Raw genomic sequence first — 57,671 nt, 5'->3', positions numbered from 1 at the left:
AACTTGACAAGTATGTTTTTAATCTTTAAGGTATTTGAAATATAACGAGAAAAAAATAGGATGTCAAAATAGTTATGTTGCAAATTCATTTTGGTTATGCGGCAAATTTGCCGTATAACTGTAGTTAGACATCATGAGGGTAGCGGTGACCATCGAAATTTCGAACCAACTATCAGAGGTGCTAAGCGTCATTGAGCGCCATCTGGAATCAACGTTGCTGGCCGTGCATTTGTACGGCTCCGCAGTGGATGGCGGCCTGAAGCCATACAGCGATATTGATTTGTTGGTTACTGTGGCCGTAAAGCTTGATGAAACGACGCGGCGAGCATTGCTCAATGACCTTATGGAGGCTTCGGCTTTCCCTGGCGAGAGCGAGACGCTCCGCGCTATAGAAGTCACCCTTGTCGTGCATGACGACATCATCCCGTGGCGTTATCCGGCTAAGCGCGAGCTGCAATTTGGAGAATGGCAGCGCAATGACATTCTTGCGGGTATCTTCGAGCCAGCCATGATCGACATTGATCTAGCTATCCTGCTTACAAAAGCAAGAGAACATAGCGTTGCCTTGGTAGGTCCGGCAGCGGAGGAATTCTTTGACCCGGTTCCTGAACAGGATCTATTCGAGGCGCTGAGGGAAACCTTGAAGCTATGGAACTCGCAGCCCGACTGGGCCGGCGATGAGCGAAATGTAGTGCTTACGTTGTCCCGCATTTGGTACAGCGCAATAACCGGCAAAATCGCGCCGAAGGATGTCGCTGCCGACTGGGCAATAAAACGCCTACCTGCCCAGTATCAGCCCGTCTTACTTGAAGCTAAGCAAGCTTATCTGGGACAAAAAGAAGATCACTTGGCCTCACGCGCAGATCACTTGGAAGAATTTATTCGCTTTGTGAAAGGCGAGATCATCAAGTCAGTTGGTAAATGATGTCTAACAATTCGTTCAAGCCGACCGCGCTACGCGCGGCGGCTTAACTCCGGCGTTAGCTTTAAAAGCAACATTGGAGTATTAAATGAGAAAATTCATAATTCTGACCATTTTTGGTGCAGCTATCGCAGCAACCTCTGGTTGCGCATTACAAAAAGCCAAAGGTTGGGATCAGTATGGTAAATACATGGCTGCCTATGACGTCTTGAGTGCTGACTGTCTCGCAATAAACGAAAATGACAGGGATTACATTAATTATCGAATTGCTGCTTCAAAACTCTTAACTGTGATGGAGCTTGATTCTGATCTTTACAACAATACATACAAAACCATCTATACGAAATCACGCTCGAACACTCGCGAAGAGAACATGGAGTGGTGTGAAAAATTACGCCCGACCATAGTCATTGAGACTGAGGGTATGGAGGGCGACTACCAGCTTGGCTTGAAGGTGGTTGAAATTTCTAGAAGAGAAAGAGCTGAGACTTGGGCGAGAGCTTTAGAGGCAACCGCTGCAATAGCCACGGCAGTTGGTGAAGGAATGCAGGCGGCAAATCAACAAGCGGCGGCTCAGTACCGGTACATCCCTATGCCATTGAACCAGCCTTCTTTTAATAACAACCAAAAATCAGGAACTCCAATTTATAATTCTAGCGAATGCATAGGGGCGGTGGTTAGCGGTCGCTGTGCTGGCACTATTAACCCAAGCCCAAGTAATGTACTCCGAAAAAAGTGTTACGGGACAATGATAAATGGTGAGTGCAAGGGAGTTGTGGGTTATTAAGCTAACAAAGCCATCAAATTCGCTCCCTTCGGTCGCCACGCTCGCAAGCTCGCGCCGTTTATGGCGGCGTTAGTATGCAACATGAAAAGTTAGCTTTATTGATAGAGATTCGACACCTCTAATCAAAATCGGTAATTTCTTCTTTTTCAAGCTCTGTGCCAAATTAAGTCGGAACTAACATATTTGCCTCGTTTCACTGGTGCTGCATATGAAGAAGCATCACTCATGCGACCACGCATATAAGGATCGAGTGACAAGTAAATGGTTTTTAACAATATCTCGCCTTGTTTAAGTTCATTGAGCTCAACTTGCTCAATACGAAAATCGCTGTGTTTTGGCTCACCCACTGGCCGTTTAGCTAAAACGATGCGTTGATTAATAACTGTTTTCACACATATAACTCCATGTTTTATTTAGAAGTATTTCTCTTCACAATCAAAAATTAAGATTAAAATTTCTTTACATCCATTGTAGATGAGTTATAATAAAAAACAATACGACTGGTCTATTTTTACAATAGAGTAAATAATTAATATGAAGCCTACTCCTATTAAAAAGTCTGAAGCGAAGCGCTTACACATTCTTAACACCAGTTCAGACCTGATTTTGCATAAAGGTTTTACCGGTGTAGGATTACAGGAAATTTTACAGAGCTGTGAGATCCCTAAAGGCTCGTTTTATCATTATTTCCAATCTAAGGAAGCTTTCGGATGTGAATTGGTACAGCATTATGTAGATAATTACCAAGTCCGTTTAAATGATGTATGGCGTAGTGATAAATCGCCTTATCAAAAGCTGATTGAGTATTTTAATTTATGGATAGAAGATCCTGAAACACAGTGTGGTTGGGCGGATAGCTGTTTAATTGTGAAACTTGCCGCAGAAGTTGCCGATCTATCCGAAGATATGCGCTCTATTATGTCCGCTGGCGTCGATGATGTAATCCAACGTATTGCTGGTTTAATTGATTTGGGTAAACAGGATCAATCTATCCAAGCAGATACTGAGGCCTCGACGTTAGCACAAGTACTTTACCAAATGTGGTTAGGTGCAGCATTACTGAGTAAGTTGCAAAAAGATAAAACACCATTACATCAAGCTCTGAGAGCAACTAAATTTCTATTAAAAAGTGAAGATTCATAAAAATTAAAGGGGCTTAGGAAGTTAAACATATTACAAAGTATGGTAACTTCCTAAGCCCCTAAAAAAATAACCTTCCTTCCTGTATATAGAAAAATAAAGGAAGGAAAGCTATTCACTCAGGCCCCTCACCATTAAGTGAGGGTTATTTTGCTTATTGAGCCAGTTGCTCAGAGTTAGAAGTTTATTCACTACTAAGCACCACAACAGGCACTAGCTACTCTTTATTTCAACAATTGAAGTAATGCTGAGGCAGTTGCAGCAGAAGATGCTGGATTTTGTCCAGTAACCAGCAAGCCATCTGCTTGAACATGTACTTGCCAATCATCCATTTTAGAATAATGACCACCGTTTTCTTTAAGCATGTCTTCGACTAAAAATGGTACAATTTCAGTCAAACCTACAGCAGCCTCCTCAGTATTGGTGAAACCAGTCACTAATTTACCGCTAACTAAAGGCGCTCCATTACTCGCTTTCACATGACGAAGAACACCTGGGGCATGACACACTGCTGCAAAAGGTTTGCCAGACTGAATCGCCTGTTCAATCAGAGAAATTGAAATCGGATCTTCTGCTAAATCCCACAATGGGCCATGCCCGCCTGGATAAAACACTGCATCATAATCAGCTACAGAAATTTCGCTAAGTTTATGCGTCTGTGCCAATGCTTGCATTGCAGTTGGATCAGCTTCAAAACGATGAGTGGTTTCAGTTTGCGCATCGGCTAAATTACTTTTCGGATCTAGTGGTGGCTGCCCGCCTTGGGGCGACGCCAGCGTAACCTCAGCACCAGAGTCAATAAAGGCGTAATATGGTGCAGCAAGCTCTTCTAGCCAGAAACCTGTTTTCTTACCAGTATTGCCAAGTTGATCATGTGAGGTTAAAACGATTAAAATTTTCATGTTATTTCTCCGATATTTTTCAGGAATGAGGAGCACTGTTGCATGATCACTTGTCGTGTATCGTGACCATGACAGATACGCTTATTTAGATACTCGCCTCGAGAATTTGGCGACTGATCTCTAATGAAACAGTTTTATGTTCGCCTAGCTGTGTAAGATTGTGTGATTTAAGTTGCGTAATGATGATCTCAATATCTGTCTCCCCCAGTCCATAATCGCTAAGACGGGTCGGCAATCCAAGTTGCTCAAAGAAGGCCCGAGTACGAGCAATAGCAGCATCAATACGTTGTTCTTCATCACCTTCGACAATCTGCCAAACTCGAGCTGCATACTGTAGTAATTTTTCTCGCTTCTCTTGACGACGCACTTGTAGATTGGCCGGCAACACAATGGCCAAGGTACGAGCATGATCAATACCATGTAAAGCGGTGAGCTCATGTCCAATCAAATGGGTTGACCAATCTTGTGGTACACCAGCTCCAATTAGCCCATTCAGTGCCATGCTAGCAGCCCACATCAAATTCGCACGCGTGTCATAATCTGCTGAATCTTCCAAGATTTTCGGTCCAATCTCAATCAAAGTTTGCAATAGACCTTCGGCAAAACGATCTTGTACTTGTGCATTCACAGGGTAAGTTAAGTACTGTTCCATGACATGAACAAATGCATCGACCACGCCATTTGCTAACTGGCGCGTCGGCAAGCTAAAAGTTTTATTCGGATCCAGTACGGAAAATTGCGGAAAAACATAGGGGCTGCTAAATGACAATTTGGCTTGGGTCGATTTTCTGGTTACTACCCCACCGCTATTCATTTCTGAACCAGTTGCCGGAAGGGTGAGTACACTCGCAAAAGGCAAAGCTTGAGTAATTTTAGTACCATGGGTTTCTAAAATCTCCCATGTATCCCCTGTATAATTGACTGCTGCTGCAATAAATTTAGTACCATCAATTACCGATCCACCACCGACAGCCATCAAGAAATCAATCTTTTGTTCACGAATCAGCTCTACAGCTTTCATGAGGGTTTCATAACTCGGATTCGGCTCAATTCCGCCAAATTCATAAATTTCTCTTGCACCTAATGCTTCACGCACCTCAGCTAAAGTACCATTCTTACGTGCACTTTCACCGCCAAACAACATTAATACTTTTGCTTCTGTAGGCACATAGTCATTGATTTTAGCTATTGTATCGCCACCAAAAATAATGCGGGTCGGATTATAAAAGTTAAAATTCAGCATATTTTTATCCTAGGATGATCAGCTAATTGATTTGAAAAACCACCGTTATTCATCAAATAAACTTTAAAAAATTGGACAACACTGCGGCTTTTGACTGCACCATGTGCTAACTATACATAAAAATAGACCAGTCGTCTATTTTTATAAAAAAATTATTTCATCTTGCGACTTGAGTGATGGTTAAACACATTCGGGCTTGTTCTATACCACTTTTATTATTTATGTATTTTCACGAGCGATTGTTGGATGGAAAGTATAAACATGTATGACTATTGACATGGTCGTGAACGCATTGGCTAAAACAGTGAATGGCTCATACAAAATAGCAATGATTGAATATTTTAAAAGCAGATTGGCAGGGTTTAGCAGATGTACAAATGCGACAGTAAATTATATAGATTAGTTCAATATAAAGCATGTAAATAGTTGCATTCGTATATTTACCCTGCCCTGTTTTGGATATTGACCCATTTAAATGATGGGATTAAGCCAATAAATAAAGTAGCCCAACTTGAATAAAAAGCCTCTGACAAACCTCAAAGCGTTAAAGTGCTGCCTTTCATTCAAAATTTCAGGCAGCACTCTCATACATTTAAGCGTCGGTTTAAGCTGGTAGTTTACTCGCCAAAACATCTACTTGAACCGTACCGGGTTTGTCGGAGACCACTTTTCTTGAGAGAATGTCCCGATGAAAAAAGTAAAATACACCCCTGAAATCAGAGATAGAGCGGTTCAATTATTGATTGAATCCGAAAAAGATTATCCATCGAATTGGGCTGCGATCACAGCAATTGCGCCTAAGATTGGTTGTACTCCTGAAACACTTCGTGTTTGGTATCAAAAATATTTAGATAAACAAAATCCAGTTAAAGTACAGCAGCTTTCAGACCAAGAACGTATCAAACAACTCGAACGCGAAAATAAAGAACTGCAACGCGCCAATGAGATTCTACGTAAAGCAGCCGCTTTTTTCGCCCAGGCGGAGCTCGACCGCCCACACAAATAATGGTGGATTTTATCCATAACAATAAAGATCGATATGGTGTTGATGCGATTTGTAGGATTTTACCGATCGCAGCTTCAACCTATTACCGAACTTTAGATCTCGCTGACAATCCAGAACATCGAGCGAAACGAGATCTACATGATGAGCATCATGCTGAACAAATTCAACGAATTTGGAAAGAAAGTTCAGGTCGATATGGTGTGCGTAAGGTCTGGCAACAATTGAAACGTGAAGGTTATGTTATCGCACGTTGTACAGTTGCTCGATTGATGCAGAAGCTAGCTATACAAGGTGTTTGGCGTGGTAAGAATAAACAAACCACCCGTAGCCGAGATGATCAAAAAAGAGCAGATGATTTAGTGAAACGTAATTTTAATGCTGATCATCCTGACCAACTGTGGGTGAGTGACTTTACGTATATTCAAACTCATTCAGGCTGGGTCTATACCGCCTTTATTATTGATGTGTTCTCACGAGCAATTGTTGGATGGAAAGTATCTACACGGATGAATACAGATATGGTGCTCGATGCACTTGAGCAAGCATTGCACGATCGAGGCATGCCAAAGAATGTGATTCATCATTCCGATAGAGGTGTTCAATATCTTTCTATTCGCTATACCAATCGTTTAGAAGCTGCAAATTTACGAGCATCAGTCGGTACGACTGGTGATTCATACGATAATGCTTTGGCTGAAACGGTGAATGGCTTATACAAAACAGAGGTGATTGAATATTTAAAAGCAGATTGGCAAGGTTTAGCAGATGTACAACTTGCGACACTAAACTGGGTAGATTGGTTCAATAAAAAGCGTGTACACAGTGCACTGGGTTATGTATCGCCTTTTGAGTTTGAAGCAATGTACTATGATAAGATTAACCCGTTAGGTCAGGTGGCCTAACTTAAATAAAAAAGTCTCCGACAAACCCGGTACGGTTCAACTTTTTCAATAGACGGTGGCTCTGAAAATAGCTCTTCGGCCTGAGCCATCAACGCAGCTGCAACCTTGCCAGATAAATGCGCTTGGCGACCCGCCTCATCAGGAAATGCATCAAAAATACCAAATGTTGTAGGTCCAAGACGTAAGCCAAACCACGCAACTGTCGCAGGTTCTTCCATTACAATAGGTAAACCGCCTTTAAGGAAAGCTTCCACTTCGTCTTCTTTACCTGGTTTAGCTTCAAGACGGACATATAAAGCTGTTTTAAGCATGACTAAAACTCCACAATTGATTAAAATTCAAACTGATTCTGTCATTGCTAATGTATGCATGTCAGAAAGTTTTGTTGTATAAAAGTTAAAAAACATCCCATAGCAGAGCCAAAATTTAGATGTGCATTTCGACATAATGCTATGAATTTATTCAAGTTAATATCATTAACATTTGAATCAGTACAATTAAGATATGAGATGATTAAATTTAATCTTAGTTATATAAGGATCAATTGACTCTACCTTATATTTATAAGCTGACCTCTTCATTTGGAAGTTATATTGCTCAAGAAGCATTCAAGAACAATATTATCCATCTTCATATCTATGAAAGTTATTTAGCTAGGAATTTGCTGTGAAACTCTATATGTTTCTCTATAAAGCTCGCAATGAAGTAATAGCTATGGTCATAGCCTTCTCTTAGGTTAAGTGTAAGAGGATATTCTTGTTCCAAACAAATATCACTAAGAAGCTTAGGTCTTAACTGTTCTTCAAGAAAATCATCAGCTGTTCCCTGATCGACTAAAATAGGTAAATGCACTTCAGCGTTTTTGATTAATTCAATCGCATCATAGCTTTTCCATAAAGTTTCGGTTTCACCTAGGTAGTGTGTAAAAGCCTTTTTCCCCCAAGGTACTTGGCTAGGTGCAACAATTGGTGCAAAACCAGAAATACTTTTATACAGCTTAGGATTTTTTAACCCAATGACTAATGCACCATGACCACCCATGCTATGCCCCATAATGCTTTGGACTTGATTGGTCGGAAAATTTAGGTCAATCAGATTTCTGAGCTCTTCCACAATATAATCATACATCTTGAAATGCTGTGACCAGGGTGCTTGTGTTGCATTCACATAGAATCCTGCGCCTTGGCCTAAATCATAATCTGCATGATCTGGTACATCTTCTCCACGTGGGCTGGTATCTGGTGCAACAATAATGACTTTATGTTCAGCCGCATACTTTTGTGCTCCGGCTTTAGTAATAAAGTTCTGTTCGTTGCAAGTCAGTCCTGATAACCAATATAAAACTGGCAACCGCTCATCTTTGTCATGAGGTGGCAGATATATTGAGAATTTCATTGAACAGTTTAATGCTATTGACTGATGGCGATACACTTCTTGCGATCCGCCAAAAGAAGCATGTTTCTCAATTATTTCCATAATCAATTACCTATGTTGAGCAAGACTTCATGAGAAATCGAGTAAACAAAGAGTCTGACATTCTCCACAGAGAATACTCATAAAGATTTAAATTGTAGGCAGCTTTATTGCACCTATACACGATGCCTACACAGATAGATCTGTTTTACAGATAATGTGCCGTTTTAGAGGATTCCATGCATGTCAATCATGATGCACATGCATGGAAAACTATAAGGTCTGACGCAATTATTCGTAATGAATTACAGTACGAATTGACTTACCTTCATGCATGAGATCAAAGGCTTCATTGATCTGATCCAAGCCCATCGTATGTGTCACAAATGGTTCTAATTGAATTTTACCTTGCATGGCATCTTCAACCATTCCTGGAAGTTGCGTACGACCTTTTACGCCACCAAAGGCAGAACCTAGCCATTTACGACCAGTAACCAGTTGGAATGGACGGGTAGAGATTTCCTGACCTGCGCCAGCTACACCAATAATTACAGATTGTCCCCAGCCACGGTGTGCACTTTCAAGGGCTGCTCGCATCACATTCACGTTTCCAATACATTCAAATGAATGATCTACACCCCAGCCAGTCATTTCGACAATGACTTGCTGGATTGGTTTATCGTAGTCTTTAGGATTCAAGAAGTCCGTTGCACCAAACTCTTTTGCCAGCGCAAATTTATCTGGATTCATGTCAACCACAATGATACGCCCTGCTTTAGCTTGACGTGCGGCTTGTACGACTGCTAGACCAATACCACCTAAACCAAAGACCGCAACACTATCACCTTCTTGTACTTTAGCCGTGTTATGTACTGCACCGATACCCGTTGTGACACCACAACCCAGTAAGCAGACATGTTCGTGATTGGCTTCAGGATTGATTTTAGCCAATGATACTTCTGCCACTACAGTGTATTCACTGAACGTTGAGCAGCCCATATAGTGGTAAATCGGTTGACCATTGTAGGAAAAACGAGTGGTACCATCTGGCATTACGCCTCTACCTTGAGTTTCGCGAACAGAAATACACAAGTTCGATTTTCCAGATTTACAGAATACGCACTCGCCACATTCAGCAGTGTAAAGTGGAATAACATGATCACCTGGTTTGACGCTAGTCACGCCTTCACCAACCTCAACGACAACACCAGCACCTTCATGCCCGAGAATAGCCGGAAAAACACCTTCAGGATCATCGCCAGATAAAGTAAATGCGTCTGTATGACACACACCGGTATGGGAGATCTTAATTAATACTTCACCTTTCTTCGGTGGCGCAACATCTACTTCAACAATTTGAAGAGGTTGACCAGGACCAAACGCAACAGCTGCACGTGACTTCATGGAATAATTCCTCATACAGATCTATTTTAAATATGATTTTAGAATCTTGGCGATTTCAGCCAATTCTTCTTTTCGTTGTTGTTCTGTGGTTTCACCTGATACTAAAGTGTCTTTTAAATGAACCTCTAACATCTCATTCATTAAACCATTAATAGCACCACGCACAGAGCATATTTGTTGCAGAATTGCACCACATTCCACATTGTCTTCTAACGCTTTTTCAATCGCTTGCGTCTGACCTTTGATCTTTCTGACGCGTAGAAGAATCTTTTTTTTGTCTTCAACCTGATTAGGCATCAGACCTCCTTACTTGCTAGAATTAATACTATACTACCCCATAGTATAAAAAAAGCAATATTTTTTATAAATCGAAAATCAAAAAGATCTTTAGCGTAAATTTTCTTTCCCTGTTTTTAGTTTTTTTAAATTAACATCATAGAGCTTATGCGAAAGTCACAAAAAAAATGGGACTTTTATCTCCCATTTTTTATTTTGGCTCATGTTCTTTGTGATGCTGTGACCTTTTAGAATTATGTTTCAAATTTTAGCCACTTTGTAGATATTTTGAACGTTTCAAGCCTTGAAAATACTACCGACAGTTTAGATTAAACTGCCTTTACAGACTGTACTAGAATTTTTTTAGTGAGCGGATGATATTCATTATTCATTATTTAGGAATTATTAAATCCTATAAATATCATTTATTGAATTAATTTACTTTGGTACTGTGCACATCATCCCCCAGTTAAAAATAAGGAACAATTATGAATAAGATGATGAATGCTCTTATCTTAGAAAATTTTGGTGATCATGAATTTAAACGTGTAGAACTCCCCATACCTCAACCTGAGGCTGGGCAAGTTCTAGTCCGTATTCATGCCAGTGGTGTAAACCCTATTGATTATAAAATTCGTCTTGGTGAAGCACCATATGCTATGCCAGAGCTTCCTGCCGTGTTGGGAACAGATATGGCTGGGGTTGTCACTGCTGTTGGTGAAGGTGTCACCCACTTCAACGTCGGAGATGAAGTTTACGGTCTGATAGGTGGCGTTCGTGGTCTTCAAGGATCTTTAGCAGAATATGTTGTAGCAGATGCTGATCTGATCGCATTAAAGCCACGCAATATCTCTATGCGCGAGGCAGCTGTACTACCATTGACTTTCCTCACCGCTTGGGAAGGTTTAGTGGATAATGCGAAGGTCCAACCAGGGCAAACTGTACTGGTTCAGGGTGGTGCTGGTGGCGTTGGTTATATGGTTGTTCAGCTTGCAAAAGCACTTGATGCAAATGTTTGGGCGACTGGTCGTACAGCTGATCAATCACTGATTTCAGAACTCGGTGCAACACCTCTCGATTACACAACAGCATCTTCCGATGACATTATTGCTGCAAGCCCTGAGGGTCAAGGTTTTAACATTGTTTACGACACTGTGGGTGGTCCAGTACTCGAAGCTTCACTTTCCATGACAACTCACTATGGCCACATTACCAGCTGTGCTGCATTTGGTAATCATAATTTAGCGAGTTCATCTCTACGGTGTGCCACAGTGTCTGGGGTATTCGTCCTAATGCCGATGTTAACAGGCAATCACCGTGCTCATCATGGTGATATCCTTAAGATCGCGACTCGTCTCGTTGAGGAAGGTAAACTGCGTCCTATTGTTGATCCTCGTTATTTTACTCTAGACCAAGCGATTGAGGCTCATGATGCTGTTCAAGATCGCTCTGCCAATATTAAGGTCGTGATTGATGTCATTTAACGCACTTCAGGCCAAGACTTGGCGCTTCAATAGTATTGGAGATACAGATGTTCTGACATTAGAAACACTTCCTGTTGCTTTACCAGCAGCAGGAGAAGTTCTAATCCAGATGAAAACGATCGGACTCAACCGGGCTGATGTAATGTTTCGGCGTGGTACTTATATTCAAAAGGCAGAATTCCCTTCTCGTCTGGGATATGAGGGAGCAGGCATAGTTCTGGCGATAGGTGAAGGTGTACGCCAATTTTCTCCAGGAGATGCAGTATCGATTCTTCCGACTGACAATCTAGCCAAATATGGGACATATGCGGACAAGCTTCTGATTCCAGAAACTTTTTTAGTTCACAAACCCGATAGTTTAAGTTGGGAAGAAGCTTCTTCAATCTGGATGCAGTATTTGACGGCTTGGGGTGGTGTAATCCATGCTGGTGGAGTTTCGAAAGGAAAAACGATCTTGATCACAGCAGCTTCAAGTAGTGTAGGATTAGCTGCGATACAGATAGCTGAAGCAGCGGGTGCTAAGGTCATTGCAAGTACACAAACGATAGAGAAAAAGCAACGTTTACTGGATCTCGGTGTTAAAGATGTTATAGCCAGTGAAGATGAACCAGATTTGTATGAGGCGCTTGTTTCACGTTTGGGTGGAGAATATCTTGATGTCGCCTTCGATGCTGTAGGAGGGCCACATATTGAACAGATTGCAAAAGCGATGTCGGTAGGAGGAACGATGGTTATGCATGGTGCACTTAGCCCGGAGATCACACCATTTCCCCTTAAAGTTGCATTACGCAAGAGCTTAACCATGCGAGGTTTTTTGTTCCTTGAGGTTCTCCATGATCCTGTTCTAAGGGAGCAAGCCAGACGATTTATTCTTAGCAGTATAGGTGCAGGATATCTTCGTCCAGTGATCGACTGTTGCTTTGACTTTGAGGACATGCATGACGCTCAGCGCTATCTTGAATCAAATCAGCAAATAGGAAAAATTGTAGTTACTCTAAATACATGATGGTCTTATCTGATTTCTACTTTCTAGAAAAAAGCTTAGTTCCATCTGATTCAGGTTTCTATATGGCCCAACACTTCCGCTAAGTAATCAAACAATGCTCGGATTCGCAAAGGTGTCGGGCCCCGCTGTGGACGATATAAATACAGGCGCCAAACGGGAGAGGTTTCCTCATGAAGTATCTGAATGAGCTTACCACTCCTAAGCCACGGCAAAACTAGAAATCCAGGCATGTGTCCGAATCCAACTCCAGCGAGAATAGCTTGAAATTCAGCTTCTAGATCATCTGTAATAAAACGAGGCTTTGATGGCGTGAAGCTTCGACTTTCGGTGAATGTCCATGGCCAGTAACGCCCTGTTTTATGATCGAATAGTGCTGTTAGAGGGTATTTATCAAGGTCAATAATTTTTTTGGGCATTCCAACCTTATCAATTAACTCTGGCGTACCCACAGAATAAAAGTTCACTTTAGCCAATTCCCTTGCCACATATCGATTGTCCGGCAAAAATCCAAATCTGATCCCGATATCTATCCGCTCATCGATCACATCCGAGTGTGAATCTGTTAGCACACAATCCACGACAATATCTGGATAACGTGTGGCAAATTCTGCTAGTGCGGGTACTACCAATTTGCGCCCTAACACAGACGACACAGTAAGACGGACAGTCCCACGCATTTCATCTCGTTTTTCCTTGGTGTCTTTTACAAGCAGAGCATCAATCGATCCCACCGCAAAACGTGCTTGCTTTGCCAAACGCTCACCATCAGCAGTAATTTTAATTTGTCGAGTACTCCTGTAGAACAGAATTTCTCCGCGCTGCTCTTCTAGCTCCTTTATTGCCCGTGTCACTACCTGCGGGGAAATACCGAGCTGAGTTGCTGCCTCTTTAAAATTTCGACACTCTGCTGCGACACAAAAGATACGTATCATTTCCAATTTGTTCTGCATGTCCAATCCTGTGTTATGGTAATTATTCCGTAAATAAGAATTCTGAAAGATAATATTATTCATTTATTATACCTAACAAGGCTGTAATACTTAATCCATCAAATATGATTGACAGATAGGTTGAAGATTACTTGTATGAATAATATAGAAAATAAAGTTGTTGTTATCACTGGTGCAAGTAGTGGTTTAGGTGAAGCTACTGCTCGCTTACTTGCTAAAAAAGGTGCAAAAGTTGTACTTGGTGCTAGACGTACTGAAAAATTAGAGGCTATTGTTCACGACATCCGTGCTGAAGGTGGTCAAGCTGAATTTATTGGTATGGATATAACCAAACCACATGAAGTACAAGCACTTATTGAAAAGGCATTAAGCGCATTTGGTCAAATCGATGTATTGGTAAACAATGCTGGATTAATGTCTATTGCACCATTAAGTGAGCTAAAAGTTGATGAATGGGATCGTATGATCGACATTAATATTAAAGGTGTTCTTTATGGTATAGCAGCGACACTACCTGTTTTCCAAAAACAAAACTTTGGACACTTTATTAATCTCGCATCTGTTGCAGGGATAAAAGTATTTAGTCCAGGAGGTACTGTTTATAGCGGTACTAAGTTTGCTGTAAGAGCCATCTCTGAAGGACTTCGTCATGAAGTTGGGGGAACAATTAGAACGACTACTATTGAGCCTGGTGCAGTTGAGTCAGAACTAAAATTCGGTTCTTCTCATAAGGAAAGTTCAGAGTTTGTTACTGATTTCTACAAACAAGCTATACCAGCTGACTCAGTCGCTCGAGCAATTGCTTATGCAATTGAACAGCCTGAGGATGTAGATATTAATGAAATTGTTTTACGCCCAACGAGCCAAGCGTTTTAATAATTGAATAACAAAAAATGGGAGCACCTCGCTCCCATTTTTACTATATTTTTAAAGTTAAGGACAAATCTATGAAAGCCGTATCGTATGTTATCAATCACCATGATGATTTTAAAAATTCATTGGTAGATATTGAAAAAGCGAAGCCTACGCTTAAGGAGCGTGATGTACTGGTAAAAGTTCAGGCAATCTCTGTGAATCCAGTTGATACCAAAGTGAGAAAAAATTCGTCTGAAGCAAATAATCGTATTTTAGGTTGGGATGCCGTTGGGGAAATTATTGAAGTTGGCTCAAAAGTTACCGCGTTTAAAGTAGGAGATTCTGTTTGGTATGCTGGCGATTTAACCCGAGATGGTAGTAATGCTGAGTTTCAAGCAGTCGATGAACGAATTATCAGTCTTAAACCCATTACAGTATCTAATGCAGAAGCAGCAGCATTGCCATTAACTGCAATAACGGCATGGGAAATGCTGTTTGATCGGTTTCAAATTTCAGAAACAGAAGTTGGCAGTATTTTAATTATTGGTGGTGCAGGCGGTGTAGGATCAATTGCTATCCAACTCCTAAAAGCAAAAACAAATCTGACCGTTATAGCAACAGCTTCACGTGAAGAAACGAAATCTTGGGTGGAATCACTTGGTGCCGACCATGTCATTGATCATAGCAAAGATTTAAACGAACAAATCGAAGCACTAGGTATTGAAAAACCAAAATACGTATTCTCTACAAATCATACAGAAACATATACCAAGCAAATAGTTTCTCTGATTGCACCACAAGGCAAGCTTGGATTGATCGATGATCCACAAACATTTGATATTATGCCGTTTAAGACTAAATCTATTTCTATCCATTGGGAGTTGATGTTCACCCGTTCAATGTATGAAACTGATGATATTGAAAAACAAGGTGATCTATTGCAACAGGTTGCTCAATTAGTTGACCAGCAAAAAATTAGAAGTACCCTGAACCAAAATCTAGGCAAAATTAACGCTGCAAACTTGGAGAAGGCGCATAAGTTGCTTGAATCAGGTAAATCAAAAGGCAAAATTGTACTAGAAAACTTCTAAAACAAATTCAAGGTAAAATAATGACTATTTCAGTAATTGCGAACATTAAGGCAAAATCAGATCAAAAAGAGACGTTAGAAGCGCTTTTAAAAAGTGTAATAGAACCTACGCTTCAAGAAGAAGGATGCTTGAAATATGAGCTTTATATTAGCGAAAATGACTCGAGTAGATATTTCTTCTTAGAAGAATGGCGTAGCAGAGAGGATTTAGATATCCATCTAGCCTCTGATTATATTCAAAGTTTATTTGGTAATATCCAATCGCTCATTGAATCAAGTGATATTGTAGAAATCAAAAAAATATAGCTGTATTCGGACGTTATGATGAAGTACTCTTCAAATTAACATAGAGACTTAGAAAGCTAAAAAAAATGGGAGCTATAAGCTCACTGCTGTCCCACAATTTTTCACAAGAGGAAGCTTAAATAAGCTTCCTCTTGTTTAATGGGATTTTATCGGGTGAGAATAAAGCTTTTAACGTTTTTCTTTCAAACAAATTCACTTGAATGATTCTGAGTAAGCGCTGCACTGTCCAGCCTTCTTTCCCCAGATGTTGAGCGAAACTCACCAGCAAATAGGCGATTAACGCGATCCAAATTTGAGTTTGTATGGCATTACGGCTTCGACCTAGAAATGACTTTAATTTTAAATTCTGTTTAAGTGCTTTAAAGAACAGTTCCACTTTCCAACGGTCTTTATAAATTGCAGCAATCGTTGATGCTGCCAGATGAAAGTTATTACTCAGAAACTCAAACGTCCTGTTCTTATCGGCATCATAAAATTCTATACGTCTTAATAATTTGGGAGCACCTCTTTTCTTTGCATGAGCACTACTTAATTCAATCCACTCATCCGCAATAATACCTTTAGATGCTAATACGCTGCGGCTAGATTTCACTTGATAAACTGTCTTTGGGCGCAATCGGGTGACAAAGCTGACCTTTTGATGAGTCAATTGGGCAAACCATTGATAATCAATATATCCTTTGTCAAATACGACAATACTGCCAGCAGGAAATTTAAATGCTCTGCCTTGTACCATATCATTTTCAATGCCATCCCCAAGCGCCACAAATTCAGGAATGGTATTGCTGTGATTTAAGCCAACGCTAAGTTTCATGCTGGCTTTGGATTCATGCACTTTGGCCCATTCACATAAGGAAAGTGACAGATCAATATGGCTGGCATCCAGGGAATATAAGGGATTCTTAAAGCGGAATTTATGAGCTACTTTTGAGTGTTCATAAGATTTAAGCAAGGTGTAAAATAGCTGTTCATACAAGGCTGCAGGCTGTTCCTGATTGATTCGAGCCAGTGTACTGCGAGGGATAGACTTTGCTCCGAGAGCATTCAGCTTTTCTTGTTGACACTCTAGATTAGATTGAATATCCCGCAGACTTTGTCTGCAGGAAAGTTGAGACATCAGTATGGCAATGAACTGATCCCATCTTGAAGCAGCTCTAAATTTCTGACCGACATGATGTATTTGAACAAGACGTTCAAAATCTTGTCGGAGTATGGGTTTAATCAATTGATGAAATACGGTATTCTGATATGACAAAACCTGAGTCCTTGGTCGTTAAAGTGTTGGTTCGCACTTATATTTTAACGATTCAGACTCAGGTTTTTTTATTTAAATCAAACTATGGGACAGCAGTGGCTATAAGCTCCCTTTTTTTGAGACTGTAAATTAAGGCTTATGGTATGAATTCTTAAGCTGTGTTCAGCGACCGCTGATCAAATTCTTAAGAAATTTGCATCGTAATCAGAATCATATTTCTGACAATAAAAAAACTGAATGAATTACATTCGGTTTTTTACTGTGATGAACTTACATCTCTGCAATCACACCTAAAATCCCAGTAATAATCATTTCAATCGCAATAGTACCAATCAGTAACGCAGATAATCGACCTACAATATCCACATAACGGTCTATATATTTGGCATGCTTATACCTGAGATGATCATGCGCAAACTTCATCAAAATCATTAAACTACAGGTTAGCGCCAAGGTGAGGAAAATTACCAGTGCAGCGCCACTAATGGGCAAAGTCATGCCTGTCACCACGGCGGCACTAATCGTCCCCGGTCCAATCATAAAAGGCATAGCAATGGTACCTGCCAAATGTTCAGGTGCTCCCCGCATCTCACCGATGGTGTCTGCACCTTGAAACACATAGCGATAACCAATCACCAAGAAAATAAGCCCACCAAAGATTTGAAATGCCTCAAACCGCACATTCAAATATTTGCTGAAAATAGCTTCACCACCCCATGCAAATAGCATAAATACCGCATAAGCAATTAAACAGCCTTGAATCAGGGCTTTATTAAACACTTTTGCTTCTGAATTACGAATCATGCCAATCATGTAAATGCTCATCAGAAATGGATTAAGCAATGAAAAGAACAACGCAAAAGCATGTAAATATGAGATATACATGGTGTCCCCTGATTAGCTTTGTGGGTCTGGAAATAACGGACGATTTCCAGGACTGATTCGGTTTATATGTAAGAAGGTCATATGCCGTTCGTATCTGTCTAGAATGTCATTAATAACTTGCTCTTTGGTGTAACCAACCAAATCATTACCTTGTGAACCTTCATAAAGATAGGTTTCCAAACGAAAATAAAACCGTTTACCCAACTTACCACGTTCACTAAATGTGGGTGCGATATAACGTACTGGCCAGATTTGATAAACAAAGTTCTGTTCTTCTTCCAGATGAATAATCAAATCTAAATGATATAAAGTTGGATCTTGCTCTAATGCACTTTCCTGAACGTCAATATTCACGCCTCTTTTTTGCATTTCTTCCGCAACGGCTAGCACGGCGGGGCGGCATATTTCATCCAACATGCGTTTGGTATCGCTGGTTCCTGGATGATGCATAACCCGTGACAAGCGTTTTTTCCAGTTCAGAATATCTACATTACCCACCACAGGTGCTGCATTCAAACTGCTACTGGCTTGTCGATAATCTTCAAGTCTTAAAGATTTATATAAACCTGCCATCACCAAGAACATAACAAAACTAAAAGGCAACCCCATGATAATAGTTGCATTTTGCAAAGCAGTAATCCCATTAGTCATCAACATAGCCAAGGTCAGCAAGCCAATGGCAATAGCCCAAAATACACTGAGCCAGCGTGGTGCATCATGGTCGACATTGGTAAATTGTGTGGTGAAATTCCCTAAGACCAATGCACCTGAATCGGCTGAAGTCACATAAAACAACAACCCTGTAATGGTTGCGATGCCTGCAATAAAAGGAAAATACGGATATTGAGCCAACAAGTCGTAGAAACCGTGTGCTGGATTGGCAATGACGGTTTGAGCCAATGCCAGATTTCCATCAAAAATCACATTGTGTAATGCACTATTTCCGAAAATTGACAGCCACGTTAGGGTAAAAATTAACGGAATGATTAAGGTACCACTGACAAACTCACGAATGGTACGCCCACGAGAAATACGTGCAAGAAAGAGTCCCACAAAAGGCGACCAAGCTACCCACCAAGCCCAAAAGAATAGCGTCCAACTGTTCATCCATTCTTTAGGTTGCTGAAAGGCAAAACTTTCCAATGTCATACTTGGGAAACGGCTAATATAATCACCAATATTTTGTACAAAAGTATTCAGCAAAAATTCAGTATTGCCGAGGAATAAAATAAACAGCATCAAACCCACGGATACATAAATATTTACTTCTGAGAGTATGCGCAGACCTTTATTTACACCCGAAGTCACTGAAATAATGGTCATCACCACAGCAACACCAATTAGGGCTGCCTGCATCCACAGATTTTCAGGTAAATCGAACAGTACATGTAAACCGTAATTCAGTTGCACGACACCAATACCGCAGGTGGTCGCAATACCGAAAATCGTCCCAATCACCGCGGCAGTATCCACACTATGTCCAATCGGACCATGAATTTTTTGACCAAAAATCGGATAAAGCGCGGAACGGATGGTGAGTGGCAAATTGTAACGATAGCTGAAATATCCCAATGCCATGCCAATCAAGGCGTACATGCACCATCCTGTCAGGCCATAATGGAATAAAGTCCAGACCATACTCTGGCGTGCAGCTTCAAAGGTCTGCCCTTCACCTACTGGTGGATGCATATAATGGGATAAAGGTTCAGCGACTGAGAAGAACATCAAATCGATACCAATCCCTGCTGAAAACAGCATGGCAGACCAACTGAGTAAACTAAATTCGGGTTTAGAATGTTTGGGGCCAAGCTTAATATCACCATAGCGTGAACAGGCAATAAAAATCACAAACACCATATACAGTGTGGCAGCCAGTAAATAGTACCAACTGAAGGTGGAACTGACCCATGCCAAAACTGCATTCAGCGTTTGATTGGCGAAGTCATTGAACAAAATGGTGGTAATTGAAAAAATTAAAATAATGAGAGCTGAAATATAAAAGACCACACCATTTAAACGGTCTTTTGGTGCTAATGTTTGATCATCAACTGCTCTTGGATTATCTGTTGCCATACAATCCTCAAGGAAGTAAATATAAGTTGAAAATCAATTTTTAAACTTCTCGCTGTCGAGAGCTTAAAAATCGATAAGTGCTATACGACAGTACTTTTGTCTCCGACAAAAATGCTATCTTCGTGTAACCGAATGTTTAGCCAGAATATAAAGATATGTGGCAGTGTAACAAATTCCCTAAATTTGCCCTGCTTACACAACCAATTCCAACATGAGAACGACATAAATAAACTGTTCTTCTCCTTAAACTCAATTTTTGTAGAAGCTTTTAGGTGTTGTATCCGATGTTTCAAGCAAGAACATAAAAAAATGCGCGTACTCTGCCACAGGTTCACCAAAACCAACTACAAATCTATCCATATGATAAATAAGCATTAATACTTAAAAAATTGAGAACAAACTTTGCAAAGCTGCATTCAATTTAAACAACATGATACTTTTAATTGATTGAACGTTCAATCAATTAAAAGTATCATAAAAAAATGCTATGATGTTTTCCATGTCAATAATTGAATCTAACACCTTTAAATCTAAGGTAAATTTTCTGGATTATCATGAATAAACGTAGAGTTAAACCTGAGCATGAACGTCGTGAAGAAATCATTCGCGCAGCCTATGAGGTCATTTACGAGGTGGGTTTATCCAATACCACTATTGCTCAGATTGCAAAAAAAGCCCAACTTTCTACAGGCATTGTGAGTCATTATTTTGGTGATAAGCAGGGTTTGATTGAAAGCTGTATGCGACAAATGCTCTTTGTCTTACGTGAAACTGCGGCAACCTATAAAGCCAAAGTTAGTCAGCCCACACCAGAAAATTTACTTAAGGCAATTATTGATGCCAACTTTGACATCAGTCAGGTGAATCAAACAGCGATGCGTGTCTGGTTAGATTTTTGGTCCGCCAGCATGCACATGCCCGATTTAGGTCGCTTGCAGCGAATAAATGACCAACGGCTTTATTCAAATTTAAAATTTCATTTACTGCAGATGATGCCTAAAGACAAAGCCAGCCATATCGCCAAAGGGCTTGCTGCTTTGATTGATGGTCTTTGGTTACGCGGCAGTTTAAGTGGTCATCAAGCATTTGATCGTGACTTGGCACGTTCTATTGCATACGACTATGTCGATATGCAACTTCGCTTAATACAACAGATACGGCAGGAACAGCAAAATGAATGATGCACAATTACATCAATTGTATATCCATGGACAGTATGTCAATGCCACTAGTGGTAAAACCTTCGATACGATTAACCCTGCTACAGGTCAAATCCTTGCGAGCGTGCAGCAAGCAAGTCAAGCCGATGTAGATGCGGCGGTTAAAAGTGCCCAACAAGGGCAACAAGTTTGGGCCGCCATGACGGCTGTTGAACGGGCACGTATTCTGCTGCGTGCCGTGGATATTTTACGTAAACGTAATGATGAGCTTGCCCGTCTAGAAACGCTCGATACGGGTAAAGCATACAGCGAAACCTCTAGTGTCGATATTGTAACTGGCGCGGATGTTCTCGAATATTATGCAGGTCTTGCAACTGCGATTCAGGGCGAACAAGTACCCCTGCGTGAAAGTAGTTTTTTCTATACCCGTCGCGAACCCTTGGGCGTTGTCGCGGGTATAGGCGCATGGAACTACCCTATTCAAATTGCGCTGTGGAAATCTGCACCTGCCTTAGCTGCGGGGAATGCCATGATTTTCAAACCCAGTGAAATTACGCCACTGACGGCCTTTAAGTTGGCTGAAATTTATACCGAAGCGGGTTTGCCTGCTGGGGTCTTTAACGTGGTTCAAGGGCTTGGACAAGAAGTCGGTCAATGGCTGACTGAACATCCAGAAATTGCCAAAATTTCCTTTACAGGTGGGGTGGAAACAGGCAAAAAAGTCATGTCCAGTGCTGCTGCATCTAGTTTAAAAGAAATTACCATGGAACTCGGCGGCAAGTCTCCACTGATCATTTGCTCTGATGCTCCTCTTGACCGCGCTGCGGACATTGCAGTGATGGCAAATTTCTTTAGTTCGGGTCAGGTGTGCACTAACGGTACGCGTGTCTTTATACCGCGCCACCTAAAAGTCGAGTTTGAACAGGCTGTACTCGAACGTGTTAAACGTATTCGTGTAGGTGACCCAATGTTGGCAGAAACCAATTTTGGTCCGCTCACCAGTTTCCCGCATATGGAAAAAGTCTTGTCTTATATTGAATTGGGCAAACAGCAAGGTGCGACACTTTTAATTGGGGGTGAACGAGCGACCTCTGCGGAACTGGCTCAGGGCGCTTATGTCATGCCAACTGTTTTTACAGACTGTCATGACGACATGCGAATTGTACAAGATGAAATATTTGGACCTGTTATGAGTCTTTTGACTTATGACAGCATCGAAGAAGTCATTCAACGTGCTAACCAGACCCCTTATGGTCTAGCAGCAGGGGTTGTAACACAAGATATCTCGCAGGCACACCGCATTATTCACCAACTTGAAGCGGGCATTTGCTGGGTTAACACTTGGGGCGAATCCCCTGCTGAAATGCCTGTCGGGGGCTATAAGCAATCGGGTGTGGGACGTGAAAACGGTTTGTCTACTTTGCAACATTATACCCGCATTAAATCCATTCAAGTCGAATTGGGCGATTATCACAGTATTTTCTAAACGCTAAATACTGACCGTTATTCTTTGTTTTTCTGTTTTTACATCCTCAACTCAACATGTCGCCACGCTCTAATCGGGCGTGGTACTGCCATAGAAAAAGGATCATTATGCATTCTACTCACTACGATTATATTATTATTGGCGCAGGCTCTGCGGGCAATGTTCTTGCCGCTCGTTTAACCGAAGATGCCGATGTCTCTGTTTTATTACTAGAAGCAGGCGGACCTGACTACCGACTCGATTTTCGTACTCAAATGCCTGCTGCACTGGCTTATCCACTGCAAGGGCGACGTTATAACTGGGCTTATTTAACTGACCCCGAACCGCATATGAATAACCGTCGCATGGAATGTGGACGCGGCAAAGGTTTGGGTGGATCGTCACTCATTAATGGCATGTGCTATATCCGTGGCAATGCCATGGACTTAGAACAATGGTCGACTTTAAAAGGTTTGGAAAACTGGAGCTATGCCGATTGCCTGCCGTACTACCGCAAAGCAGAAAGTCGTGATATTGGCGCCAACGACTATCATGGTGATCATGGACCTGTAAGTGTTGCTACACCGAAAGCCAATAATAATAAGCTGTTTCATGCGATGGTAGAAGCTGGCGTACAAGCAGGTTATCCACGTACAGATGACTTAAACGGCTATCAACAAGAAGGTTTTGGTCCTATGGATCGAACCGTCACGCCCAAGGGTCGACGCGCCAGTACAGCCCGCGGATATCTGGATATGGCAAAGCAGCGCCCCAACTTGACCATCATGACGCATGCCACCACCCATAAAATTCTGTTTAGTGGCAAACAAGCAATTGGGGTGGAATACCTGCAAGGTGCAAATCGGCAACAGTTACATCAGGTCTATGCGAATAAAGAAGTTTTGCTCTGTGCAGGCGCAATTGCATCTCCACAAATTTTACAACGTTCAGGTGTAGGCTCTAGCGAGTTATTGCGTGATCTAGATATTGAACTTGTCCATGATTTACCTGGTGTCGGGGAAAATTTACAAGACCATCTGGAAATGTATCTGCAATATAAATGCATAAAACCTGTTTCGCTCTACCCCGCCTTGAAATGGTACAACCAGCCTGCCATTGGTGCCGAATGGTTATTCAATGGAACTGGGATTGGCGCCAGCAACCAATTTGAAGCAGGGGGGTTTATTCGCTCTTCCGATGAATTTTCTTGGCCCAATATTCAGTTTCATTTCCTACCTGTTGCGATTAACTACAATGGTAGCAACGCAGTCAAAGAACATGGCTTTCAAGCCCACGTCGGTTCTATGCGCTCACCCTCGCGTGGACGCATCAAACTAAAATCTAAAGATCCATTTGAACATCCAAGTATTCTGTTCAACTATATGTCTACAGAGCAAGATTGGCGCGAATTCCGCGATGCTATTCGGATTACACGTGAAATCATGCAACAACCTGCATTAGATCCTTATCGCGGTGAAGAAATTAGTCCGGGTAAACATTTAAGCAGTGATGCAGAATTGGATGACTTCGTACGCAATCATGCTGAAACGGCCTACCACCCTTCTTGTAGTTGCAAAATGGGCGAAGATGAAATGGCCGTGGTCGATGGTCAAGGGCGTGTGCATGGTCTGCACAATTTACGTGTGGTTGATGCCTCTATTATGCCGTTAATTATCACAGGGAATTTGAATGCTACAACGATTATGATGGCTGAGAAAATTGCCGATCAAATTCGTGGACTACCAGCACTAGCTCGTTCCGATGCAGGTTTTTATCAAGCCCGTTCATCTGCATAATTTTCTCACACTCAAGCATGAGGAGACTATTTTACCTCCTCATACTTCAACTGATTAAGGGATTAAACTTTCGTTTCTTTTTTTGCATTCATCCAACGATACAATACTGGTAATAGCACCAAGGTCAATAACGTCGAAGAAATAATTCCACCAATCACCACGGTCGCCAGTGGACGTTGGACCTCTGCCCCTGTGCCCGTAGCAAGCGCCATTGGGACAAAACCTAAGGACGCTACACAAGCGGTCATTAAAACAGGCCTTAATCGCAAAATCGCTCCCTGCCAAACGGCTTCATGTAAGCGGTATTGCCCTCTTAGCTCTTTAATGAAGGTCAGCATGACCAAACCATTTAAGACGGCAACCCCAGACAAGGCAATGAAACCAATACCCGCCGACATTGACAAAGGAATGTCTCTTAACCACAAGAAAAGCACACCACCAGTTAGGGCAAATGGAACGCCAGTGAAGACCAGCAAGCTTTCTTTGATGTTATGGAAAACGGCCATCAGCAAAATAAAGATCGTCAATAATGCCAGTGGAATCACAATCTGCATTCGAGCCTGCGCTGAGGCCAAGTTTTCAAATTGACCACCATACTCAATCCAGTATCCACTTGGTAACGGATATTGCTTAAGCTGATTTTGTAGCTCTGTGACAAAAGAGCCCAAATCACGCCCTTCCACATTCGCCGTGACAATCACACGACGTTTGCCATTTTCACGGCTGACTTGGTTAATGCCATCCATCATTTTTACAGTGGCAATATCGGTGAGCAGAATGCTGCCACCATTTGGAAGCTGTATTGGCAGTTGCGCAATCCCATTGACACTACGATCTTGCTCACTGAGTCGAATCACAAAGTCAAAACGGCGGTCGCCCTGTAAAATTTCACCGACATTTTGTCCGCCAATGCTTGCTGACACATAGTCTTGTATGGTTTTGACACTTAGGCCGTATTGAGCCGCCAAGCTTTTATCAATTTCCACATTGAGCAAAGGTAAACCCGACGTTTGTTCAACTTTAACGGCGGTACTGCCTGAAACCTGTTGAATCAATTTACTGATTTTTTCAGCTTCCGCATTTAACACTTGCATGTCATCGCCAAAGATTTTGACACCGACATCACTACGTACACCCGATATTAACTCATTGAAACGCAGTTCAATTGGCTGAGAAAACTCACTGTTGTTACCGGGCAATGTCGCTAAATACGCCTGCATACGGCTACGCAGTTCATCCAATGTTTCTTTCGGGTTTGGCCATGCATCACGGGGTTTCAACATGACATAACCATCTGAAATATTCGGAGGCATTACATCGGTCGCCACTTCAGCCGTGCCTGTTCGCGCAAAAATAGCGTGTATTTCAGGGAATTTTTTCAGAAGTAGCTTTTCCGTATTTTCCTGAATACGAAGTGATTCTTCTAGACCTGTGCTTGGAGAGCGTAGTTGCTGTACAGCAAAGTCACCTTCACTTAGTTGCGGTGCAAACTCACTGCCGATACGTGTTGCAAGTAATCCTGTCAACATCAACAAGCACAGTGCAAAGGTTAAAACAACTGCTTTATACTGATAGGCACAGTCCAATACCTGCTGATAACGATTTTTTAGCCACAGCATCCAACGGCTTTCAGTTTCTTGGATGTCACCTTTAACAAAGAGTGCAACAGCCGCAGGTACAAAGCTGATCGACAAAATAATGGCTGCAACGAGTGCAAGTACAACAGTCAAAGCCATTGGGTGGAACATTTTTGCTTCTACACCAGTCAGTGCAAAAATCGGTAAATACACCACTAAAATAATCAGCTGACCAAAAATGAGTGGACGGCGGGCTTGACGCGCTGCCAAAAACACTTCTTTAAAACGTTCCGACTGAGTCAACGGTCGTTTGAGTAACTGCTGGGCATGGGCTAAACGGCGAATACAGTTTTCAACAATTACCACTGCACCGTCGACAATAATCCCGAAATCCAATGCCCCTAAACTCATCAGGTTGGCACTGATGTTCTGCTGTGCCATACCTGTTAAAGTAAACAGCATAGACAGCGGAATTACGCAGGCCGTAATTAACGCCGCACGAATATTACCCAAGAATAAAAAGAGGATCACAATCACCAAGATTGCGCCTTCGACCAAGTTCTTTTGTACCGTTTTAATGGCTTTTTCCACCAAAGTGGTACGGTCATAAACCGTTTCTATTGTGACACCTTGCGGTAAACTGCTTTGCACCTCTTGAATTTTGGCATCTACAGCTTTAGACACCGTTCGGCTGTTTTCCCCCATCATCATCATAGCGATGCCGAGTACAGTTTCTTCGCCGTTATAGGTTGCGCCTCCTGTTCGGAGGTCATGATCAATTGAAACCTGCGCAATATCCGCGACACGAATGGGGTTCCCATTTGGGCTGGCAACCGTTGTATTTTCAATATCTGCAAGACTGTTGAGTGTCCCTGGAACACGCACTGTGAGCTGCTGACCATTTTCCTCAATATAGCCTGCGCCACGGTTTTCATTATTTTCCTGTAAAGCGGTTTGCAGTTGACTTAATGAAATATTTAACTGTTGCATACGGTTTAAGTCAGGAGCAACGACATAGGTTTTATTAAACCCGCCAATACTGTTGACCTCGGCAACCCCCGCAACACGTTGCAATTGTGGACGAACGATCCAATCTTGGATCTCCCGCAAGTCCATCGCGCTATAAGCCGTACCATCCGCTTTTTTGGCATTCGATTCGGCTTTAATGACCCATTGATAAATTTCACCTAAACCCGTCGAAACTGGCGACATGGTTGGAGAAACATCACTGGGTAAATCTGCTTTGACCTCTTGTACTCGTTGATTAATCTGCTGACGTGCCCAATAGATGTCTGTGCCATCCTCAAATACGATGGTGACTTGCGACAAACCATAACGTGAAATCGAACGAGTCAACTGTAAATCTGGAATACCCGCCATTGCAGTTTCAATTGGATAGGTAATCCGCTGCTCAACCTCCAGTGCGGTAAAACCATTGGCTTGGGTATTAATTTGTACTTGCGTATTGGTAATATCGGGCACTGCATCGATCGGCAGTTTTTGATAGCTATAAACCCCGACCGCGATCCACGTGCATACAAAGAGCATGACCCAAATTGCATTTTGAATAGAGAACTGAATAATTCGTTCAAACAAACCCTCAGGCTTGGGTAAATCATGATTAGTGTGCATGATCAGCCTCGCCTTTTTCTAGTTCAGACTTAAGGACAAAGCTGCCTTGACTGACATAGCGTTGTCCTGCTGTTAGGCCTGAAATCACTTCTACCCATTGAGCGTCATTTGAAGCTTGCCCAAGTTGAACGGGCTGCGCTTTCAAATGCACTTGTCCTTTTTGTTCAGCGTCGACCACAAATACCGAAGTTTGACCTTCTATGTTTTGAATAGCACTTTTATGGACGCGAAGTGCTGTTTTGGAACTGGTATTGTCTAAAAAGATATTCACCAAAACATTTGGACGTAGTTCAGCCGCTTGGCTTTTTAATTTAGCACGTACCACCAAACGTCCTGTTTGTGCATCGGCTTGAGAAGTTAAGCTTTGAATGACGGCTTCATATTTTTGCTCAGAAGCATTCGGCTTAAATGTCAGACTCTGATTGGCTTGTAACTGACCTGAGTACTGAGCAGGCAGATTAAACTCAAGCCATAACTCTTTAAATTGTTCAATCACAAAAAGCTGATCGGCCAATTGTACGTTTTCACCCACCACGATATCTTTTTGGCTAATCACACCTGAAATGGGGGCTTTGATGGCAAAACGACCATTTACTCCACCTGTTGCCCCTAGGGCGTTTAAACGGCTTTGCACCGATTGCACAGTAATCTGCGCTTGTCGGTAAGCATTTTCTGCCCGTTGGTAGTCTTGCTTGGCAGAAATGCCCTGTGACCATAACTGCTGTTCACGTTGATAATCTTGACGTGCCAAATCCAAACTGGCTTGAGCCATCCGCAAATTGGCTTGTTGATCAATCAGTTCAGGGACAGACAGTACAGCTAAGGTTTGTCCTTTTTGTACGTTTTGACCAAGTTCAACATTCACCTGTTCCACATGCCCACCAAAGTTTGGCGAAATGTGTGCTTGCTGATCGGTATTGACCACAAGCTTTCCGGGTAGAACGGTAACTTGAGACACCACACCTTGTTGAGCTGAAGCGATTTGAATGCCTTGCTCTGTCAGTTGCTGCGCTGTTAGTTGAATTTCGCCTTCTTCAGCATGTCCTTTTTCGGCCTCGGGCTCATCCGAATGTTCAGATTCTTCATGCGCATGTTCATCAGTGGTTGTATCTTTCGAGCTAAACCAAATTCCAACAGCGATGAGAAATGTAATGAGGAGCAAAAGCCCAATCATCAATGGCTGTGATATTTTTCCAAATTGGTTTTTTAGTTGCATATTATTGTGCTCCGCCAAGGATGAGGTCTTGTATTTGTGCGATTGAATTTTTATTGATTTGGCTATAAGCATCTGAACTACTGATCTGTTCATAGCTGGTACCGAGGCTGAGTGCTTCTGCGCTCAATGCAGTCTGCCAAGCTTGACGTAATAACTGCAACTGCCCAAGGCGTATGCTTTGCAGCTGTAAGTTGGCTTGTTGAATGTCGGTAATGGACAGCTTTCCCGCTTTAAAACCTTGCAGCGTGCGGACTTGCACTTGTTCTGCCAAAGACGTTTGTTGACTCATCGAACTAAACTGTTTATTTAGTCCTTTGAGTTCATGCATGGCATTGGCGATATCTAAAATCTGCTGTTTTAACTCACGCTGTTGCTGCTGATTCAACAGGCTTTGCTGACGCTGGGCCATCGGAATGCTGTATTGCTGACGGTTAAAAATATTCAGCGGAATATCCACGCCGACACCTAATGTGGTATCGCTACTTTCATTCGGTGCTTGGCTCCGTTTCATGCCGACATTTAAGGTCGGATTGGGACGTGCCTGCACTTTTAAACTTTCAATGTTTAAATTGGACTGTTGAATGTTCAGTGCATATAGCTTTTCCAACCAACCTTCAGCAATATAGCGCTGTACTGTGGCATCGCTTTGATCTGGCCATGGCATTGAGGTCGCATTGAGTTGAATATCGGCTTTGGTTTCGCCCCAAAGGTTTGAGAGTTGACGCTGTGCTACTTGTTCTGACAGTACCGCTTGTTGGTATAAGCGCTGCATATCCAAACTTTCGATTTGCGCACGTTCATAGTCAACCAAAGCAATACTGCCCGCCTGATAACGTTTTTTGGCACTGTCTAAATTGTTTTGACTCACTTTGAGTTGTGCTGCGTACAGCGATTTTTCAACTTGTGCCAAAGCCAACTGAGACCATGCAAATTTCACCACCAATTGGCTTTGTGCTGTCCACAGTTGTTGTTGTAACTGTCCTTGTTGGTGCGCTGTTTCTGCGAGTTTTTGATTAAGCTTACGCTGTCCAAAAACATCTAAGGGCTGACTGATGGCAATACTGAGCTCTTGATTGGTATTTGAACCCAAACCATCTTGATTGATATTTAAGCTAGGATTTTGCCATAGGCCACTGTTTTTGATGTTCAGCTCTGAAATGCTTTGACGCTGTTGCCCAATGTCGCTTTGGTTTTGATAGCGCTCTACTTTTGCTAAAGCTTCATCCAAAGTCTTGATCGGTTCGGCAAAACTCCATTGCATCGCGGCTGTTGTTATGCCCACAGCAAGGGCTTGGCGTATAAACGCCTTAAATTGATTCGACATGTTTTTTCCCACTAATTTTTAGAAGAAGTGGTGGGAAATGTTTTAGGCTACCCCACCATTAGCGGGGAAAGTTCAGGAGGAGGATGTTGCCCCAATAAATCAGGGGCTTGATAGGCATTGTGCCAAAAAAACTGCGGACGCTCACGAACTTCAAACGCGAGCGGCATTTGATAGTTTATTTCTTTCGGAATAATCAAATGTGCCATTGAAGGCAAATGATCTTGATGGTCTTGATGGTCTTCACCCAATTCAAACTGATCATTTGCCGTTTGAGTATGGCTATCGGCACTGCTTTGCTGGTGTGCCTTATCATCAGACACACACAAGGTGGTTTGATGATGCCCAAAATGAAAATTTTGTTGCGTCACGACTTGAGTTTTTTGTTCTTCATGGACGCAAAAAGCTGCCGCCACGTTCCAAAGACTTTGGAACATGAATAAAGCAACTAAGACGCTAATCCACGTGGTAGAACGCATAATGTCGTACTGAAATAAAGTGACGGTATTGTAAAGCCTAGACTAAGTCTAAGGTCAAGTCTTTTTTAATGACTATGTTCATGTTGGTGTGGATGGCATTCATCTTCTTCAATCTGCAAAGTCACTTGCGTAATCCCATGCTCATGCCCCAATAACTCCACAGCTTGGTGGTATAAAGCTCTCTGATCTACATCAGGTGCAATCAAATGCGCTGTTAAATGCACATTCTTAGAGGTAATGGCCCAAACTTTAAGCTGGTGAATACCTTGTACACCCTCTAAAGCCAGCAAATCATTGCGTAAAGATTCGATATCAATTTCACTTGGTACACCTTCGAGCAAAATATTGATACTTTGTTTCAGTAGCACCCAAGTTCTAGGTAAGACCCAAAAGCCAATCAACACCGCAATAACGGTATCTACCCACATCCAACCTGTGAAATAAATCACCAGTGCGCCAATGATCACACCCACAGAGCCCAAGGCATCACTGAGCACTTCAAGATAAGCCCCTTTCACATTTAAGCTGTCTTGACTGCTCGACACCAAAATCTTCATTGAAATCAGGTTAATGATTAAACCCAGAACCGCAACAATCAGCATGCCCAAGCTTTGAATTTCAGGTGGCTGACTAAAACGCTGATAGGCTTCATATAAAATGTAAATGGCTACCACAAACAACATCATGGCATTAAACAAAGCTGCCAAGATTTCAAACCGTTGATAGCCAAAAGTACGTTTATCATCGGCAGGTTTTTGCCCAATTTTGATGGCTGCTAAAGCAATCGCTAAAGCAGCGGCATCGGTAAACATATGCGCTGCATCGGACAATAAGGCTAAGCTTTGCGTGATAAATCCTGCGACCACTTCTACAATTAAGAAGGTAAACGTCAGGGCAAGTGCGATGGTTAATTTCTTGGCATTTTTTGCAGTCACTTCAACATGACTGTGATCATGGTTATGAGAACCACTCATGTAGGACTCCTTATCATTTTATTTAACGGAATGCTTTAGCATTGAAATGGAAGCTTTTTTTAATTTAAAAATTACTCGATTTAGTATACTCGGTTAAAACAATAAAATCATCTTTCATGTGAATACGTCTTTATTTACGGCGTTTTTTCCCTGTCAAAAAGCTCATGGCCTGCGTATAGCCTGTTGGTGTAATACGCTGTACCAGATCAATTATTTTGGCATCTGTTCGGCTTTGTTGCACAAATATTTCATAACTATATGATTTTAAAATTTTTGATTATTTTTGATCCAAAATTAAATTTATTTAAATCAGATGCTTACATATTTAAGCAACAAAGCCTCGGCTAACTAAATTTTTTTTGCTTGGTTAGTTATTTTGTCAACTTAATATTTCACAAAAAATTCACTATTAAATACATACTCTTTACTTGGAAGTAAAATGCTGAAATTTATGACTGAAAAAAATTAGCCAATGCTTTCAAGTTAGATTAAGTAAATTGTACCAAATATAAATTTATATAGGTGTATTCTTCAATGGCTATAGAGTTTGTTTCAAAATCAAAACTACCGACTGCATTTGGTGATTTTGAAATTATAGCATTTCAAGACCAAAGTACTGGTGAAGAACATATAGCTCTTGCCAAAGGCATGGGTACTATTTCTAATCAACCTGTACTCGTTAGAATTCATTCAGAGTGCTTAACAGGTGACGCTTTTGGATCACTCAAATGTGATTGTGGCCCCCAATTACATTCAACCATGAAAATGATTAATGATGCAGGTCAAGGTGTGATCTTATACTTGCGCCAAGAAGGTCGCGGCATAGGACTAACCAATAAAATTCGAGCTTACGCACTTCAAGACCAAGGACATGATACTCTTGACGCCAATTTATTATTAAATTTACCAGCAGATGCTCGTAAATATGATATGTGTACCATTATGTTAGATTATTTAAAAATAAAGAATGTAAAACTCATTACAAATAATCCCCTTAAAATTAAATCTTTAACTGATTTAGGAATTAATGTTGTTGAACGTATTCCTTTAAAAGTTGGTTTAAATATCTTTAACAAAGCTTATCTTGAAACAAAGCAAAAACGCATGTCACATCTATATGATAATAGTGATTTTTAAAAAGCGATCACTTTTAGAAAAAAATCCACGTATAAAGTTCCATCTCCCTCACGGGAGAAGGCCAAGATAAAATATTGTTTTATATTCAATTATGGTTTTAAAGAATACCTATCAAAGAAGCTGGCTTATTCTTTATTTTCTCTCAGGATTTGCGAAAAAACTGTGACTTTTTCTAAAGTCGCATTCATTCCCTTATTAAAAAAAGTGTCGACGAGCGCTGAACCGATAACAATAAGATCTACTTTATTGGCTAAGGCTTTAACGTGGTTTTCATTTTTGATTCCAAAGCCAATTGCAACAGGAATATTAAAAATAGGTTTGATTTCAGCAATCTTTTTCTCAAGATTAGATAGATTGAAGTCTCCTCCTGTTAAGCCATTTTCTGCAACATGATATAAAAACCCTGTCGCGCGCGCTGAAATTTGCTCTAACCTTTCAACTGGAGTCGTCGGCGCGGTCATTGCAATTAAATGCATATTTTTTTCATTTAATTGCACCTCAAATTTTTCTCGATATCCATATGGAGCATCTAAAATCAATATTCCTTCTATAAGATTTTCTGTTTCGGCGATAAGTGTCTCAAAACCATATTGCATCATCGGATTTAAATAAGTCATGAAAATTATTGGTGTCTGGTCATCATGTAGCCTGATTACTTTTACCAACTCAATGGTCTGTTTTACCGTTTGACCTGCATCTAAAGCCCTAAGATGCGCTGCCTGAATGATCTCTCCATCTGCCACTGGATCAGAAAATGGAATACCCACTTCAATAATGTCAGCCCCTGCTTGACCCAATTGGCTTAACAGACGACAACTTTCTGTAAAATTAGGATCTCCAGCAGTAAAATAACAGACCAGACCGCTTCGATTTTCCAGTTTCAATTGCTCTAATTTTTGATCTAGACGGTTCATGCTGTAGCTCTTGTAAGATATTTTTTGACCGTGTTTAAGTCTTTGTCTCCTCTTGAACCGTACCGGGTTTGTCGGAGAGTCAATATTCTGAGAGACTATCCCGATGACAAAATTAAAATATACCCCTGAAATCAGAGAAAGAGCGGTTCAATTATTGATTGAATCTGAAAAAGATTATCCATCGAATTGGGCTGCGATCACCGCTATTGCTCCCAAGATAGGTTGTACTCCTGAAACACTACGTGTTTGGTATCAAAAATATTTAGATAAACTAAATCCAGTTAAAGTACAGCAGCTTTCAGATCAAGAACGTATTAAACAACTCGAACGTGAAAATAAAGAACTGCAACGCGCCAATGAGATTCTACGTAAAGCAGCCGCTTTTTTCGCCCAGGCGGAGCTCGACCGCCCACACAAATAATGGTGGATTTTATCCATAATAATAAAGAGCTGTACGGAGTCGAGGCGATTTGTAGAATTTTACCGATCGCACCCTCAACCTATTACCGGACTCTAGATCTCTGCGAAAATCCAGAACATCGAGCAAAGCGAGATTTACATGACTTGCATCATGCTGAGGAGATTAAACGAATTTGGAAGGAAAGTTCAGGTCGGTATGGTGTACGTAAAGTCTGGCAAAAACTGAAACGTGAAGGCTATATTATTGCACGCTGTACTGTTGCTCGATTAATGAAAAAGCTAGGTATACAAGGTGTTTGGCGTGGTAAGAATAAACAAACCACCCGTAGCCGAGATGACCAAAAACGAGCACCTGACTTGGTGAAACGGAATTTTAGAGCTGATCAGCCTAATCACTTGTGGGTTGCTGACTTTACCTATATTCAAACAAATTCAGGCTGGGTCTATACCGCCTTTATTATTGATGTGTTCTCACGAGCAATTGTTGGATGGAAAGTATCTACACGGATGAATACAGATATGGTGCTCGATGCATTGGAGCAAGCATTGCACGATCGAGGCATGCCAAAGAATGTGATTCATCATTCCGATAGAGGTGTTCAATATCTTTCTATTCGCTATACCAATCGTTTAGAAGCTGCAAATTTACGAGCATCAGTCGGTACGACTGGTGATTCATACGATAATGCTTTGGCTGAAACGGTGAATGGCTTATACAAAACAGAGGTGATTGAATATTTAAAAGCAGATTGGCAAGGTTTAGCAGATGTACAACTTGCGACACTAAACTGGGTAGATTGGTTCAATAAAAAGCGTGTACACAGTGTACTGGGTTATGTATCCCCTTTTGAGTTTGAAGCAATGTACTATGATAAGATTAACCCGTTAGGTCAGGTGGCCTAACTTAAATAAAAAAGTCTCCGATAAACCCGGTACGGTTCATTAGGTCAGGTGGCCTAACTTAAATAAAAAAGTCTCCGATAAACCCGGTACGGTTCACATTGAGCACCATATTGATCTTAGACCAATCATCAAAGAAATACTCTTGAAGCTGAGGAATGATTTTTTGCTTAAATATTTGCGCTAAGTTAGTAAGAGATGGATCTTTCTGCAAAGTCATAAAGTTGGCATGCCCAATACAGTGATCTCGGTCTAATAACACCTCAATACGCTGATTGATGACTTCTAATAACTTTCTAATATCCAAACCCATAACCTCAACGCCAGTTAGAAACTCAGGCTTTGGTGGCATTTCGATAAAAGTAAAGCGACGGCGCAAGGCAATATCTAAACCTGTTAAAGATCTGTCAGACGAATTCATGGTACCAATAATGTAAACATTATCAGGTACAGAGAAGTCATCTTTAGAATATGGAAGTGTCACCGACAATGCATCGTCTGCGCCTTGGCGTTTTGAATCTTCAATTAGCGTAATCAATTCACCAAAGATACGGGAAATGTTACCTCGGTTAATTTCATCAATGATGAGTACATAAGGTTTTACTTTTTCAATAGACTTTGTATATTCAACTTCTGAACGTAATGAATTAGCGATAGCCCATTCATAACTTTTTTGATCAACAATAATGTCACTTTGTGTCTTCAAATAGTTACGAATATGCCTAATAGATAAAGTGATATTACTTCCTGTAGATGTAAGAGCAAATAACGTGCCTGCTGAATTACTTGATACTTTAATTTCCGCACCACGTTTAGTATGAAAAATCATTTCCTCTGTTTTAGCCTGAGTAATGAGTTGATCAATCGCACTATTGATGCTTGCTTCAATCGGTGCTGATACATTATTTTGCTTAGCATCAATTTCTATTTGGGCATCTTCACAAATCTCTTTAAATACGCCTGCTTTTACATCATAGCTTAACTGCCCATTATCATCCGTTTCAGCACGAATCCCTTCCACAAAATCTTCATAACTAAAACTTTGATGGAAAGTGACAAACTTAATTTGACCTTGTTCTTTGTACTGATCAAAACGTAATTTTAGCGCCGTGCGATCTTCTTGTTCTAAAATTTCGAGAGGTTTGTTTTCAATAATGGATAAGGCATGGTTAATCGTATGGTAAGTTTTACCTGTACCCGCTGCACCAAATAAAATACGGTTTAGGGGCTGTTTTATCTGTTCTGATGGATTCATGTTAGTCTCTATTATATCAATATTGTTATAGTTTTCCGGCCAATAACCCACAAAAGGATCTCGATCAGTTTCCATTTTGTTCAAGGACATGCTTTTGAGTTCTTCTAATTTGGAGGCCGTTAATCGAATTGTTCCTAACTCATCTATTGAAAACTCTGATTCATTTTCATTTGGAATATAGAATGTGCCATCTTGATCGAAACCAACAGCAGCCACATAGCTCACTGTACTATTTCGCCCATTGAATTTATTGTTTGTGCCGAATCTAACCGGAGGCCGCTCTGAAGGTGCAACCCACCAATCCATAGGTGTTTCATGGATATATCTTGCCAACTCTAGAAAAAGCTTTCGATGCTCAGTATTTTGTTCAATGTGATTAAAATTCGGAACATTTTTAAACTGCTTTAGAATAAATTCATCCGTTAGCTTTTCTTTTCTACTCTCTGATCGTTTTTTATAGAGGTTTTCAAGTTCAGTTAAATCCTGAGTATGGCCTGAAAAGATACAGTCTTGGACATCTTTTCTTTTTATACGGGTGATTGTTTGTAAGCATCCGGCTAACACAGCCTTACCAAGCGATCCTATAAGCCTTAATTTAGTTCCCACCTAAAAACAAGTGGGGACTTAATCCATGAACATGGATATATATTCAGCAACACCTCCTGTTGCTAAAAAACGCAGAACATACAGCAAAGAATTCAAACTCAGTATTGTCAATGCCTGTAAAAATCCTAATACCTCGATCGCTTCGGTCGCACTGCAACATAGTATTAATGCCAACCTTGTCAGTCGTTGGATCAGGATCTTCAGGCATCATGAGGGTGCCGTGCAGGATCCTACTCATGTGAATCCAGCATTTATTGCTTTGCCTTACACTGCTGCAATCAGCCAACCTATTGATGAGAGGATCACGTTGTGTATCACCGTGCCTCATACGAATAATGATATTCAGCTAAAATGGCAGACATCAGAAATACCTGTCTTGGCAGAATTACTCAAGGCACTTGCAACATGATCCGCATTGATGAAATCTGGTTGTCTACTCAGCCCATGGACATGCGTGCAGGTATGGATACGACCATGGCTCAGGTGGTGAGAGCCTTTGGCTACATCAAACCGCATTGCGCCTACCTGTTCTGTAATAAACGTGGCCATCGTATGAAAGTGCTGGTACATGATGGACTGGGCATCTGGCTGTGTGCCAGGCGGCTGGAACAGGGAAAATTCCACTGGGCTCAAGTTCACCAAGGTGAAACCGTGGTCCTCAACCCGGAACAGTTACAGGCATTAATCCAGGGTTTGCCCTGGCAGCGCATTGGACGACAGCAAGTGGTAACAATGCTCTAAACCAAGCTCGGCTATTCTGCTATTCTCCAAACGTTCTATTTCATTCTCTTCATGACCTCAGGCATACTGCGGTCATGAATACGCTGCCTGACTTAAGCCAACTGACCCATGAACAACTGCTGGAATTTACCCGGCAGTTGGCGATGCAGCATCAGTCTCTAGCACAATCAAACCAGCAATTAGATGCCAGAGTTCAACATCTTGAAGTCACCAATCAGCAATTAGATTCTAAAGTTCAACATCTTTCTATTCTCAATCAAAAATACGAGCATGAACTGGCGCTGTTTAAAAAGCACAAATTCGCCCAAAAGAATGAACACTTAACGGCAAAACAAATCCATCTGTGGGATGAAGCGGTTGAAGAAGATATTGCCGCGGTTGATCTAGAACTGGAACGGCTAAATGCAGATAAAACCAATGCAGCGACACACAAAGCCAAAACCAATAAACCTAAACGTCGACCACTGCCAGATCATCTACACACCATCCGTATTGAGCATGAACCTGCATCAACCCAATGTGCTTGTGGATGCCAACTCCGGCGTATCGGCGAAGATGTCAGTGAAAAACTGCATTTCAGACCGGCACAGTTCTATAAGGAACAGCATGTGCGTGGTAAATGGGTCTGTGATCAGTGTGACACCCTGACTCAGCAAGCGATGCCCGCCTATGTGATTGATAAAGGCATTGCTTCACCTGAACTGCTCAGCCATGTTTTGGTATCGAAATATGCCGATCATTTGCCGCTGTACCGTCAACGTCTGATCTATCAGCGGGCGGGAATCGAACTTTCTAGATCAACTTTATCTGACTGGATAGGTCGCTGCGGTGTAGAACTGGAACCTCTGGCCAATGCCTTAAAAGAGGTGGTACTACAACAGCAGGTGCTGCATGCAGATGAAACACCGGTCACCATCATGCGGATGGGTGAGAATGATAAAAAACCGAAGAAAGGTTATGTCTGGGCCTATGCCACTACACAGTACAATCCAGTTCAGGCGGTGATCTATGACTTTCAGGATAGTCGTTCAGGCCAGCATGCTGCAGAGTTCTTGAAAGGCTGGCAGGGTTATCTAGTCTGTGATGATTACAGTGGTTATAAAGCACGCTTTAAATCAGGCCAGGTCATAGAGGTGGGCTGCATGGCCCATGCACGTCGTAAATTCCATGAACTGCATGTAACTGGGAAAAGTCAGGTCGCTGAACAGGCATTAGTGCTGATTCAGAAACTGTATGCCATAGAAGCAGAGCTCAGGAAAAAGACCGATGGTACAGCGGAAGACCGCCGCGAATACCGACAACAGCATAGTCAACCAGTGATGCAACAACTATATGAATGGCTCAACCAACATCATCTGACAGTGCCATCGAGTTCTCCCACCGCCAAGGCCATCAATTACACTCTGAAGCGTTGGCCAGCTTTAAGCCGCTATTTGGATGATGGCAATCTACCGATTTGCAATAATTGGGTAGAGAATCAAATGCGACCTTGGGCGTTGGGACGTAAGAACTGGCTGTTTGCTGGCTCGCTGCGCAGTGGTCAGCGAGCGGCAAACATCATGACGTTAATCCAGTCAGCAAAGCTGAATGGCTTGGATCCGTATGCCTATTTAAGTGATGTGCTGAAAAGGTTACCGACACACAAAGTGACCCAAATTGAAGAATTGCTACCACACCGCTGGAAACCTAAATCGAATTAAAAAATAGGTATGGGATTCAGCGGACGCTTACGATTGTTTGACGATAAGTATAAAAGTAAATTATTTTTTCAGGTTCAAATTGTTGCTCCCATTCGACTTCTAAGGTGCGTCCATCATTTAAGTTTTTCTTTACGGTACCAATGGCTTTGACTTTCATGCAGCTTACAAGACAACCGTAATTATTAAACGGCATATTATATTTTTGGCCATAAATTGCTTTTATTGCAATTCGATCCCCTGCTTGAATAGCATTTACGCGATCCAGATATTTATCTGTATAGCCATTCTGCCAAATGCCTTTTTCAATAAACTCAGGTGTTTTATCTTCACCATCCCAATCAGCACCAGCAACCCAAAAATTCATCATTTCCCCCAAACTCAAAATCTATTTCTTTACGCTTTAATAAATGATTTCACTCGGTTTTAAATTCCGCCCAGTCTTAGCAAGGCTACCCAAGCTTTACTTTCTTTTAATCAAGAATGCTCTCTCATTTTTTGTATATACGACATAAATACACTTACAACTTCCCTATATTTCAATTTCACACCATCCACATCTACTCAAACTGACAAATAAGTATCTGCATTAAATTATCCGCTATTTTAGCGGTATTAATCATTAAAATTATTCTCTACATATACATAAAAATCATTTCCCACACGATCATATTTAAAGGTCATGGTGTTACGACTCATCCATGGCTTTGTTGCATAAATATGTAAGCATCTGATTTAAATAAATTTAATTTTGGATCAAAAAATAATCAAAACTTTTAAAATCATATAGTTATGAAATCTTTGTGCAACAAAGCCGTACCTCTTAAATTCTGGAACTATTGGCTACCATTTTCCGTAAAAATTATCGAACGACTCCAAGTACTCAATGAATAAAGGGTATCCCCTCTAAATTTCCTGTCTATGCATATATGTAATGCGATAAGTGCTAAAATTGGAACTTAACTAGTCAAAAAGTACCGTTTAGTACCCAATATCGCACTTACCGTACAGAGAAAACACTAAGTAATTTTGAAATTTCGTGGTTCATCCAAATTAAAAGGCATTACTCGAAGCTTTTGCATAAGCCAACCAAATAATCAATATAAGCAAAGGCAAACGCTGTCATTTTTGATGAAGGGCGATACCGTTTTGACTTGCAAATTTCGCTGCCTGTTGAACTCTATACCCACGTTGCCCAGTATTTCTTTTTATTTCACGATAGATAGTTGATCGTGAACGTCCCAACTCCCAAATAAGGGTAGCGATTAAACTTTCACTTTTCAAAGTGACATAAATTTCGTATCTTTCATTTTGAGAAAGTTAGGGGGTATTTCTTCATTGTGTGCTTTCTAGTTGCGAGTTGAAAAAGTCTAATGATTCAATGAATACACCTAACTTTTTCAACTAACTACAAATGTGTCGCACTTGTGATTTGAATCTGCGATCTTTAAAAACAAAGCAGATACCAATTATATTGAAATGATGTCAATAAATCTTACAAATTAAGACTTCTGCTCAATTTTCAATTGATTGCCACCACCACCAATCTGCGCCGTCGCACTATAAGGAAGCTGTGCATTCACTTGCATCACCTGTTCAATGTGCTCAATACGTTTAGAAATGACGGTATCAATATGGACCTGCATTTGCTTTTTACTTTCAACAACAGAGGCAACGACAATATGACAACGTTCATTCAGTTTCTTCAACTGTTCTGTCTTGAAATCAAAATGCTTTGCCATTTCTCGGTCAATACCACTCATATAAAGTTTTCGGCTGTCTGATTCCTCTGGGAATTTGTTTGCTATATCCAACATCTGTGGAACTTTTGAAAACATAAAGTCGTCATTTTCGATGTCTTTTCCCAGATCAGCATACATTGCTTCAACTTTCTGAACTTGTTCCTGACTACCATTCTCCAAGAGAACCAAACGCTCTTCAGCGAGTAAATTGACCTCTTTAAGCATTTGCATCATTGAGCCTTGCATCGCCTGAAAGCCTTTGCATCGAGCTTCAATCATCACTGCTTCCAGACGAGCATTGACTTCCATCAATTCAAGCTGAGCATTTTTGACTAGATCGACACGTTCATTTTCTAGTTTAGCAACTTCCACCTTATCTGGATCATAGTTGGTCACTGTAGAGCTTGTAGAAGTCGACGTTGAATATGAGCCACCATATTCACGATCACTTCCACCTCCACTGCTTGATGCAGCTCCACCTAAAAAACTGCCAACTGCACTTGCAGCCTTACTAACAAAACCACCAATAGAACTAAACAACCCCATTATATTTTTCCTTATTTCATTAATGCTTTACGCATTTTAAAAATCAATGTATTTACGTCTTTTTCTCGCTGAGCTAAAGCTTCACTATAACTTTGAGCATCCTGCAAACATGATGCTAAGTTCTGCTGCTGAACTTTACGTAATTCTTCACTCATAATTAAAACAACATCATCACGTTCTATTAGCTGTTCTTTGGCTAGAAAATTTGTAATTTCATTCACCATACCTTGCTGCCAAACCTCACTAAAGCGTATAAGCCAAATTTTCTGTGCCGTTGTTTTGGTATTAAAGATGACCTTTTCTAACTGTTGCATAAACTGGTGAACAAGCTTGGTGAGTTCTTGCTCTTTTTCAAGCTTCTCTTGACGGTGTCCATTCGGTTGGAAGGCATAAGTAGTATGAATACCTAAACGCTTTTGTAAATAAAATTGATCTAACTCATTCTGGTACTGCTCAATACATGGCAGAATATCAAGTACAGTTTGTTCATCTATAAGTTTATTTAAGCCAGCATCCAACAAAGGCTGAAACTGTTTTAGTAAAGATAAACGCTCACTGCGCCACTCAGCAAACCACTTGGCTATTTCTTCACTTTCAATGCTATTGTCTAAACCAATCTGTATGAGGTCTTGTTGATACTTATCAACGAGAATGAGATAGTCTTCCGCTGACTTACGTAGAACACTGACTACTGTTCTCACAAAATCTAGGGATTGGTCTAGCCATTCCATTTCTTTTAATGTCTTGGTACATAGCGTTGCAGTATGTTCAGCGAGTAATTCAAAACTTGGGCGTGCTTGTTGTTCAAGCTGAGCGAGTCCAAACAATGTATTAGTCTGCTCTAAATTAGAAGAGATTTGCTGAGATTCAGATAACAGATTGATTAAATTTGAGCGCAACAGCGTTAAACCTAGATCAAGTCGTTTTTTAATCTGTTGTAATTGTGATTCAAGTAACTGCTTTTCTTCCGTAGTGACATTGATACTTACAGGTAACTTTTTGTCTAGCTCCCGCTTTAATTCGAGGGCAGTCTTCACTAGATCTAGATTGTCATTTTCCCATTCATCAATTTTACCTAAAAGACTATTCAGCCATTTTTGTGCAGAAAGACTGTACTGCCACACAGATTTATTGATTTCATCAATATTATAGTTTTGTATTTCAACAAGAAAGTCATAAGACACTTTACCCACATTTGATACCGCCGCATTTGACAGATCATCATAAGTTAGACCAAGATCCAAAAGTTTTTTCTCTAATTGTCTTTTTTCATAGTAAATTTCAAAAATACTATTGTACTCATCACATTGTTTCTTAGCTATATTGAATCTGTTCTGATAATCATCATTGGATTCATTGTGAAACTGATCCAAGAAGGGCTCAAAAATCGGCATCCATCCTTTATCTATAAAGAAATTCAAAATTATTTTGCTTTTTTCCCTTCCGATCATACTCGGATGATCTGGTAATAATTTTGGATTATTCAATACCCTCAGTACAGGGAATACACTATGGTTTAAGTAATTCTGATAATTTCCTGTGACATACCAAGAAAAAGAATCATTTGTGCTGAAGCCTGTTATATAGTTAATCTTTTTTAATTGACCTAATTTATCTATATGCTTTGAAATAAATATGCCAGTAGCCTTAGATCCTCTAAATTTTTTTGGATAGTCAAATTTTAAATTATGTTCGCCTTGTTTAAAAAAATATGAACCTTTAGTTCTATCAGTTTTCTCATTATAATAAAAAATCTCAGATAGAATTTCCCATCGCCCTTTTTCAATATCGTTAGGCCCATAAGATTTTTTTAGCTCATTCCATTCACGATAGGCAACATGTTTAACGTGGTTAAAATTTGGAAATAAAAAACCAGTTCTACGATCAAATACAACAAATGGCTTATTTTTAAAAGTAAACCAATTTTGCTCTTCTATAGCATCATATAAAATTTCTTCTACATCATCATAAGCTAGTAGTTTCTTTTTTATTTCTATTAACTGACCTTTCAAGATATTGATATCTTTTTCGTCGTCATATTCAATCTGCGGAACCGTATTCATATTACCCCCTAGCATTTAAACTATTTTTTAAAAATTCTTCTGTTCTCTATTCACCAACACATCATAAATAATATGCGCAAATTGCTTCATCTTCGCAGGATCACTCATCAACTGTGTCATTTGCTCCATATGCGCTGCATTACTGTCTAATACAGCATCATCAAGCGCCGTGTCAAACTCACCCAGCATGGCCTGTTCACGAGTGTTGTTATGAATCTGTTTCATCATTCGTGTGTTCTCAGACATCTTGTCAGCAATGGTCAGAGCATAGTTGATCATGTCTTTCTCTGTCAGATTGTCCGTCACAAACAGATCATTCATACGACTTAAAATCTGCGACAAAAAGTCTTCTTTCTTGTCTTTCGGCTTTGCAGTACCCAGTTCATTACCAGGCTCAAGTTTATGCTCGGTACTATCGGCTTTAAGCTGAATATCCTGTTGGCGTAACTTGGACAAACGGTAATGCGTCATTGCAACATTGCTTAGATCAACCTCATCCTCTTCGGCCACCTGTTCACGCAGTAATGGGCGCAAGTTACGGGCAAAAAGACTGAGCTTCTCCAACTCCTTGTCGTCATATTCCACGATCTGCGACATAAACTCATAGAAACGGGTAAAACTGCCTAAATCCTTTTTAAAGATTTCCAGAGCATCACGCGCTTTCTTCGCTTCAGCAAATTCGTTTTCCGCATTGGCAATTAGTACGGCGTCCCCTGTCTGCTTACAGCGTTCTAAACGGTTCTTGGTGACATCATAATCATTCACGGCTGCCGTGTAACGATGTTGCCAGCGTTGCATCGCAGGCTTACAGATATTGGCAAGTGCCGCATTGGATTTGTTCTTGCTATAAAAAGCTTCTGTAAACTGCTCTACCTCAGTCATAAGGAAAATACCTGCTGACTTCAACTTGTTGGCCAGATCGTACACCTGATCAGGATTGGACACATCTGCCAGTTCTGCTGTTTGGTAGTAAGGTTGGAAGGCATCCAGTATATCTTGCGGTTCATTAAAGAAATCCAGAACAAAGGTGCCAGTTTCTGCTTTACCCGGATAAGTACGATTCAAACGAGATAAGGTCTGTACGCACTCTACTCCACCTAGCTTTTTATCTACGTACATAGCACACAGCTTCGGCTGGTCAAAGCCGGTCTGGAACTTGTTTGCCACAATCATTACCTGAAAGTCATCGCTATCGAATGCCTTACGCATTTCACGACCTTTCAGGTTTGGGTTCATGTTACTTTCAGTAAATTTCTGCCCCAGTAAATGACTACAATCAGAATCATTCTGGTTGAATTCAACTTCACCAGAGAATGCCACCATGGCTTGAATATTCTGGTATTTATTCTCGGCAATGTATTTATCAAAGGCTTGTTTATAGCGTACAGCTTCTTTACGTGAGCTGGTCACCACCATGGCTTTGGCTTGTCCACCGAGTAAGCCCATAATATTCTTTTTAAAGTGTTCAATAATGATATGTACTTTTTGCGAGATATTATGATCGTGTAAGCGTACCCACTGATTCAGCCTGGTCTTGGCTTTCTTGGCATCGACCTGAGCGTCTTTTTCTTCGATCTTCTGCTTGAGCTTGTAGATGACTTTATAGTTGGTGTAATTCTTCAGTACATCCAAAATAAATCCTTCTTCAATCGCTTGGCGCATCGAATAGACATGATATGCCACAGGAATATTGGTTTTAGACGGCGGCATGCTTGGATCGGGCAAGCGTCCAAACAGTTGTAAGGTTTTATCCTTTGGGGTTGCGGTAAAGGCATAGAAGCTTAGGTTTGCACTGCCCTTACGTGATGCCATCACCGCATCGAGTACATCTTCAGAAGAAAGCTGTTCATCTTCTTCACGCTCTTCAATCATCAAAGTTTCTTTGAGCTGACGCGCCGTGGAACCGCTTTGCGATGAATGGGCTTCATCGGCAATGACGGCGTATTTACGTTCTTTTAAACTGGTGCTGTTTTCAATGGCACGCAGTACGAACGGGAAAGTCTGAATGGTCACGATAATAATCGGCTGAGCCATTTCCAAGGCTTTTGCCAGTTTCTCGGATTTAGAGCCATCACCTTCTTTATTGTTAATCCGACCCACGACGCCATCGGCATGTTCAAACTGATAGATCGTATCCTGAAGCTGTGCATCCAAGATGGTTCGGTCTGTCACCACAATCACAGAATCGAACATCTTCTTATTCTGAGCATCATACAGACTGGACAACTGATGCGCCGTCCATGCAATCGAGTTAGATTTACCCGAACCTGCACTGTGCTGAATCAGGTATTTCTGTCCTGTGCCTTCAGCCAATGAGTCCTCAACCAGTTTGGTGACGACTTTCCACTGATGATAACGTGGGAATATCAGGCTCTCTTTTTTGTATATACGACCTTCCCAGTCTTCCTTTTCTTCAATCTGAAGATGGATAAAGTTACCAACAATATTCAGCAAGCTATCAGGTGTGAGTACTTCATTCCATAAATAGCCTGTTGCATACTGATTAGGATCATCAGGAATGTCATTGCCTGCACCCTGTTCTTTGGTGCCTTTGTTAAATGGCAGGAAGTAGGTACTGTCACCATTTAAATGTGTCGCCATATACACTTCATACTGACTCACGGCAAAGTGCACCAATGCACCGCGTTTAAACATCAGCAAGGGTTCAGGCTTATTGGTTTCAGGGTCTTTGGGCAATCGGGTTTTTCGGTACTGGGTCATGGCGTTTTGCACAGCCTGTTTAAACTCAGACTTCAGTTCCATAGTTGCCACAGGGAAGCCATTGATAAACAGGGTCAGATCGATGCGCCATTTTTTGGCTTGTTTGCCAGTTGCCTCTAATTCGGCTTTGGATGTACATGGGCTATACACCAGTTCAGGCACCACACGGCAGATGTTTTGCTGATAGCGTTGATTCAGTTCAGGGTTTAGGCCATGTTCAGGTTTAAACTGGCAAAATGAAAAACGTACCCCACGGGTACGGATACCATGCCGTAATACGCCCAATGTGCCATAGCTACGAGATTCAACATCGGTGGCATTGATGTCGGCTTTTTTAAGCTGAGCCACCACGGTATCTAAAAAATGACGTTCAGTATCATTCGGGAAGATGCTTTTAAACTTCTGCCACTCTTTGTCTTGGGTCTTTTGTACGAAGTCTAAAACATCCTGTTCATACAACGCTTTTTCACGGTTATAGCCTGCGCCTGAACCCACAAGCCAACCATGGCTTTGCATTTGCGCAATAATATCTTGCTGGAAGATGGTCTCTAAAGTTGCATCCGATCTCATGTTTCCCCTACCCTCTCAATACTCAAATTTCTTTATTACGGTTCTATTTGCCAAAGTGGATAGCTTTGCCAATCTTCAGGGAAGCCCATCGCTGTTTTTGATATGTTGTGATGTGTCAAAAGCAGATCAACCAGACGTTTACGCCATGTATGCTGCGGGGCGATTTTGTCCATGAAATAGAGTAGAAATACCAGACTATTATAAATTTTTCGCTCTGCCGAGTGACTAGGTTCAAAATTGCATTGCACCCGAAGCCCCATCGGCTTACTGCGCGGCTTGGCGATGGTTTTGGTAAATTTGCGGTTCCATAGTCTTGAATGATGGGCACAGGTATTTCTTAAGTAAACAAAGTGCTGTAACAGCCCTTCAAACTGTTTTTCATCGCAATCAAAATGACTGGAAATGGCTTTACGTGTCTGAATCGGTGCCAAGAGCTGATACCATTTGGACAGTTGCCCGAAACTCATCACTTCGCAGGTTGCCCAAATCGGTGGTAATTCAGGATCATCATAGCTGCGTTTATAGTGTTCTATAAAGACTTCATCTGCGCGGGACACTTCAGTTTTTAGTGATTCGAGTAAGCTGTGCCATCTAAAGGCGGGTTTAAAGTATTGCCCTTGCAGATAGGCGTGACAACCATGCCGATGCGCCAATTCATAGGCAAAACGGGTACGAACGGCAACTTCCAGACGTTCTATGGCATCCAGGATGAGTAGCCTTAATTCACGATCAAAAACATATAACTCTAAAACCTGTTCAAAACTGGTCTCTGGTTTAAAGCAATGTGGTGAGTGGGTATGTTCAAATGGAAGCCAATAGGCACCTAAGCGATAATAATTGATTTGCTCTAGGTAAAATTGTGCATCTTGCTGATTAGCAAATTGCATGCCGCGCGCTTTTAATAGCTCAATTTGTTCAGCAAAGGTTTTGGCAGGCTTGTTAAAAGATTTCATAGATAGCTTGCCCTGATTGTTATGTTTTTTAGGGCGCTAGAAACAAGTAACCCGACAGTTTGAGGATGCAATTGCTTGCCTAGCCTTGTCGGGTGTTGTTGAGCGTATAGTATCGTGGCTACGACAGACTTACAATGACTTTGTGTAACCATTTCGGTGATTAGATTATAAATACCATATACACTCATGACGTTCATAATCCTTGTTTCTCATTGTTATTATTTGGGTTTTGCCAATTGCGTAAGTCGATCTTGCCTGTCACCGCAGAGGAAATCAGGGCTGTACGGCGTTCTTGCATTACTTCAATGGCTGTGGTTGCTTTCAAAACCAACGCATCAAAAGCCTGTATTTTCTGTCTTAGATAATCTACTAACTCCATTTGTTCTTTTAAAGGTGGAATCGCTGATACAAACTCTAAAATTGAAGTTTTAGTGATGTTATTTGCCATACCTTCTGCACCACTAATTGCTCGTTCAATCAGTGTGCGCATATATGGTGTTGCCATTAAAAGCGTAAAAAATCTTGCATCACAATCTTTAGTTAGATGAATACGGAAAATCTTATCTGACAATAATAAGTTTTCTTGGACATCATTTGGGACTAAAGCAACTGATCCAATTAAGTTAATTGAACCACTTGCACGGGACATCAGTACATCACCTGCTTTTACTTGATACTGAGTATGAGGCTTAGTATGTTCAGGCAATGCTTTGTTCTGCTGAGAATGAAAAATACCGTTATTGACACAACTGGTTTTTAACACCCCCCATTGTTCTGATGTGGCTGGTATATTTTCACATTCAGGGCTTTTCCCTTGCTCCATCAAATGAATGATTCTTTTAATAGGTGCAACTTTCCAATGCTCAGGCACTTGTCCTAACCATTCCACCCCTGAATCCTTCATGTTTACATCGGGATTTAAACCTTTGGTCACGGCATGGCTAATCATTGCTTGACGCTTTTCTTTCAGCAATTCAATCAGCTTTTCTTGTTTGGCAATTAAGCTGTCAATTTTTGCGGTTTCATGGTCAAGAAAATTGGCGATTTTTACTTGTTCATCTGTTGATGGAAGCCACGCATCAGCCGATCGCAATATTGCTTGTGTAATACTGAATACCTTAACGCCTTTGACAGCCAATTGTATTTGAGAGCGAAATTCCTTTGAATCAAAAAGATAGGCATAAAATCTACTAGCACTTGAATTATATGGACGAGCAATGACAGTGTGATAACCTGCAAATATCTGCTCATCGCCTAATAAATGCGTAAAATTTCCTGAACCTTTTAAATCTTCTGAAGTATCAGCAAAAACAAAGTCTCCATTATTTAAAAGCGCATTTTCTGATGTTTTTAGATAGCTTGCATTTACACATTTTAATGGGTGCTTTTTAGGATTAACTTCAAACCCATATTTAGAATGGACTTCACCATAGTTCACACACGGAATACCTTCATCTTGAAGATTTTCTTTTGTGATAGATAAACCTTTACTAAAATTAAATAGGTATCTTAATTTACTAATTGCCCAATGGTTAGGAATCTCACCTAAACAATCAATACCTGAATCTTTATATTCAGCATATTTCTGATACTTCGCCATTAAGAATGCACCTCTTGCAGAAGTGCCGTAATTTCACGGCTGACCGCATCCAAATCCGCATCAATCTCGCTTAAATCACGTGGCGGTTCATACACATAAAAATGACGGTTAAACGGAATCTCATAACCGACAATACCAATTTCAGCATCCTGCGCATCACGCTTATCGGCATTAATCCACGCATCAGGCACATGCGGTTGCACTTCACGCTTAAAGTAAGACTCGATTAAATCGGTGGTGCTGACACTTGAGTCAAGGGCAATGTTTTCCGCATCACGTAAATCACCATCCTGCACAAACTCAACCACTTTGCCTTTATAAGCAAACTGACCGTAAAGCGGATTTTCTGCACCTTTAATGACTTTATTGATCACTGGCTCAGCATCGGCATTCTTCCAGGTGATGGCATCAATGAATTGCTTCTTTTCTTGAGTTTCAAGTTTCACATTGGCATCTTTTAAAGCTTGCTTGAGTACGTCATCAAAAGCATTAAAGTCATCACATTGCGCCGTGCCAATTTTGGCTTGTAAGGCTTGGGCTTTATTGAATAACTGACGTTGTTCTAACCACAGTTTCGGTTCAAGTACGGTTTTAATATCTTTTTCTTTCAGCTCGCTAAATTCAGCTTTAATCAGCGCACGAATCTCGGCTTCATACTCAGTCAATTGACCATAACTGTCTGCTGTCCATGTTGCACCGTATTGCTCATACAGCTTTTGCATCACGGCATTAAATGGCTTCGGTGCAAAACGTAAGGATGCTACAGCAGCATCACTCACCTGAGCCGATAAACGCAAAGGACGCTCGATGGTCACACGGCGGTAGCCAAACTCATAACTGTTAAAGATTTTGCTTGAGAAAGGCTTTTTCTGATCACTTTCACCATCATGGGCTAAGGTATCTACCGCTTCAAATGCGCCGTAGTTTTGGGTAATGGTACGGATTTCTTCATCGGTTAAATAATTACGCTTCGAGCCTAAAGACTTACGCATTTTTGAACTGAGGTTAGTAGCATTAATTAGATGCACCTTTCCTTTACGCTCAGCATCTTTTTTATTGCTCAGTACCCACACATAGGTCGCAATACCAGTGTTATAGAACATGTCGGTTGGTAGCGCGATAATCGCTTCTAACAAATCGGCTTCTAGAATATAACGGCGGATTTCACTTTCACCACTACCTGCACTTCCGGTAAACAAAGGCGAACCATTCAGAATAATGCCGATACGACTACCCTGACCATTGCTGTCAGTATCACGCATCTTGCTAATCAGGTGCATCAGGAACAGTAAAGAACCATCCGATACACGTGGCAAGCCTGCACCAAAGCGACCTTCAAAACCCTTTTGCTCATGCTCATCTTTGATGTCTTTTTCGATCTTCTTCCAATCCACACCAAATGGTGGATTTGACAGCATGTAGTCAAATTTCTCATATGCCAGTTGGTCATTGGAGAGTGTATTACCCAATTTGATGTTACGTACATCCTGCCCCTTGATCAGCATATCCGCTTTGCAGATCGCGTATGACTCTGGGTTGAGTTCCTGACCAAACACCCGCATTACCGCTTCAGGGTTATGCTCATAGACATATTCTGAACCTGAGGATAAAAATCCACCCGTACCCGCCGTGGGATCATATACGGTGCGGATAATGCCTTCTTTAGTCAAAGCATCATCATCTTTGCTAAAGACCAAACCAGTCGTTAAACGTACGATGTCACGTGGGGTAAAATGTTCCCCTGCGGTTTCATTGGAGCTTTCAGCAAAACGGCGAATTAATTCTTCAAACACCAAGCCCATTTCATGGTTCGATACGGCGCTGTAACTTAAGTCGGTTGCAGCAAACTTTTGCACAACTTTATAAAGTAAGTTGGCGTCATCCAGTAGACCAATGAATTCATCAAATTTGAAGTGTTCAAAGATTTCTCGGGCATCTTTTGAAAAGTTCTGAATGTAGTTGTTCAGGTTGGCACGAATGTCTTTTTGCCCCAGATTGCCTAAATCCAGTTCTGATGTATTGAAAAATGATAGACCATTGGTTGCCTTCAAAAGCATCTTTTCTTTGGCTTCTTCTGGCAATGGCATGAGTTTCACTTTTTCATTAGCAGCAAGCACATCAGCCTTGGTTGGAGCCAGCACACACTCCAGACGGCGCAGTAAGGTAAAGGGTAAAATCACACGACCATATTGGGATTGTTTGAAGTCACCACGTAAAAGATCGGCAACCGACCAAATGAATGCTGCTATTTGTGAAAAGTTATTATTTGTCATTAAAAAATACCGCTTGCCCTAAGGCTATAAAACTTGAAATTTATAGTGATGATTGTGCCTGATTTACAACATGTTTTGCTAGAGATAGACTGTACAAAAGAATATTAATTAGAAGTACATATGGGGGTGGGGTTTCAAAAAGTATGCTGGGATTAAATGCAGCCTTAATTGATGTAGAAAATACAAAACTTAGTAAAACCAGCCACATTCAATAACTAATAATCAACAACTTACACAAAAATATATCTAGCTCTGCACTAAGCATATTATTTTCAAAATCTGAAATTCATCAAAAACCATCCACATTTATAACCATTTTCTTGATCTTTTTTTTGAAATTGATTTTTTAGCCATGTCTTTATTTACATTACTAAAATAAGGAGCATAAACATGGCATCTAAACACTCAAATCAGAAGAAATACGCTAAAGCTAAGTTTGACTCACATCAGGTCACCCTTACCCCATACCCACCTTTAAGTAAAATTTACAATTGCTATGCACAAATCTTAAAGGCAGCAAAATTGCCTTCAATTTATCAGCCTGATATCAAGTTACTTTATCCCTCAAAAATTTCAGAGAATGAGTTCTTCGTCTTGGATAACTTCCTGCTTCTATATACTTCCAAAACACAAAGTTTATCCATCAATGCACGCTATATTGTGCAAACCGACATCGACCTGCCTCTGCTCAAATATCAACTCAGTACACGCTTATTCAAATTAATCACTGAGCTTAAAATTGATATTAAATGTATTAATCCAAATAGCGTACTACATACATTCAATGCTTCACTTTCTAAGCATGCGATTTATGACCTAAATGCACTTCACTCTGAAAAACCACGCTGTGAGTTATCGCTTGATTTGCTCGCAAAACTCATCGGCTGTAGTCGTAATCAGCTCTTGTATCAACAAAAACAAATCCACTCTAGTTACACCGACAAAATCCAGCAACTTACGCAAAAGTGCGCAGCGCTCAAACATCTTGAGCCTAACCCAGAACTATTTTGGAGGGCTCAACATGCAAACTAGGCCATTAATTCAGCGTCTTTTAGAGAAAGAATTCATACATGATGACTATGCTGAAATGCTTGAGCAATACTTAGACGGCATACCCCTTATCCCTGAATTAAAGCAATTATTAACACTCGACATCAAAGCAGAGCCGAATCATCAGGATCAACGGACACTTTTTTTACCTGCTCCACCTTCTGTTTCAGCACATCCTATTTGTGCCTATATTTATTCAGTACAACAGCACTCACAGCATTCAGTTATACAGCAATGGGCAGTCCACAATTTACATGCTGCCTGCATTCTTAAATCTATTCCAAATGCAGGTAAAAAAGACCATCAAACCACGATTATTAAAGTACTTGATCGATTTAGATTAGCAAACGAAGCTTATGCCGCATCGCAACAAGGCAAACAATTGAATCGGTATCAGCAGGAATATTTGTGGTTATGGGAGCAATTGCCTAGCCATGAGATTACCTTGGCTGACTTCGTGAAGAGTTTACGGGAATTAGAAAACGACTCTAAACTCAATCGTTTTCAGTATCTATTACTGCTTGATATACGGCGATTCTATGATTATGTCTTAGCACTTAAACCCAAGAAACATTACTCAGCACCACCCAAACACATAGATGAACCACATTATCTAGATGAGCACGGCGCAATTTTATGCTGCCCACAGGATATACCTCAGAAAGAACATCCTGCACTCTTCTTCGAACAATTACAGGACGAGCAGCCCAAACAGCAATACTCACTTAATACAGCACAAGTATCACCTTTAGCCACTCAATCCAGTTTTCTACAACATAAAATTAGCCAGCTCACACAACAACACATTATTAGACAGCAGCATGATTTTATGTGTAGCAAGCATTATCCAGACTTCAATAGCCTGAGCTTACTTGTACAACATTGTCATCAACTCTATTTAAATCATCCAGAAAAAAACAAAGCATATCTTTTTATCTTACTCAGTTTCTTGAGTGGTGTTCCTATTGAGCAATGGCTATATCTACAATCCAGACAACGCTATGCACTCAATAAACGACAGAAGGTCATTTTTGAAAACGATCAATATTTTCTACGTTCCAAATTCACACTGTTTGAGGACTCTGCTTTTGAATACAAAGACCAATTGCTTAATCAGGTGACCCATTTCGATTTGCCTTTAGTAAAAGAGCTGGTAGAGGGTTTAAGACAACCGCCAACAGTGAAGCAAGAACAGGTCGCACATGCATTAAAAAAATGCCGTGAAGAACTCTTCATTCCGTCGTTATCAACTAAAAAAATAAGTGTTTTATTACATCACTGTATTTACCATTACACTCAAAATGAACAACTAGCCGACATTCTTACAGGCATCGATGCAAATCGATCAGTTTCTATTTCATATTGTTCGTATCCAATCTACCGTTTGCAGCAAAGCTATCAGGGTACAGTACAACAACTATCAAATGATTTAGCAAAAGAAATCCATATCATTGATGATGATCGAGAAAGATTTGGTAGCTGTAAAGCGCCGAAACCTGCAACAGTGACGGCGATATTTGCATATTTACAACATCAGATTATTCAAGCTAAACACCATGGGCAAATGCTTGAGATGTTCAATCATTACAATGTCTGGCTGTGGCATATTTTGTTATTGTTCAGTGCTGCTCGACCTGTCAGCGAGTTCCCGGGTTTCTTAAAAAATTTCGATTTAAAACAACAGTGGCTTTGGATTTCTGATAAAGAAATTCACTCAAGAACGGATGATGGGCGTTTAATCCCATTATGTGATTTTGTTGTGAAGGAAATCCGCTTATTCATTACCTACTTAAATGAATTTAAACAACTACACCCAGAGCATCAACCGTATATTCAAGAAATTTTAAGCAGTAAAAGACCCCTTCTCAGTGTCTATCAACATGGTCAATGGCAAGCCCTCAGCCCTCATTTAGTCAACAGTTTCACTCGTATTATGCAACTTAATCATGCCAATTGGCTTAGGCACACAGCTCGTGCATATCTCACCGAAAAAGCAGATGAAAACTTCATTCTGGCTTTGTTTGGGCATGAGCAAAACCAACAAGAAATGGGGCAAAAATTCTCAAGTCTTTCGCTTCAACAATATAAAGAACTCGCCAACTGCCTCAACGATATGCAGCACGCTTACCAAATTGATGGGATGTATGAACATGCTTAAACAAAAACATTATGCACATGAGCGCCGTGCTAAAGATAGAAATAAAAAACAAATGAAAGAGCGCTTACATATTCAATTGATTATTGAGGAGTTTCTCTCCCAAGAAAAATTACAACAGGCACAACAATCACAAAATTTCCCAGATCTCTATAACCAAGTGATTCATCACTTAGAGCAACAAAAAGTAAGCTTTTCTTTAAAAAAGAGCTTTTATCAGCACTTCCGCAAACACATCATTCAATACAATCGTGCCAATGATACAGACTGTAAGCGTCCGCTGAACACACCTTATGAATTCATCCTATAAGCCTTAATTTAGTCCCCACTTAAAAACAAGTGGGGACTAAAATTTATGACTACAAATCACCAGACATCCATCGCATCTCTTGCGAAAAAACGAAGAACATACAGTGCTGAATTTAAACAGCAGATCGTTCAGGCTTGTAAAGCACCGGACGTTTCAATTGCTTCAGTCGCTTTGCAACATGGATTGAATACAAATCTTGTATCCAAATGGATTCGCTTAATTGATGCTAAGCCAGGGAATGATCGCTCACCACTACCGAATAAACCTGCATTTATTGCCTTATCTTGCTCTGCACCATTAGATCCTACTCCTACTGACATGTTAACGGTTCAAATTACTTTACCCCACTCAAAAGCAGAAATTGGCTTGAAATGGCAAGTATCAGAAATATCTGCTTTAGCAGAATTACTCAAGGCACTTGCAACATGATCCGCATTGATGAAATCTGGCTTTCTACCCAACCTCTGGATATGCGAGCAGGGATGGATACGGTCATGGCGCAGATTATGAAAGCCTTTGGCTACATTAAACCGCATTGCGCCTACCTGTTCTGTAATAAACGTGGCCATCGCATGAAAGTGCTGGTACATGATGGACTGGGCATCTGGCTGTGTGCCCGGCGGTTGGAACAGGGCAAATTTCACTGGGCTAAAGTTCACCAGGGTGAAAGCGTAGCCCTCAGCCCGGAACAGTTACAGGCACTGATCCAGGGTTTGCCTTGGCAGCGCATTGGACGACAGCAAGTGGTCACAATGCTCTAAACTAGCTTGGTCCATTCTGCTATTCTCCAAATGTTGTATTTCATTCTTCTCATGACCTCAGGCATACTGCGGTCATGAATACGCTGCCTGATTTAAGCCAACTGACCCATGAACAACTGCTGGAATTTACCAGACAGTTGGCAATGCAGCATCAGTCTCTGGCACAATCAAATCAAGAATTAGAAAAATCAAACCAACAATTAGATACCAAAGTTCAGCATCTTGAAGTATCCAATCAGCAATTAGATGCTCAAGTTCAACATCTTTCCATTCTCAATCAAAAATACGAGCATGAACTTGCGCTGTTTAAAAAGCACAAATTCGGCAGTAAAAACGAACATCTCACTGCAAAACAAATCCACCTGTGGGATGAAGCGGTTGAAGAAGATATTGCCGCGGTTGATCTAGAACTGGAACGGCTGAATGCAGATAAAACCGATGCAGTGACACACAAAGCCAAAACCAATAAACCTAAACGTCGACCACTGCCAGATCATCTACACACCATCCGTATTGAGCATGAACCTGCATCAACCCAATGTGCTTGTGGCTGCCAACTTCGTCGTATCGGCGAAGATGTCAGTGAAAAACTGCATTTCAGACCGGCACAGTTCTATAAGGAACAGCATGTGCGTGGTAAATGGGTCTGTGATCAGTGTGACACCCTGACTCAGCAAGCGATGCCCGCCTATGTGATTGATAAAGGCATTGCTTCACCTGAACTGCTCAGCCATGTTTTGGTATCGAAATATGCCGATCATTTGCCGCTGTACCGTCAACGTCTGATCTATCAGCGGGCGGGAATCGAACTTTCTAGATCAACTTTATCTGACTGGATAGGTCGCTGCGGTGTAGAACTGGAACCTCTGGCCAATGCCTTAAAAGAGGTGGTACTACAACAGCAGGTGCTGCATGCAGATGAAACACCGGTCACCATCATGCGGATGGGTGAGAATGATAAAAAACCGAAGAAAGGTTATGTCTGGGCCTATGCCACTACACAGTACAATCCAGTTCAGGCGGTGATCTATGACTTTCAGGATAGTCGTTCAGGCCAGCATGCTGCAGAGTTCTTGAAAGGCTGGCAGGGCCATCTGGTCTGTGATGATTACAGTGGTTATAAAGCACGCTTTAAATCAGGCCAGGTCATAGAGGTGGGCTGCATGGCCCATGCACGTCGTAAATTCCATGAACTGCATGTGACCGGGAAAAGTCAGGTCGCTGAACAGGCCTTAGTGCTGATTCAGAAACTGTATGCGATAGAAGCAGAACTCAGGAAAAAGACCGATGGTACAGCGGAAGACCGCCGCGAATACCGACAACAGCATAGTCAACCGGTGATGCAACAACTGTATGAATGGCTTAACCAACATCAACTGACTGTGCCATCGAGTTCTCCAACCGCCAAGGCCATCAATTACACTCTGAAGCGTTGGCCAGCTTTAAGCCGCTATCTGGATGATGGCAATCTACCTATAGATAATAATTGGGTGGAAAACCAGATGCGACCTTGGGCGTTGGGACGTAAGAATTGGCTATTTGCAGGTTCGCTGCGCAGCGGTCAGCGAGCAGCCAATATCATGACATTAATCCAGTCAGCAAAGCTGAATGGGCTGGATCCGTATGCCTATTTAAGTGATGTTCTGAAAAGGTTGCCGACACATAAAGTGACCCAAATAGAAGAATTACTGCCACACCGCTGGAAATCCGACCAAAATTAAAAAATAGGTATGGGATT

47 protein-coding genes, 3 pseudogenes and 2 other annotated features are annotated in these 57,671 nt (G+C 41.1%); of the genes and pseudogenes, 24 read left to right on the top strand and 26 right to left on the bottom strand.

What is annotated here, in order from left to right; translation table 11 throughout:
• Nucleotides 1–133: 133 nt before the first annotated feature.
• Together K1T76_RS05735 and K1T76_RS05730 are read left to right on the top strand one after the other, a co-directional pair.
• Complete coding sequence (locus K1T76_RS05735) at nt 134–925, top strand: ANT(3'')-Ia family aminoglycoside nucleotidyltransferase AadA2 (protein WP_001261740.1); 792 nt, start codon at nt 134–136, stop codon at nt 923–925.
• A gap of 85 nt (nt 926–1,010) precedes the next feature.
• On the top strand, nt 1,011–1,709 hold the full coding sequence (locus K1T76_RS05730; RefSeq protein WP_019837857.1) for a hypothetical protein: 699 nt from the start codon (nt 1,011–1,013) through the stop codon (nt 1,707–1,709).
• A 182-nt stretch (nt 1,710–1,891) separates the two neighbouring features.
• On the opposite strand, the pseudogene K1T76_RS05725 reads toward K1T76_RS05730, so the two are convergent.
• A pseudogene (locus K1T76_RS05725) lies at nt 1,892–2,101 on the bottom strand (hypothetical protein); the annotation flags it as partial.
• 142 nt (nt 2,102–2,243) lie between these two features.
• Between K1T76_RS05725 and K1T76_RS05720 the strand changes: the two are divergent.
• Nucleotides 2,244–2,852, top strand: coding sequence for a TetR/AcrR family transcriptional regulator (locus K1T76_RS05720; RefSeq protein ID WP_005160552.1), 609 nt, complete (start codon nt 2,244–2,246; stop codon nt 2,850–2,852).
• Between the two features lie 221 nt (nt 2,853–3,073).
• On the opposite strand, the gene K1T76_RS05715 is transcribed toward K1T76_RS05720, so the two are convergent.
• Both K1T76_RS05715 and K1T76_RS05710 read right to left on the bottom strand, forming a co-directional pair.
• Nucleotides 3,074–3,751 carry a type 1 glutamine amidotransferase domain-containing protein gene (locus K1T76_RS05715; RefSeq protein ID WP_230244547.1) on the bottom strand — a complete coding sequence of 226 codons (678 nt, stop codon included), beginning with the start codon at nt 3,749–3,751 and terminating at the stop codon, nt 3,074–3,076.
• Between the two features lie 85 nt (nt 3,752–3,836).
• Nucleotides 3,837–4,994, bottom strand: a complete 1,158-nt coding sequence (locus tag K1T76_RS05710) for an iron-containing alcohol dehydrogenase (protein WP_230244545.1) — start codon at nt 4,992–4,994, stop codon at nt 3,837–3,839.
• 184 nt (nt 4,995–5,178) lie between these two features.
• Here K1T76_RS05710 and K1T76_RS05705 point away from each other — a divergent pair.
• A pseudogene (locus K1T76_RS05705) lies at nt 5,179–5,513 on the top strand (IS3 family transposase); the annotation flags it as partial.
• A 169-nt stretch (nt 5,514–5,682) separates the two neighbouring features.
• A protein-coding gene (locus K1T76_RS05700; RefSeq protein WP_180106673.1) for an IS3 family transposase occupies nt 5,683–6,902 on the top strand; the annotation gives its coding sequence in 2 pieces (ribosomal slippage) (nt 5,683–5,959 and nt 5,959–6,902; 1,221 coding nt in all).
• Nucleotides 5,958–6,074, top strand: a sequence feature (AL1L pseudoknot). Its footprint overlaps the gene before it by 117 nt.
• On the opposite strand, the gene K1T76_RS05695 is transcribed toward K1T76_RS05700, so the two are convergent.
• The 4 genes from K1T76_RS05695 to K1T76_RS05680 all read right to left on the bottom strand — a co-directional run bounded on the left by K1T76_RS05695 (nt 6,899) and on the right by K1T76_RS05680 (nt 10,016).
• Complete coding sequence (locus K1T76_RS05695) at nt 6,899–7,213, bottom strand: putative quinol monooxygenase (RefSeq protein ID WP_230244543.1); 315 nt, start codon at nt 7,211–7,213, stop codon at nt 6,899–6,901. The two genes, K1T76_RS05700 and K1T76_RS05695, sit on opposite strands and share 4 nt — an antisense overlap.
• 334 nt (nt 7,214–7,547) lie before the next feature.
• Nucleotides 7,548–8,378 (bottom strand): S-formylglutathione hydrolase, encoded by an 831-nt coding sequence (fghA, locus tag K1T76_RS05690; RefSeq protein ID WP_230244541.1) that lies wholly within the window; start codon nt 8,376–8,378, stop codon nt 7,548–7,550.
• 228 nt (nt 8,379–8,606) lie between these two features.
• On the bottom strand, nt 8,607–9,719 hold the full coding sequence (locus tag K1T76_RS05685; RefSeq protein ID WP_230244539.1) for an S-(hydroxymethyl)glutathione dehydrogenase/class III alcohol dehydrogenase: 1,113 nt from the start codon (nt 9,717–9,719) through the stop codon (nt 8,607–8,609).
• 21 nt (nt 9,720–9,740) lie between these two features.
• Nucleotides 9,741–10,016 (bottom strand): metal/formaldehyde-sensitive transcriptional repressor, encoded by a 276-nt coding sequence (locus K1T76_RS05680; RefSeq protein WP_001133624.1) that lies wholly within the window; start codon nt 10,014–10,016, stop codon nt 9,741–9,743.
• 467 nt (nt 10,017–10,483) lie between these two features.
• Here K1T76_RS05680 and K1T76_RS05675 point away from each other — a divergent pair, with 467 nt between their 5' ends.
• On the top strand, nt 10,484–11,479 hold the full coding sequence (locus K1T76_RS05675; protein WP_230244537.1) for a zinc-dependent alcohol dehydrogenase family protein: 996 nt from the start codon (nt 10,484–10,486) through the stop codon (nt 11,477–11,479).
• The gene (locus K1T76_RS05670; protein WP_230244535.1) at nt 11,469–12,485 is read left to right on the top strand and encodes a zinc-dependent alcohol dehydrogenase family protein; all 1,017 of its coding nucleotides are present in this window, start codon (nt 11,469–11,471) and stop codon (nt 12,483–12,485) included. The genes K1T76_RS05675 and K1T76_RS05670 overlap by 11 nt, the downstream gene beginning before the upstream one ends.
• A gap of 50 nt (nt 12,486–12,535) precedes the next feature.
• Here the strand turns inward: K1T76_RS05670 and K1T76_RS05665 are convergent, their stop codons facing one another.
• Nucleotides 12,536–13,435, bottom strand: coding sequence for a LysR family transcriptional regulator (locus tag K1T76_RS05665; protein ID WP_230245629.1), 900 nt, complete (start codon nt 13,433–13,435; stop codon nt 12,536–12,538).
• Nucleotides 13,436–13,570: 135 nt separating this feature from the next.
• Between K1T76_RS05665 and K1T76_RS05660 the strand changes: the two genes are divergently transcribed.
• The 3 genes from K1T76_RS05660 to K1T76_RS05650 all read left to right on the top strand — a co-directional run bounded on the left by K1T76_RS05660 (nt 13,571) and on the right by K1T76_RS05650 (nt 15,686).
• Nucleotides 13,571–14,311 carry an SDR family oxidoreductase gene (locus K1T76_RS05660; protein WP_230244533.1) on the top strand — a complete coding sequence of 247 codons (741 nt, stop codon included), beginning with the start codon at nt 13,571–13,573 and terminating at the stop codon, nt 14,309–14,311.
• Between the two features lie 71 nt (nt 14,312–14,382).
• Nucleotides 14,383–15,381: a zinc-binding alcohol dehydrogenase family protein gene (locus K1T76_RS05655; RefSeq protein WP_230244531.1), complete on the top strand. Its 999-nt coding sequence runs from the start codon at nt 14,383–14,385 to the stop codon at nt 15,379–15,381.
• Nucleotides 15,382–15,401: 20 nt separating this feature from the next.
• Nucleotides 15,402–15,686, top strand: coding sequence for a putative quinol monooxygenase (locus tag K1T76_RS05650; RefSeq protein WP_000156169.1), 285 nt, complete (start codon nt 15,402–15,404; stop codon nt 15,684–15,686).
• A gap of 115 nt (nt 15,687–15,801) precedes the next feature.
• Here K1T76_RS05650 and K1T76_RS05645 read toward each other — a convergent pair whose 3' ends face one another.
• The 3 genes from K1T76_RS05645 to K1T76_RS05635 form a co-directional block, all read right to left on the bottom strand.
• Nucleotides 15,802–16,941 carry an IS4 family transposase gene (locus K1T76_RS05645; RefSeq protein WP_230244523.1) on the bottom strand — a complete coding sequence of 380 codons (1,140 nt, stop codon included), beginning with the start codon at nt 16,939–16,941 and terminating at the stop codon, nt 15,802–15,804.
• Between the two features lie 270 nt (nt 16,942–17,211).
• A complete protein-coding gene (locus tag K1T76_RS05640; RefSeq protein ID WP_004976930.1) occupies nt 17,212–17,826 on the bottom strand; it encodes a MarC family protein in 615 nt (204 codons plus the stop codon).
• Between the two features lie 12 nt (nt 17,827–17,838).
• Nucleotides 17,839–19,899: a choline transporter gene (locus tag K1T76_RS05635; RefSeq protein WP_230244521.1), complete on the bottom strand. Its 2,061-nt coding sequence runs from the start codon at nt 19,897–19,899 to the stop codon at nt 17,839–17,841.
• 554 nt (nt 19,900–20,453) lie between these two features.
• Between K1T76_RS05635 and betI the strand changes: the two genes are divergently transcribed.
• The 3 genes from betI to betA all read left to right on the top strand — a co-directional run bounded on the left by betI (nt 20,454) and on the right by betA (nt 24,320).
• On the top strand, nt 20,454–21,080 hold the full coding sequence (gene betI, locus K1T76_RS05630) for a transcriptional regulator BetI (protein ID WP_004976938.1): 627 nt from the start codon (nt 20,454–20,456) through the stop codon (nt 21,078–21,080).
• Nucleotides 21,073–22,545, top strand: coding sequence for a betaine-aldehyde dehydrogenase (gene betB / locus K1T76_RS05625; RefSeq protein ID WP_230244519.1), 1,473 nt, complete (start codon nt 21,073–21,075; stop codon nt 22,543–22,545). The genes betI and betB overlap by 8 nt, the downstream gene beginning before the upstream one ends.
• A 107-nt stretch (nt 22,546–22,652) precedes the next feature.
• Nucleotides 22,653–24,320: a choline dehydrogenase gene (gene betA, locus K1T76_RS05620; RefSeq protein WP_230244517.1), complete on the top strand. Its 1,668-nt coding sequence runs from the start codon at nt 22,653–22,655 to the stop codon at nt 24,318–24,320.
• Between the two features lie 62 nt (nt 24,321–24,382).
• Here the strand turns inward: betA and K1T76_RS05615 are convergent, their stop codons facing one another.
• The 5 genes from K1T76_RS05615 to K1T76_RS05595 form a co-directional block, all read right to left on the bottom strand.
• Nucleotides 24,383–27,529 (bottom strand): efflux RND transporter permease subunit, encoded by a 3,147-nt coding sequence (locus tag K1T76_RS05615; RefSeq protein WP_230244515.1) that lies wholly within the window; start codon nt 27,527–27,529, stop codon nt 24,383–24,385.
• Nucleotides 27,519–28,745 (bottom strand): efflux RND transporter periplasmic adaptor subunit, encoded by a 1,227-nt coding sequence (locus K1T76_RS05610; protein ID WP_183173341.1) that lies wholly within the window; start codon nt 28,743–28,745, stop codon nt 27,519–27,521. The genes K1T76_RS05615 and K1T76_RS05610 overlap by 11 nt, the downstream gene beginning before the upstream one ends.
• A 1-nt stretch (nt 28,746) precedes the next feature.
• The gene (locus K1T76_RS05605) at nt 28,747–30,069 is read right to left on the bottom strand and encodes a TolC family protein (protein ID WP_230244513.1); all 1,323 of its coding nucleotides are present in this window, start codon (nt 30,067–30,069) and stop codon (nt 28,747–28,749) included.
• Between the two features lie 47 nt (nt 30,070–30,116).
• Nucleotides 30,117–30,545, bottom strand: coding sequence for a cation efflux protein, CzcI-like (locus K1T76_RS05600; protein ID WP_004693170.1), 429 nt, complete (start codon nt 30,543–30,545; stop codon nt 30,117–30,119).
• Between the two features lie 65 nt (nt 30,546–30,610).
• Nucleotides 30,611–31,519, bottom strand: coding sequence for a cation diffusion facilitator family transporter (locus K1T76_RS05595; RefSeq protein WP_125273849.1), 909 nt, complete (start codon nt 31,517–31,519; stop codon nt 30,611–30,613).
• A 534-nt stretch (nt 31,520–32,053) separates the two neighbouring features.
• Between K1T76_RS05595 and ribA the strand changes: the two genes are divergently transcribed.
• Nucleotides 32,054–32,656, top strand: a complete 603-nt coding sequence (ribA, locus tag K1T76_RS05590) for a GTP cyclohydrolase II (protein ID WP_004976959.1) — start codon at nt 32,054–32,056, stop codon at nt 32,654–32,656.
• Between the two features lie 125 nt (nt 32,657–32,781).
• Here the strand turns inward: ribA and trpA are convergent, their stop codons facing one another.
• Nucleotides 32,782–33,570 carry a tryptophan synthase subunit alpha gene (gene trpA, locus K1T76_RS05585; protein ID WP_230244511.1) on the bottom strand — a complete coding sequence of 263 codons (789 nt, stop codon included), beginning with the start codon at nt 33,568–33,570 and terminating at the stop codon, nt 32,782–32,784.
• Between the two features lie 103 nt (nt 33,571–33,673).
• Here trpA and K1T76_RS05580 point away from each other — a divergent pair.
• Nucleotides 33,674–34,893, top strand: a protein-coding gene (locus tag K1T76_RS05580) for an IS3 family transposase (RefSeq protein WP_230244509.1) whose coding sequence is annotated in 2 segments (ribosomal slippage) — nt 33,674–33,950 and nt 33,950–34,893 — 1,221 coding nt in all. Because the reading frame shifts where the segments join, the coding sequence is not laid out codon by codon here.
• Nucleotides 33,949–34,065 (top strand) — a sequence feature (AL1L pseudoknot). It overlaps the preceding gene by 117 nt.
• Nucleotides 34,894–34,951: 58 nt before the next feature.
• On the opposite strand, the gene K1T76_RS05575 is transcribed toward K1T76_RS05580, so the two are convergent.
• Entirely contained in the window at nt 34,952–36,751 is a 1,800-nt protein-coding gene (locus tag K1T76_RS05575; protein ID WP_230244507.1) for an McrB family protein, read from the bottom strand.
• 25 nt (nt 36,752–36,776) lie between these two features.
• On the opposite strand from K1T76_RS05575, the gene K1T76_RS05570 reads away from it, so the two are divergent.
• The 3 genes from K1T76_RS05570 (at nt 36,777) to tnpC (K1T76_RS05560) (ending at nt 39,192) form a co-directional block, all read left to right on the top strand.
• A complete protein-coding gene (locus tag K1T76_RS05570) occupies nt 36,777–37,160 on the top strand; it encodes a transposase (RefSeq protein WP_130122116.1) in 384 nt (127 codons plus the stop codon).
• Nucleotides 37,157–37,492 (top strand): IS66 family insertion sequence element accessory protein TnpB, encoded by a 336-nt coding sequence (gene tnpB, locus K1T76_RS05565; protein ID WP_165382150.1) that lies wholly within the window; start codon nt 37,157–37,159, stop codon nt 37,490–37,492. The genes K1T76_RS05570 and tnpB (K1T76_RS05565) overlap by 4 nt, the downstream gene beginning before the upstream one ends.
• A 74-nt stretch (nt 37,493–37,566) precedes the next feature.
• Nucleotides 37,567–39,192 carry an IS66 family transposase gene (gene tnpC / locus K1T76_RS05560; RefSeq protein ID WP_230243835.1) on the top strand — a complete coding sequence of 542 codons (1,626 nt, stop codon included), beginning with the start codon at nt 37,567–37,569 and terminating at the stop codon, nt 39,190–39,192.
• A 16-nt stretch (nt 39,193–39,208) separates the two neighbouring features.
• On the opposite strand, the gene K1T76_RS05555 is transcribed toward tnpC (K1T76_RS05560), so the two are convergent.
• The 8 genes and pseudogenes from K1T76_RS05555 to K1T76_RS05520 all read right to left on the bottom strand — a co-directional run bounded on the left by K1T76_RS05555 (nt 39,209) and on the right by K1T76_RS05520 (nt 51,657).
• Nucleotides 39,209–39,559: a hypothetical protein gene (locus K1T76_RS05555; RefSeq protein ID WP_230244505.1), complete on the bottom strand. Its 351-nt coding sequence runs from the start codon at nt 39,557–39,559 to the stop codon at nt 39,209–39,211.
• A gap of 711 nt (nt 39,560–40,270) precedes the next feature.
• Nucleotides 40,271–40,528: pseudogene (locus K1T76_RS05550) on the bottom strand (IS30 family transposase); the annotation flags it as partial.
• A 163-nt stretch (nt 40,529–40,691) separates the two neighbouring features.
• Nucleotides 40,692–41,477 (bottom strand): hypothetical protein, encoded by a 786-nt coding sequence (locus K1T76_RS05545; RefSeq protein WP_230244503.1) that lies wholly within the window; start codon nt 41,475–41,477, stop codon nt 40,692–40,694.
• 11 nt (nt 41,478–41,488) lie between these two features.
• Nucleotides 41,489–43,540, bottom strand: coding sequence for a hypothetical protein (locus K1T76_RS05540; protein ID WP_230244501.1), 2,052 nt, complete (start codon nt 43,538–43,540; stop codon nt 41,489–41,491).
• Between the two features lie 27 nt (nt 43,541–43,567).
• A complete protein-coding gene (locus K1T76_RS05535; RefSeq protein WP_230244499.1) occupies nt 43,568–46,831 on the bottom strand; it encodes a type I restriction endonuclease subunit R in 3,264 nt (1,087 codons plus the stop codon).
• 35 nt (nt 46,832–46,866) lie between these two features.
• Nucleotides 46,867–47,784 carry an Abi family protein gene (locus tag K1T76_RS05530; RefSeq protein ID WP_230244497.1) on the bottom strand — a complete coding sequence of 306 codons (918 nt, stop codon included), beginning with the start codon at nt 47,782–47,784 and terminating at the stop codon, nt 46,867–46,869.
• Nucleotides 47,785–47,977: 193 nt separating this feature from the next.
• Nucleotides 47,978–49,384: a restriction endonuclease subunit S gene (locus K1T76_RS05525; RefSeq protein WP_230244495.1), complete on the bottom strand. Its 1,407-nt coding sequence runs from the start codon at nt 49,382–49,384 to the stop codon at nt 47,978–47,980.
• Nucleotides 49,384–51,657: a type I restriction-modification system subunit M gene (locus K1T76_RS05520; RefSeq protein ID WP_230244493.1), complete on the bottom strand. Its 2,274-nt coding sequence runs from the start codon at nt 51,655–51,657 to the stop codon at nt 49,384–49,386. Before K1T76_RS05520 ends, K1T76_RS05525 begins: the two co-directional genes overlap by 1 nt.
• A 390-nt stretch (nt 51,658–52,047) precedes the next feature.
• On the opposite strand from K1T76_RS05520, the gene K1T76_RS05515 reads away from it, so the two are divergent.
• The 6 genes from K1T76_RS05515 to tnpC (K1T76_RS05490) all read left to right on the top strand — a co-directional run bounded on the left by K1T76_RS05515 (nt 52,048) and on the right by tnpC (K1T76_RS05490) (nt 57,654).
• Entirely contained in the window at nt 52,048–52,689 is a 642-nt protein-coding gene (locus K1T76_RS05515; RefSeq protein WP_075696603.1) for a hypothetical protein, read from the top strand.
• The gene (locus K1T76_RS05510) at nt 52,679–54,865 is read left to right on the top strand and encodes a hypothetical protein (protein ID WP_230244491.1); all 2,187 of its coding nucleotides are present in this window, start codon (nt 52,679–52,681) and stop codon (nt 54,863–54,865) included. Before K1T76_RS05515 ends, K1T76_RS05510 begins: the two co-directional genes overlap by 11 nt.
• Nucleotides 54,858–55,172 (top strand): hypothetical protein, encoded by a 315-nt coding sequence (locus tag K1T76_RS05505; protein ID WP_230244489.1) that lies wholly within the window; start codon nt 54,858–54,860, stop codon nt 55,170–55,172. Before K1T76_RS05510 ends, K1T76_RS05505 begins: the two co-directional genes overlap by 8 nt.
• A 45-nt stretch (nt 55,173–55,217) precedes the next feature.
• Nucleotides 55,218–55,601, top strand: a complete 384-nt coding sequence (tnpA, locus tag K1T76_RS05500) for an IS66-like element accessory protein TnpA (RefSeq protein ID WP_004691518.1) — start codon at nt 55,218–55,220, stop codon at nt 55,599–55,601.
• Nucleotides 55,598–55,933, top strand: a complete 336-nt coding sequence (tnpB, locus tag K1T76_RS05495; protein ID WP_171489061.1) for an IS66 family insertion sequence element accessory protein TnpB — start codon at nt 55,598–55,600, stop codon at nt 55,931–55,933. Before tnpA ends, tnpB (K1T76_RS05495) begins: the two co-directional genes overlap by 4 nt.
• A 74-nt stretch (nt 55,934–56,007) precedes the next feature.
• Complete coding sequence (tnpC, locus tag K1T76_RS05490) at nt 56,008–57,654, top strand: IS66 family transposase (protein WP_230243708.1); 1,647 nt, start codon at nt 56,008–56,010, stop codon at nt 57,652–57,654.
• Nucleotides 57,655–57,671 lie beyond the last annotated feature (17 nt).

This window comes from Acinetobacter sp. PW68 (assembly GCF_020982655.1).
Lineage (GTDB): Bacteria > Pseudomonadota > Gammaproteobacteria > Pseudomonadales > Moraxellaceae > Acinetobacter > Acinetobacter towneri_A.
This window is presented reverse-complemented; position numbering and strand designations above follow the sequence as displayed.

Coding starts and splice junctions, on each gene's coding strand:
- K1T76_RS05735 (WP_001261740.1), top strand. CDS start 134: ATGAGGGTAGCGGTGACCATCGAAATTTCGAACCAACTATCAGAGGTG.
- K1T76_RS05730 (WP_019837857.1), top strand. CDS start 1,011: ATGAGAAAATTCATAATTCTGACCATTTTTGGTGCAGCTATCGCAGCA.
- K1T76_RS05720 (WP_005160552.1), top strand. CDS start 2,244: ATGAAGCCTACTCCTATTAAAAAGTCTGAAGCGAAGCGCTTACACATT.
- K1T76_RS05715 (WP_230244547.1), bottom strand. CDS start 3,751: ATGAAAATTTTAATCGTTTTAACCTCACATGATCAACTTGGCAATACT.
- K1T76_RS05710 (WP_230244545.1), bottom strand. CDS start 4,994: ATGCTGAATTTTAACTTTTATAATCCGACCCGCATTATTTTTGGTGGC.
- K1T76_RS05695 (WP_230244543.1), bottom strand. CDS start 7,213: ATGCTTAAAACAGCTTTATATGTCCGTCTTGAAGCTAAACCAGGTAAA.
- fghA (WP_230244541.1), bottom strand. CDS start 8,378: ATGGAAATAATTGAGAAACATGCTTCTTTTGGCGGATCGCAAGAAGTG.
- K1T76_RS05685 (WP_230244539.1), bottom strand. CDS start 9,719: ATGAAGTCACGTGCAGCTGTTGCGTTTGGTCCTGGTCAACCTCTTCAA.
- K1T76_RS05680 (WP_001133624.1), bottom strand. CDS start 10,016: ATGCCTAATCAGGTTGAAGACAAAAAAAAGATTCTTCTACGCGTCAGA.
- K1T76_RS05675 (WP_230244537.1), top strand. CDS start 10,484: ATGAATAAGATGATGAATGCTCTTATCTTAGAAAATTTTGGTGATCAT.
- K1T76_RS05670 (WP_230244535.1), top strand. CDS start 11,469: ATGTCATTTAACGCACTTCAGGCCAAGACTTGGCGCTTCAATAGTATT.
- K1T76_RS05665 (WP_230245629.1), bottom strand. CDS start 13,435: ATGCAGAACAAATTGGAAATGATACGTATCTTTTGTGTCGCAGCAGAG.
- K1T76_RS05660 (WP_230244533.1), top strand. CDS start 13,571: ATGAATAATATAGAAAATAAAGTTGTTGTTATCACTGGTGCAAGTAGT.
- K1T76_RS05655 (WP_230244531.1), top strand. CDS start 14,383: ATGAAAGCCGTATCGTATGTTATCAATCACCATGATGATTTTAAAAAT.
- K1T76_RS05650 (WP_000156169.1), top strand. CDS start 15,402: ATGACTATTTCAGTAATTGCGAACATTAAGGCAAAATCAGATCAAAAA.
- K1T76_RS05640 (WP_004976930.1), bottom strand. CDS start 17,826: ATGTATATCTCATATTTACATGCTTTTGCGTTGTTCTTTTCATTGCTT.
- K1T76_RS05635 (WP_230244521.1), bottom strand. CDS start 19,899: ATGGCAACAGATAATCCAAGAGCAGTTGATGATCAAACATTAGCACCA.
- betI (WP_004976938.1), top strand. CDS start 20,454: ATGAATAAACGTAGAGTTAAACCTGAGCATGAACGTCGTGAAGAAATC.
- betB (WP_230244519.1), top strand. CDS start 21,073: ATGAATGATGCACAATTACATCAATTGTATATCCATGGACAGTATGTC.
- betA (WP_230244517.1), top strand. CDS start 22,653: ATGCATTCTACTCACTACGATTATATTATTATTGGCGCAGGCTCTGCG.
- K1T76_RS05615 (WP_230244515.1), bottom strand. CDS start 27,529: ATGCACACTAATCATGATTTACCCAAGCCTGAGGGTTTGTTTGAACGA.
- K1T76_RS05610 (WP_183173341.1), bottom strand. CDS start 28,745: ATGCAACTAAAAAACCAATTTGGAAAAATATCACAGCCATTGATGATT.
- K1T76_RS05605 (WP_230244513.1), bottom strand. CDS start 30,069: ATGTCGAATCAATTTAAGGCGTTTATACGCCAAGCCCTTGCTGTGGGC.
- K1T76_RS05600 (WP_004693170.1), bottom strand. CDS start 30,545: ATGCGTTCTACCACGTGGATTAGCGTCTTAGTTGCTTTATTCATGTTC.
- K1T76_RS05595 (WP_125273849.1), bottom strand. CDS start 31,519: ATGAGTGGTTCTCATAACCATGATCACAGTCATGTTGAAGTGACTGCA.
- ribA (WP_004976959.1), top strand. CDS start 32,054: ATGGCTATAGAGTTTGTTTCAAAATCAAAACTACCGACTGCATTTGGT.
- trpA (WP_230244511.1), bottom strand. CDS start 33,570: ATGAACCGTCTAGATCAAAAATTAGAGCAATTGAAACTGGAAAATCGA.
- K1T76_RS05570 (WP_130122116.1), top strand. CDS start 36,777: ATGAACATGGATATATATTCAGCAACACCTCCTGTTGCTAAAAAACGC.
- tnpB (WP_165382150.1), top strand. CDS start 37,157: ATGATCCGCATTGATGAAATCTGGTTGTCTACTCAGCCCATGGACATG.
- tnpC (WP_230243835.1), top strand. CDS start 37,567: ATGAATACGCTGCCTGACTTAAGCCAACTGACCCATGAACAACTGCTG.
- K1T76_RS05555 (WP_230244505.1), bottom strand. CDS start 39,559: ATGATGAATTTTTGGGTTGCTGGTGCTGATTGGGATGGTGAAGATAAA.
- K1T76_RS05545 (WP_230244503.1), bottom strand. CDS start 41,477: ATGGGGTTGTTTAGTTCTATTGGTGGTTTTGTTAGTAAGGCTGCAAGT.
- K1T76_RS05540 (WP_230244501.1), bottom strand. CDS start 43,540: ATGAATACGGTTCCGCAGATTGAATATGACGACGAAAAAGATATCAAT.
- K1T76_RS05535 (WP_230244499.1), bottom strand. CDS start 46,831: ATGAGATCGGATGCAACTTTAGAGACCATCTTCCAGCAAGATATTATT.
- K1T76_RS05530 (WP_230244497.1), bottom strand. CDS start 47,784: ATGAAATCTTTTAACAAGCCTGCCAAAACCTTTGCTGAACAAATTGAG.
- K1T76_RS05525 (WP_230244495.1), bottom strand. CDS start 49,384: ATGGCGAAGTATCAGAAATATGCTGAATATAAAGATTCAGGTATTGAT.
- K1T76_RS05520 (WP_230244493.1), bottom strand. CDS start 51,657: ATGACAAATAATAACTTTTCACAAATAGCAGCATTCATTTGGTCGGTT.
- K1T76_RS05515 (WP_075696603.1), top strand. CDS start 52,048: ATGGCATCTAAACACTCAAATCAGAAGAAATACGCTAAAGCTAAGTTT.
- K1T76_RS05510 (WP_230244491.1), top strand. CDS start 52,679: ATGCAAACTAGGCCATTAATTCAGCGTCTTTTAGAGAAAGAATTCATA.
- K1T76_RS05505 (WP_230244489.1), top strand. CDS start 54,858: ATGCTTAAACAAAAACATTATGCACATGAGCGCCGTGCTAAAGATAGA.
- tnpA (WP_004691518.1), top strand. CDS start 55,218: ATGACTACAAATCACCAGACATCCATCGCATCTCTTGCGAAAAAACGA.
- tnpB (WP_171489061.1), top strand. CDS start 55,598: ATGATCCGCATTGATGAAATCTGGCTTTCTACCCAACCTCTGGATATG.
- tnpC (WP_230243708.1), top strand. CDS start 56,008: ATGAATACGCTGCCTGATTTAAGCCAACTGACCCATGAACAACTGCTG.